Here is a 47,433-nt window from a genome sequence, read left to right as displayed (position 1 = left end):
CTCCCGAGCCCGCCCCCGCGCCGAAGGCCGAGCCGGAGCCGGCGCCCCCGAGCGCGGGCGGCGGTGACGCGACACCGGTGCTGATGCCGGAGCTCGGCGAGTCCGTCACCGAGGGCACCGTCACGCGCTGGCTGAAGAAGGTCGGCGACTCGGTGCAGGTCGACGAGGCACTGGTGGAGGTGTCGACCGACAAGGTGGACACCGAGATTCCGTCACCGGTGGCCGGGGTGCTGCTCAGTATCACCGCCGACGAGGACGCCACCGTGCCGGTGGGCGGTGAGTTGGCCCGGATCGGCAGCGCTTCGGCAGCGCCCGCCGCGGCCGAGCCTTCCCCCGCGCCCAAGGAGCCCGAGGAGCCCGAGCCTTCCCCTGAGCCCAAGGAGCCCGAGCCTTCCCCTGCGCCCGAGCGCGAACCCGCCCCGCAGACCAGGGCCGCGGCCCCGGCCGCGCCGAAGCCGGAACCCGCACCGGCGCCGGCCCCTAAGCCCGCAGCGGCCCAGCCTGCGCCGGCCGCGCAGGGCGACGGCACTCCGTACGTCACCCCGCTGGTGCGGAAACTGGCCAGTGAACACAACATCGACCTGGTCGAGGTGAAGGGCACCGGCGTCGGTGGCCGCATCCGCAAGCAGGACGTGCTGGCCGCCGCGCAGCAGAAGCAACAGGCGCAGCAGGCGCCCGCCGCCCCGGCTGCGCCGGCCGCCGCCGCGCCGCCGGCCAAGGCTCCGGCGGCCGCGCCGGCCCCGTCCCCCGCGCTGGCCCACCTGCGTGGCACCACGCAAAAGGCCAGCCGGATCCGCCAGCTGACCGCCAAGAAGACGCGCGAGTCGTTGCAGGCGACCGCGCAGCTCACCCAGACCCACGAGGTCGACATGACCCGCATCGTGGGCCTGCGGGCGCGGGCCAAGACGGCGTTCGCCGAGCGCGAGGGGGTGAACCTGACCTACCTGCCGTTCATCGCCAAGGCGGTGATCGACGCGTTGAAGGCGCACCCGAACGTCAACGCCAGCTACAACGAGGACACCAAGGAGATCACCTACTACGACGCCGAGCACCTCGGCTTCGCGGTCGACACCGACCAGGGCCTGCTCTCCCCCGTGGTCCACAACGCCGGCGACCTGTCGTTGGCGGGGCTGGCCCGCGCGATCGCCGACATCGCCGAGCGAGCCCGGTCGGGCAACCTCAAGCCCGACGAGTTGTCCGGCGGCACGTTCACCATCACCAACATCGGCAGCCAGGGCGCGCTTTTCGACACCCCGATCCTGGTCCCGCCGCAGGCGGCCATGTTGGGCACCGGCGCCATCGTCAAGCGGCCGCGGGTGATCGTCGACGAGTTCGGTAACGAGTCGATCGGTGTGCGCTCGGTGTGCTACCTGCCGCTGACCTACGACCATCGGCTGATCGACGGGGCCGATGCCGGACGATTCCTCACCACGATCAAGCACCGGCTTGAAGAGGGAGCGTTCGAGGCCGATCTGGGGCTCTAGAAAGGCTTGCTGAATTGGCCAAGCCCGTCATCGCTATCGCGGGTTCCTCCGGCCTGATCGGTTCCGCCCTGGCTGCGGCGCTGCGCGCCGCGGATCATCGCGTGTTGCGCATTGTGCGCCGCACCCCGGCGAATCCCGATGAGCTGCACTGGAATCCGGAGAACGGCGAGTTCGATCCCGACGCGCTCGCCGCGGTCGACGCCGTCGTCAATCTGTGCGGCGTCAACGTCGGGCAGCGTCGGTGGTCGGGGGCCTTCAAGCAGAGTCTGCGGGACAGCCGCATCACCCCCACCGAGGTGCTGGCGGCGGCGGTCGCCGACGCCGGTGTCGAGACGCTGATCAATGCCAGCGCGGTCGGGTTCTACGGCGACACCAAGGACCGTGTCGTCGACGAAAACGACCGCGCCGGAACGGGTTTCCTGGCCCGGCTGTGTGAGGACTGGGAGGCGGCGACGTTACCGGCGCAGTACGGCGGGGTGCGCGTGGTGCTGGCCCGCACCGGCCTGGTGCTGGCCGCGGCGGGTGGGGCCGTGCGCCGGATGCGACCGTTGTTCGCGCTGGGGCTGGGCGCCCGGCTGGGCAGCGGCCGTCAGTACATGTCGTGGATCAGCCTCGAAGACGAGGTCCGAGCCTTGCTGTTCGCGATCAGTCACCCGTCGCTGTCCGGTCCGGTGAACCTGACCGGGCCGGCGCCGGTCACCAACGCCGAGTTCACCACCGCATTCGGCAGCACGGTCAATCGTCCGTCGCCGATGGTGTTGCCCGCCTTCGTCGTGCGGGCCGCGCTCGGCGAGTTCGCCGACGAGGGTCTGCTCACCGGTCAGCGCGCCATCCCGTCGGCTCTGGAGCGGGCCGGTTTTCAGTTCCACCACAACACGATTGGCGAGGCGTTGGCGTATGCCACCGCCCGGCGCGACCACGACTAAGCCGCTGGTGGTCACGGAGTTGCGCCCTCGCGTCGCTCCCGGGACTTCATCGCTACGCGCCTTCGTCGTCGTCTGGCTGGTGGAGCAGTTTATCGGGGTGGTGATAGGGGTTGACGCGGGGTTGGCCGCGGTCCAAGTGCGGCGGCGGGATCCATTCGGTATCGCCGTTGGCACGCTTGCGGGTGGTCCAGCCGCGCGGCCGCAGGAGGCGATGGTGAGGCCCGCAGGCCAATGTCAGGTTGTCGATGCCGGTGCTGTGGCACTGTGCGTAGTCCGTGACGTGGTGGACTTCGCAGTAGTAACCGCCGACGTCGCAGCCGGGTGCGCTGCAGCCACGGTCTTTGGCGTAGAGCACGATGCGTTGTCCCGGTGAGGCCAGGCGTTTGGTGTGGTACAGGGCCACGGGTTTGGCGTTGTCGAATACGGCCAGGTAGTGATGGGCATGCCGGGCCAGCCGGATCACGTCGGTGATGGGCAACCGGGTGCCGGCGCCGGTAATGCCGTGCCCGGCAACGGCTTCGAGCTCGTCCAGGGTGGTCGTCACGATGATGGCGGCCGGTAACCCGTTGTGCTGCCCCAACTGACCGGAGGCCAAGACCGCGCGCAAGGCGGCATTGAAGCCATCGTGATGGCGTTGGGCGGCCGAGCGGGGATCGTGATCGATCGCGTCTTGAGTGGGCGCACCGTCGACACATGGGGTTTGGTCGTCGGGGTTGCACATGCCGGGGGCGGCCAGTTTGGCCAACACCGCCTCCAGCGTGGCGCGGGCCTCCGGGGTGAGCCAACCGGTCAGGGCGGACATGCCATCGGCCTGCTGCTTGCCCAGCGTCAATCCGCGCCGATGGGCACGGTCGTCGTCGGTGAAGCTGCCGTCGGGGTTGAGGCAGTCGGTGAGGTGCTCGGCGAACCCGACCAGCTGCTCGGGCCGATATTGCGTGGCCAATCGGGCCAGGTCGGCTTCGGCTTGCGTGCGGGTCTCGCTGTCGATCCAGCCCGGCAGTTGGTGGTAGAACCGGCGAATGATCGCCACATGCTCGCGGCCCAACTTTCCGGACCGCAGCTCCTTGGCCGTCGCGGCCAACACCGGTGCCAACGGTTCACCGGTCAATGCGCGCCGCTCGCCGAGATCAGCGGCTTCGCGAACCCGCCTGCCGGCCTCGGCGCGGCTGATCAACGTCGCGTCGGCGACCGCGTGGGACAGCTTGCCGCCCAACTCCTCGGGAGTGGCCTCTTGGGCGAGCTGGTTGATCAGCGGGTGCTCCCCCGCGCACAGCAGCCGACGCACGCGCTCGTAGTGTCGCAGCATCGTCAGCCGTTCCCGGGTGTGCAGCATGTGGGTGTCGAGCCCCAGCACGGTGTCCAGCGCGGCATACAACCCCTCGAACGCCGCGGTGGCGACGTCGTCGTCGGCGACAACACTGGTGCTCATATCGACGAAACTAAGCCCGCCCACCGACAAAAAGCCGTCCGGTGTGATTACAGAAACGTAAGTGGCACAAGAGATTACCGAGTGTGAACCCACGGCGATTTGTCGCTCAAAGGCGGGCAAAAACACACATGCCCTCCCGTCGATCCGACCGACGATCCGCCGACCAAGCCCACCCGAGTAACCTCGCGACCATGACTTCAATCCGGTCGCAGACCGGCGCGATCGACGTCCGCCAGCTCGGCACGGTCGACTATCGCACCGCCTGGCAGCTGCAGCGCGATTTGGTCGACGTCAGGGCCGACGGCGGCCCGGACACGCTGCTGCTGCTCGAGCACCCGCCCGTGTACACGGCCGGACGGCGCACCGAGCCGCACGAGCGGCCGGGCCCCGACTTTCGAGGCACCCCCGTCATCGACACCGACCGGGGCGGCAAGATCACCTGGCACGGCCCCGGTCAGTTGGTCGGCTACCCGATCATCGGGCTGGCGGAACCTCTCGACGTGGTGAATTATGTTCGGCGACTTGAGGAGTCGTTGATCAAGGTGTGTTACGACCTAGGCCTGGATGCCGGCCGGGTCGAGGGCCGCTCCGGCGTGTGGGTACCCGGACGGCCCGCCCGCAAGGTCGCCGCGATCGGCGTGCGGGTCTCGCGGGCGACGACGCTGCACGGCTTCGCGGTCAATTGCGACTGCGACTTGAGCGCCTTCACCCCCATCGTGCCCTGCGGCATCAGCGACGCCGGCGTGACGTCGTTGTCCGCCGAACTCGGCCGCACCGTCGCCGTGGCCGACGTCCGCGCCGCCGTTGCGCAGGCCGTCTGCGACGCCCTCGACGGCGTCGTGCCGGTGCAAGCCCATGACTTACCGGTGGGAAGCGGCGGCGCTGCCCGCGTAGCATCGAGATCGTGACTGTCGCTCCGGAAGGCCGCAAACTGCTGCGGCTGGAAGTGCGCAACGCGGCGACCCCGATCGAGCGCAAGCCGCCGTGGATCAAGACCCGAGCCCGGATGGGACCGGAGTACACCCAGCTCAAAAGCCTGGTGCGGCGCGAGGGTCTGCACACCGTGTGCGAAGAGGCCGGCTGCCCCAACATCTTCGAATGCTGGGAAGACCGCGAAGCGACCTTTCTGATCGGCGGCGACCAGTGCACCCGCCGCTGCGATTTCTGCCAGATCGACACCGGCAAGCCCGCCGAGCTGGACCGCGACGAGCCGCGCCGGGTCGCCGAAAGCGTGCAGACGATGGGGTTGCGCTATGCCACCGTCACCGGCGTCGCCCGCGATGACCTGCCCGACGGCGGCGCATGGCTGTACGCCGAAACGGTGCGAGCGATCAAGGCACTCAACGGATCGACCGGCGTCGAGCTGCTGGTGCCCGACTTCAACGGCGCGCCCGAACGGCTGGCCGAAGTCTTCGACTCGCGTCCGGAAGTGTTGGCGCACAACGTCGAAACGGTGCCGCGTATCTTCAAACGGATCCGCCCCGCCTTCAGCTACCAGCGCAGCCTCGGCGTGCTCACCGCCGCCAGCCAGGCCGGGCTGGTCACCAAGAGCAACCTGATCCTCGGGCTCGGCGAGACCGCTGACGAGGTGCGCACCGCACTGACCGACCTGCACGAGGCGGGCTGCGACATCGTCACCATCACCCAGTACCTGCGCCCGTCGCCGCGCCATCACCCGGTGCAGCGCTGGGTCACACCCGAGGAGTTCGACGAGTTCGCACGGTACGCCGAAGGGCTGGGCTTTGCCGGCGTGCTGGCCGGACCGCTGGTGCGCTCGTCGTACCGGGCGGGCCGGCTCTACGCGCAAGCCATGAGCAGCCGCGCCACGGACGCCCTGGGGTGACTCGAAGCCGCCGGTGACCGTCGGCTACGTATCCTTGGTGATTATGGCTAAACCCCGCACCGCCGCCGAGAACAAGGCCGCCCGAGCCGAAGCGACCGCTGCCCGCAAGGCCGCGGGCAGGGAGCGCCGGGCCCAGCTCTGGCAGGCGTTCAACGTTCAACGCAAGCAGGACAAGCGCCTTCTGCCGTACATGATCGGCGCCTTCGTCGCGATCGTGGCCGTCTCGGTGACGGTGGGCGTGCTGGTCGGCGGGTTCACCATGTTCACCCTGATCCCGCTCGGCGTGGTGCTGGGCCTGTTGGTGGCGTTCATCATCTTCGGGCGGCGGGCCCAGAAGTCGATCTACCGCCAGGCCGAGGGACAGACGGGCGCGGCGGCCTGGGTGCTGGACAACATGCGGGGCAAATGGCGGGTCAAACCGGGTGTAGCGGCCACCGGCCACTTCGACGCCGTGCACCGGGTGATCGGCCGGCCGGGTGTCATTCTGGTCGGCGAGGGGTCACCGGGACGCGTGAAACCGCTTCTGGCACAAGAGAAGAAGCGCACCGCACGCCTGGTCGGCGACGTGCCGATCTACGACATCGTCGTCGGCAACGGCGACGGTGAGGTGCCGCTTTCCAAGCTGGAGCGGCACCTGACCAAACTTCCCGCCAACATCAGCGTCAAGGCCATGGACGTCCTGGAGTCGCGGCTGGCCGCGCTGGGGTCGCGGGCCGGGGCGGCCATGATGCCCAAGGGGCCGCTGCCAGGCGCCGGCAAGATGCGCGGCGTGCAGCGGACCGTGCGCCGCAAGTAAGCGCTACCGGCGCACCACGGCGGTATTGGTCACCCGGTCCTGAATGCCGCGGCCGTCCCAGTCGGTGAACAACGCCGGGATCACGAGCGCGACCAGCACACCGCGCAGCGCAACGCGGCCCAGGCCCAGTCGGTCGTCCAACGCCGCCACCCGCAGCCCGAGCGCCAGCTGGCCGGGCGTGAAACCGAACAGCCGCAGCGCCACCACGCCGAGCAGGAACCAAATCACCAGCACCGCCGTCGACAACATCCGCTCAGAGAAGACCCCGAGCGCCAGGCCCAACGCCGCCAGCCCATAAGCGATCAGCCAGTCGATCAGCAGCGCCGCCAGTCGCCGCCCGATCGACGCCAGCGAACCCGGCCCGGCTTTCGGCAGGCCCAGCGTCTCCCCCGGGTACGCCGGGCGCGATTCCGGCATCAGCGGACCCTGCCCGAAAGCCGGGACACTCTGGTGCGCGCGCGGGACAGACCGGATACGATCTTGCGATCCATGGGCCTCACAATAGAACCCGCCGGTGCTCCGCTTGAGTTTGTGAGACGCATGGTCACGTAACCTGCGCGCAACACGGGGTTGACGAGCGGGCAACATCATCTCCATAGCGTCAGGCCGCGGATTACATAGCAAAGGAGCATTCAGTGACGGAAAAGACGCCCGACGACGTCTTCAAGCTCGCCAAGGACGAGAACGTCGAATTTGTCGACGTGCGGTTCTGTGACCTGCCCGGCATCATGCAGCACTTCACGATCCCGATCTCGTTCTTCGACGAGAGCATCTTCGAAGACGGGTTGGCCTTCGACGGCTCGTCCATTCGCGGATTCCAGTCCATCCACGAGTCGGACATGCTGCTCCTGCCCGATCCCGCGACCGCGCAGATCGACCTTTTCCGTGAAGCCAAGACGCTGAACCTCAACTTCTTCGTGCACGACCCCTTCACGTTGGAGGCGTACTCGCGTGACCCGCGCAACGTCGCCCGGAAGGCCGAAAACTACCTGATCAGCACCGGCGTCGCCGACACCGCGTATTTCGGTGCCGAGGCGGAGTTCTACATCTTCGACTCGGTGACCTTCGACTCGCGCACGAACGGCTCGTTCTACGAGGTGGACGCGATCTCCGGCTGGTGGAACACCGGCGAGCCCACCGAGGACGACGGCACCCGCAACCGCGGCTACAAGGTCCGTCCCAAGGGCGGCTACTTCCCGGTTGCCCCCGTCGACCATTACGTCGACCTGCGCGACAAGATGCTGTCCAACTTGATCAAGGCCGGCTTCACCCTGGAGAAGGGCCACCACGAGGTGGGCACCGGCGGCCAGGCCGAGATCAACTACAAGTTCAACACCCTGCTGCACGCGGCCGACGACATGCAGCTGTACAAGTACATCGTCAAGAACACCGCATGGCAGCACGGCAAGACCGTCACCTTCATGCCGAAGCCGCTGTTCGGCGACAACGGTTCGGGCATGCACACCCACCAGTCGCTGTGGAAGGACGGCAGCCCGTTGATGTACGACGAGACCGGCTACGCCGGGCTCTCGGACACCGCTCGCCACTACATCGGCGGTCTGCTGCACCACGCCCCGTCGCTGCTGGCGTTCACCAACCCGACGGTGAACTCCTACAAGCGTCTGGTCCCCGGCTACGAGGCCCCGATCAACCTGGTGTACAGCCAGCGCAACCGGTCGGCCTGTGTGCGTATCCCGATCACCGGCAGCAACCCGAAGGCCAAGCGGCTCGAGTTCCGTTGCCCCGACTCGTCGGGCAACCCGTACCTGGCGTTCGCGGCCATGCTGATGGCCGGCCTGGACGGCATCAAGAACAAGATCGAGCCGCAGGCTCCGGTCGACAAGGACCTCTACGAGCTCCCGCCGGAGGAGGCCGCGAACATTCCGCAGGCACCCACCCAGCTGTCCGCGGTGATCGACCGGCTGGAAGAGGACCACGAATACCTCACTGAGGGCGGCGTTTTCACGCCCGACCTGATCGAGACGTGGATCAGCTTCAAGCGCGAGAACGAAATCCTGCCGGTGCAGATCCGCCCGCACCCGTACGAGTTCGCCCTGTACTACGACGTGTAAGTCGGCTCCGGGCTGTCAGCTGCGTAAACGCACCTGATTCGGTATTGCGTCCGCAGCAGTTCCGATTGAGTCCATCCGCTTGGCGATCACAGCACCGATCGCCGAGCGGGTGGACTCATTGGCTGCTACGCACCAGTTACTCGGACGCGACGGACGTCATTCATCGGCGCACACCATTAGTACGCTGAAACAGGTTGCGGTTTAACCATTCCAGGACAGCCGACCATAGAGAGCAGCTGTCCGCGATCCAGCACCGGCCTTGTGTTCTCGCATATCACCACATCCGGGATGCCTGGCAGCCTATGCTAGCTGCCGTGATTACCGCCGCGCACCCGCTGGTTCCGGCCACGCAAACACCTGATCCGGCTGAAGCCGTCTCGCAGTGGACGTCGCTTCAAAAGCTGGCTTTCCGACTGCTTTTCACTATTGGTGGTGGATTGCTGTTCGCAGTCGGTGGGGTGATTTTACTGGTCACGGTGGACGTCAGTGTGGTGAAGGACGATGTGGGCCGGTACCCATTCGAACCGGTGATCTGGCTGCTCTCGCAGATCGGCAGCTATTTGACCCGAGGTCGCGGTGTCGAGATCACCAGGTCGGCCGGCTCAGACCTGCTGTGGTTCTGGTGTTTGCATCTCGGTTGGATTGTGGTGGCACTGCTGATCACCGCGTTGTGGACGGTCATGGATCGGCGGCGCTCCGACTACCGGCGTCTGGCCGCCTCGCTGATCGTGTTCGCGCGCTTCGGGTTGGCGGTGGTGATGATTCTGTACGGAATGGGCAAGGTGATCCCCGTCCAGATGGGGTTCATGGCGCTGCCGGATCACCAGTTGCAGTTGGTGGGCGATACCAGCCTGTTCGAGACAATGTGGGGTTTCGTGGGTGCCTCCGAGCTGTATTCGGTCATTACCGGGCTGATTGAAGTGGTCTCGGGAATACTGCTCCTATGGAACCGCACGTGGCTGCTGGGAGCAATCGGATCTGTGATCGCCACGGCGCAAATATTCATGCTGAACATGATTTACGGAGTACCGGTCAAGCTGGTCGCCGCCGAATTGTTCTTGCTGGCAATCGCTATCACTTCGCCGTACTGGTCGAACCTGGCGCGCGTGGTGTTCAATCGCGGCGAGACTCGCCCGGTTGAGCTTTGGTCACCACTAGGAGCGGATAGACGGTGGCTGCGGCTAACGGGCGTGGTCGCGAAGTTCGGCATCGTCGGTATTTTGCTGATATTCACCGCAGTCGGAGGCACCACCTTATACAGCGTCTATCACACTCCCGGCTCAACTCTCGACGGGGTTTGGCGTGCAACGTCATTCACCATCGACGGCCGCGAAGCCACGCTGAACGAGACGAGCCCGCAGCCGTGGACCAATGTGGCGATCGCCGACCGCAACAAGGTGCCCGAGCTCGGCGTGGTCAGGTTTGTCAGCCAGGCGCCAGCGGGTTACACCACCGTGTGGCTGCTCAAAGTCGACGGGGATCGCCTCGAGCTGCGCAAGCGCGAGTCGGACTCCATGCGCGTCGTGCTACGCGCCACGCAGCCGGACAAGGATCACCTGGTCCTGACAGGCGAGTTCGACGGCAGCCAAATCAAGGGCATATTCGAGCGCCGGGTGATGGAACGCAGCAGGTCGGGTTTCCGGCTCATCAGTCCGCCAATACCGCTGGATTCGGTGCGCTAGCGCTGGGCGGATCAAACAAATGCGGCTGTGCGGCAAGGAATCTCGCCGCAGCTGGTCCCCTGGCCCGTGTCGAGTATGGCCGCGGCACCCCGGCCGTCTAGGCGCCGAGTCCGAGGTCCTTACGGAACCGCTGCATGCCGTCGATCTTGTCGTCGAGTGTGGCGTCGGGTCCGGAATAGAACATCCACGGCATCGTGATGATGCCGCTGACACCGGCCTCCTCGACACGTCGATAGTCCGCGGTGGTAAACGCATCGGTCAACGGGGTCAGAATGGTGAAATCGTGCATCGTCAAACCATTTTCGCGGCGCAGCTCGCGCAACTTGCCCACCGCTTCCAGGGTGCGTTCGGTGTTGATCAGATCGCCGATCCAGCCGTCGTTGCGGGCGGCCCGGCGCAGCGCGGCGTCGCTGAGTCCGCCGACGTAGATCGGAATCGGCGGCGGTGTGGGCTGCATCTCCAGCCGTGGCGCGGAGTAGAACTCGCCGTCGAACTCCGTCCAACCGGGCGACCACAGCGCCTTCATCAGCTCGATCATCTCGTCGGTGCGTTTGCCACGTGCGTCGAATTGTTCACCCATCAACGCGAACTCCTCGCGACACCAGCCGACACCGATACCGAGCTCGATTCGGCCGGCGGCCAGAACCGCGGCGGTGCCAATGGCTTTGGCCGCGAGGTAGGGGTTGCGCATCGCGGGGATGTAGACGGTGGTGACGAACCGCAGCCGGGTGGTGACCTGTGCCAGCGCCCCGGCGAGCACCCACGGGTCCAGCCAATCGGTGAATGGTTGCCAGCGCCGCTGTCCGTCTTTGGTGTACGGGTACGGCGTCTCGAGGGTTTCCAGGTTGACGACATGATCGGGTATGCCGATGCCGTCGTAGCCGAGCTCGTCAGCGGCCTTGGCGATCTCGATGATCTCCCGGCTGTTCAAAAAGGCACTGCTGACGTAGAACTTCACCCGGTCTCCCGCGCCCAGGCTGGCTCGATGAAGACGCCTTCTGCCTCCACCGTCACCCCTTGCGCATCCGAAATAGTGCCCTTGGCAAAGACTTTCACACCCTCGGTACGGTCGACCCAGGCATCACAGCGCAGCGGCCCGAGTGGGGTGCCGCGCACATATTTGACGCTGATGGTGCCGGTGAAACGCGCCTTGCACAGTCCCTCGCTGGCCGCCTCGCCGAGCATGTGGTCGAGCACCAGCGCGCTGACGCCGCCATGCACCAGCCCGGGCGGGCCCTCGTAGGCCAGACCGAGGACGAACTCGCTCCAGCAGCGCCCACCTTCCTCGTGCTGCACGGTGAGCGGCGGCGCGATTGGGTTGCACGGGCCGACAACGGCATTGCTCAACGGCAGCGGGCGGCCGTCGACGCGGAAGCTCACTCCGGCCGGTCTGGCTCGCCGGCGCAGCATCTCGGTGACGTCCTCGATCGCACCGCGCGCAGCGGCGATCACCTCACCGTCGGCGTCGGTGCGGATGGTGGCGTCGATCAGCGCGCGCACCGCCTCGGCCAATGGCGCGTAGCGGGCCGTCACCCGGTCGGCCTCGGTGGCGTCGAGCACCTCAAACTGCGCCTCGAACGCGCTTGCTTCCCGACTCAAGTCCCAAACACCTTACGTACCACAGCTTTTGCACGGCGTGTCACGCGTAAGTAGTTATCCAAGAACTCACTTCCATCGTCGTTGTGCCAGCCGGCCGCGACCGCGACCGCATTGAGCGCACGCCCGGGCCCGGGCAGCTGGTCGGTTGGTTTGCCCTTGACCAGAACCAGCGCGTTGCGGGCCCGGGTGGCGGTCAACCAGGCCTGGCGCAGCAGGTCCACCTCGTCGGCGGGCACCAGCCCGGTCTCGGCGATCACGTCCAGCGACTCCAGCGTCGAGGTGTTGTGCAGGCCCGGAATGTCGTGCGCGTGCTGCAGTTGCAGCAGCTGGACGGTCCACTCGACGTCGGCCAATCCCCCGCGCCCCAGCTTGGTGTGTGTGTTGGGGTCGGCGCCGCGCGGCAGCCGTTCGGATTCGACGCGGGCCTTCATCCGCCGAATTTCGTGCACCGCTTCGGCGGACACCCCGTCCGCGGGATAGCGCGTCTTGTCGGCCATCAGTAAGAACCGCTGACCCAGCTCCTGGTCGCCGGCCACCGCGTGGGCCCGCAGCAGCGCCTGGATCTCCCAGGGTTGCGCCCATTGTTCGTAGTAGGCGGCGTAGGACCCCAGGGTGCGGACCAGTGGTCCGCTACGGCCTTCGGGTCGCAGGTTGGCGTCGACCTCCAGCGGCGGGTCGACGCTCGGCGTCCCCAGCAGGGTGCGCACCTGCTCGGCGATCGACGTCGCCCACTTGACCGCAACCGCGTCGTCGACACCGTGGGCCGCTTCGCAGACGAACATGACGTCGGCGTCCGACCCGTAGCCCAGCTCGGCGCCGCCCAACCTGCCCATGCCGATCACCGCGACCGTCGCCGGCGCCGTGCCATCCTCGGGCAGGTTGGCGCGGGTCAACGCCTCCAGCGCGGCCTGCAGCACCGCGACCCACACCGACGTCAGTGCCTTGCAGACGTCGCGGACCTCGAGCATACCGAGCAGATCCGCCGACGCGATCCGGGCGAGTTCCCGGCGGCGCAGCGTGCGGGCGCCGGCGATGGCTCGTACCGGGTCGGGGTGCCGGGCGGCCGAGGCGATCAGCGCGCGGGCCACCACTTCGGGCTCGGTCTCGAGCAGTTTCGGCCCGGCCGTGCCGTCGCCGTAGTCCTGGATCACCCGCGGGGCGCGCATCAGCAGGTCTGGCACGTACGCCGAGGTTCCCAGCACGTGCATCAACCGCCGGGCCACTGCCGGCTTGTCGCGCAGTGTGGACAGGTACCAGCTCTCGGTGGCCAGCGATTCGGACAGCCGCCGATAAGCCAGCAGTCCGGCATCCGGGTCCGGGGTGTAGGACATCCAGTTCAGCAGGCGAGGCAGCAGCACCGACTGCACGCGGCCGCGGCGGCCGCTCAGGTTGACCAGCGCCGACATGTGCTTGAGCGCGGTCTGGGGCCCCTCGTAACCCAGTGCGGCGAGCTGACGCTCGGCCGCCTCAGCGGTCATGCCGTGCGCGATCTCCAGCCCGGGCGGACCGATCGATTCCAGCAGCGGCTGGTAAAAGAGCTTGGCGTGCAGCTGGGACACCCGCACGTTCTGGTGTTTGAGCTCCTCGCGCAGCACCCCGGCCGCGTCGTGCCGGCCGTCCGGGCGGATGTGGGCCGCGCGCGCCAGCCAGCGCACCGCCTCCTCGTCGTCGGCCTCCGGCAGCAGGTGGGTGCGCTTGAGGCGTTGCAGCTGCAGCCGGTGTTCGAGGAGCCGCAGAAACTCGTACGAGGCCGTCAGGTTGGCCGCGTCCTCGCGACCGACATACCCGCCGGCGGCCAGCGCGGCTAGGGCATCGACCGTCGAAGCCACGTGCAGGGATTCGTCGCTGCGGCCGTGCACCAGCTGCAGCAGCTGCACCGCGAACTCCACGTCGCGCAGCCCGCCGCTGCCGAGCTTGAGTTCCCGGTCGCGGACCTCCGACGGCACCAGCTGCTCGACCCGCCGCCGCATGGCTTGCACCTCAGCCACGAAGTCCTCACGCTCGCAGGCGATCCAGACCATGGGCATCAACTCGTCCAGGTAGCGCTTGGCCAGTTCGGCATCACCGGCGGCGGCCCTGGCCTTCATCAACGCCTGGAACTCCCAGGTTTTCGCCCAGCGCTTGTAGTAGGCGACGTGCGACTCGACCGTGCGGACCAGTTCACCGCTGCGGCCCTCCGGGCGCAACCCGGCGTCCACCTGGAAGCAGGCCGTCGACGCCACCCGCATCATCTCGGTGGCCACCCGGGTGGACAGCGCGTCGGCCTGCTCGGCGACGAAGATGATGTCGACGTCGCTGACGTAGTTCAGTTCGCGGGCACCGCATTTGCCCATCGCGATGACGGCCAGCCGCGGCGGGGTGCGATCGCCGCACACCGTCGCTTCGGCCGCCCGCAGCGAGGCGGCCAGCACCGCGTCGGCGGTGTCGGCCAGCTGCGCGCCGACCAAGGGGAACGGCAGCACCGGTTCGTCCTCGACGGTCGCGGCCAGGTCGAGCGCGGCCAGCACCACCAGTTGGTCGCGGTACAAGGTGGCCAACGCGGGCACCACCGAGTTCGGCTCGGGCAGCGCGTCCTCGACGCACAGGATGAATGCCTGGTGCAGCTGGTCACGAGTGGGCAGTTTGACGTTGCCGCGCAGCAGTTTCCAGGACTGCGGGTTGGCGACCAGATGGTCCCCCAGCGTCAGCGACGACCCCAGCACCGAGAACAGGCGCCCGCGTAACGGGCGTTCGGTCAGCAGGGCGGCGTCGAGCTCGTCCCAGTCGGCGTCGGGATTCTCGGCGAGCCGAACGAGGGCCCGCAACGCGGCGTCGGGATCGGGCGCGCGCGACAACGCCCACAGCAGGTCGACGTGCGCCTTATCGTCCTGGTTGGTCCAGCCCAACTGTCGCAGCCGATCACCGGCGCGCGGGTCGACCAAACCCAGCCGACCGACGCTGGGCAGCCGGGGGCGCTCGGTGGTGGGTTTGGTCACGCCCAAACGGTAGCGCAAAGCCACCGGCGGCTCGGACGTACCGGTACCGCGCGAGTCAGAGTGAGAGGTAGGTGCTCAGCTCGAAGGGCGTGACGTGGCTGCGGTAGTTCGCCCACTCCGTGCGCTTGTTGCGTAGGAAGAAGTCAAAGACGTGCTCCCCCAACGTTTCCGCGACCAGCTCGGAGGCCTCCATGGCGTGCAGCGCGCTGTCCAGGCTGGTGGGCAGCTCGCGGTAGCCCATCGTGCGGCGCTCTTCGGGGGTCAGGTCCCACACGTTGTCCTCGGCCTGCGGTCCGAGCACGTAGCCCTTCTCGACCCCGCGCAGCCCGGCGGCCAGCAGCACGGCGAACGCCAGGTACGGGTTGCACGCCGAGTCGGGGCTGCGCACCTCGATGCGTCGCGACGACGTCTTGTGCGGCGTGTACATCGGCACCCGCACCAGGGCGGACCGGTTGGCGGCCCCCCACGACGCCGCGGTCGGCGCCTCGCCGCCGTGCACGAGCCGCTTGTAGGAGTTGACCCATTGATTGGTGACGGCGCTGATCTCCGAGGCGTGCTCGAGGATGCCGGCGATGAAGGACTTGCCGACGTCGGAGAGCTGCAGCGGATCGTCGGGGCTGTGGAAGGCGTTGACGTCGCCCTCGAACAGGCTCATGTGGGTGTGCATGGCCGAGCCGGGGTGCTCCCCGAAGGGCTTGGGCATGAAGGACGCGCGCGCACCGTTTTCGATCGCGACTTCCTTGATGACGTAGCGGAACGTCATGACGTTGTCGGCCATGGAGAGGGCATCGGCGAAACGCAGGTCGATCTCCTGCTGGCCGGGCGCACCCTCGTGGTGGCTGAATTCCACCGAGATGCCCATGAATTCCAGCGACTCGATGGCGTGCCGGCGGAAGTTCGATGCGGAGTCGTGGATCGCCTGGTCGAAGTAGCCGGCGTTGTCGACGGGCTCGGGCGGTGTTCCATCGTTCGGGCCGGGCTTGAGCAGAAAGAACTCGATCTCGGGGTGGACGTAGCAGGAGAACCCGAGGTCGTTGGCCTTCTGCAGCTGGCGGCGCAGCACGTGGCGCGGGTCGGCCCACGACGGCGAGCCGTCGGGCATGGTGATGTCGCAGAACATCCGGGCCGAGTGGTGGTGACCGCTGGGCGTGGCCCAGGGCAGCACCTGGAAGGTGGACGGGTCGGGGTTGGCGACGGTGTCGGATTCGGAGACGCGGGAGAACCCCTCGATCGAGGAGCCGTCGAAGCCGATGCCCTCCTCGAAGGCGCCCTCGAGTTCGGCCGGGGCGATGGCGACCGACTTCAGGTAACCGAGCACGTCCGTGAACCAGAGCCGGACGAAGCGAATGTCCCGTTCCTCCAGCGTGCGGAGGACGAATTCCTTCTGTCGATCCATACAGCGAACCCTAGGCAATTGCTGTTAAATCCGTGTTACACGGGTGCTTACTACTCGGCACTGCGGTTACAGCCACCAGCACAAACGGCGCATCTGGGCGCCCGCGGGCAGTTCCGGCTTATCGACGCCCCGCGCGTGGCGGTGTGATGGGTCCGCATGGTCGCCGGCTCTCACCCGAAATACATAACCGGTTCAAGTGGTTACGCGGGGCACGCTATTCGAGCAGGAGGGACCAATCGTGATCGCCAAACTGTTAACCGTTTCAGCGATCGGTCTCGGTTCGCCCTGGAGCAGGGCGCCAGCAGTGCCGCGCCGGCCGTCGCCGATCCCGCATTCAACGACCTGACGTGCAGCTGCCAGACGCCGGCACCACCGCCGCCCAGTCAGACCAGCGCAGACCGGATCAACGAGGGCCTGCACGACGCGTTCACCCGCTAGGTCAGCCGCGGCACTGTAGTCCCGCCGGCGGCGGGGTTCCGGCCAGGAAATACCGGATCACCGTGCCGTCCACGCACTGATTGCCGCCGAGCACGGCCGTGTGCTGTGTGCCGTCGAAGGTGATCAGCGGCGCGCCGAGCTGGCGGGCCAGGCTCACCCCCGATTGGTACGGCGTCGCGGGGTCGTGCGTCGTGGAGACGACGATCACCTTGCCCGGCGCGACGGGCGCCGTCGCGTGCGGCGCGCTCGTCGCCGGTACCGGCCACAGCGCGCACAGGTCGCGCGGGGCGTGGCCGGTGAACTGCCCGTAGCTCAAGAACGGCGCGGCCTGGCGGATCTTCTGATCGGCCGAAATCCAGACCGACGGATCGGCCGGCGCCGGCGCATCCACGCAGCGCACGGCGTTGAACGCGTCCTGGTCGTTGTCGTAGTGGCCCTGCTTGTCGCGTCCCTGGTAATCGTCGGCCAGCAGCAGCAGGTCGCCGGCGTCGGTGCCGCGCTGCAAGCCGAGCAGCCCACTGGTCAGGTACTTCCAGTGCTGCGGGGTGTACAACGCGTTGATGGTGCCGGTGGTCGCGTCGGCATAGCTGAGACCACGCGGGTCCGACGTGCGGCCCGGTTTCGTGACGAGGGGGTCGACCAGGGCGTGGTAACGGTTGACGAACTGGGCCGGGTCGGTGCCCAGCGGGCAGGCCGGCGAGCGGGCGCAATTGGCGGCGTAATCGTTGAAAGCCGTTTGAAATCCCGCGGTTTGGCTGATGTTCTCCTGGACCGGGTCGACGGTCGGATCGATGGCGCCGTCGAGGACCATGGTCCGCACATGATCGGCGAATTTCTCCAGGTAGGCGGTGCCCAGCTCGGTGCCGTAGCTGAAGCCGAGGTAGTTGATCTGGTCCTCACCGAGCGCCTGACGCACGACGTCCATGTCGCGCGCGACGGAGGCGGTGCCGGCGTTGGCCAGAAACTCCTTACCCATCCGGCTGACGCACTCCTGCGCCAACTGCCGGTAGATCTGCTCGATGTGGGACACGCCGGCGGGGCTGTAGTCGACCATCGGCTCGGTGCGGTAGGCATCGAATTCCGCGTCGGTGCGGCAGCGCAGCGACGGCGTGGAGTGGCCCACGCCCCGCGGATCGAATCCGACGAGATCGAAGTGCCGGCCGATATCCGTGTTCTGCAGATTCGGCGCGATCCCGGCCACCATGTCGACGGCCGAGCCGCCCGGTCCGCCCGGGTTGACCAACAGCGACCCGATCCGCTGACCGGACGCCGGAACCCGGATCACCGCCAACTTCGCTTGCGCCCCAGTCGGATTGTTGTAATTCACCGGCACGGACACGGTGGTGCACTGGGCGGTGGAAAGGCCGCTGGTGCCGCTCAGGATCTGACCGCAACTACCCCAGAGCTGACGCGCCGCGGCGGCCGGCGGCGCCGGGCTCACGGTTTGGCCCGCACCGGGTTCGGGAGTTGCGCCGGCCGCCGGCAACGCGATCGGCAGGGCCTGTTGCCCCGCGGCCAGCAGTCCTAACGACAGCAGCGCCGAGCTCAACGATCTCAGGCGCGACATGGCTGTCAATCGTGGCAGCCCCGCATACCCGTGACGGCGCGAATCGGTCACGCCTTGGTCTCGGCACGGCGGACTCGGGGGCTCGCCGCGGTGGTCAGCGGTCGGCGCCGGCTAGCACTTGGCGCCGTTGGGCGGCGTGGTGCCGCCGATCAGATACGCCGTCACGTAATCGTCGATGCAGCTGTCGCCCTGGAACACCACGGTGTGCTGGGTGCCATCGAAGGTGAGCAACGAGCCGCGCAGCTGGTTGGCCAAATCCACGCCCGCCTTGTACGGCGTCGCAGGATCGTGGGTGGTCGACACCACCACCGTCGGCACCAGGCCGGGCGCGGAGACGGTGTGTGGCTTGCTGGTCGGCGGCACCGGCCAGAACGCGCAGGTGCCCAGCGGGGCGTCGCCGGTGAACTGGCCGTAGCTCATGAACGGAGCGATCTCGCGGGAGCGCCGATCCTCGTCAATCACCTTGGCGCGGTCGGTAATTGGAGGCTGGTCGACACAGTTGATCGCGACCCGCGCGTCGGTGGCGTCGGAATAGTGGCCCTTCGAGTCCCGGCGCATGTACATGTCCGCCAACGCCAGCAGGGTGTCGCCGCGATGCTCGGTCAGTTCGGTGAGTCCGTCGGTGAGGTGATGCCATAGCGTCGGCGAGTACAGCGCCATGATCGTGCCCACGACGGCGTCGCTGTAACTCAGGCCGCGTGGGTCCTTGGTGGGCACCGGCCTGCCGAGCAAAAGGTTGTTCGGGTCGACCATCGGGTCGATCAGGCTGTGGTAGACGTCGACGGCCTTGTTCGGATCGGTGCCCAACGGACAGCTGGGCTGCTTGGCGCAGTCGGCGGCGTAGTCGTTGAAGGCGTCCTGAAAGCCCTTGGCCTGGCGCAGGTCGGCCTCGATCGGATCGGCGTTGGGGTCGACGGCGCCGTCCAGGATCATCGCCCGCACCTTCTGCGGGAAGGCCTCCGCGTAGGCCGCGCCGATTCGGGTGCCGTAGGAGTAGCCCAGGTAGGTCAGCTTGTCGTCGCCCAGCGCCGCACGAATCGCGTCCAGGTCCCTGGCGACGTTGACCGTCCCGACGTTGGCGAGAAAGTTCTTGCCCATCTTGTCGACGCAGCGGCCGACGAACTGCTTGGTCTCATCCTCGATGTGCGCCACGCCCGCCGGGCTGTAGTCGACGTTCGGCTCGGTGCGCAGCCGGTCGTTGTCGGCGTCGGAGTTACACCAGATCGCCGGCCGCGACGACCCCACCCCGCGCGGATCGAATCCGACCAGGTCGAATCGCTCGCGGACCCGCTTGGGCAGCGTTTGCAGCACACTGAGCGCGGCATCGATACCGGACTCGCCGGGGCCGCCGGGGTTGATCACCAGCGAACCGAGCTTGTCGCCGGTCGCCGGGAACCGGATCATCGCCAGCGTCGCGACGTCACCCCCGGGTTGGTTGTAGTCGACGGGCACCGCGAGCCTGCCGCACAGCGCGCCGCCGGGCAGCTTCACCGAACCGCTGGCAACCCGGCACGGCGTCCACTCCACCGGCTGCCCCAGCTTGGGTCCCGCCATCAGCGGGTGCCCGCCGACGACGTGCGTGCAACCGCCCACCAGCAGCGCGACGGCAGTGATCACCGTCGAGACCAGCAACATGCGCGCGGCCTTGCCGCGGCGAGTCAGACCCATGCCACCATATGCTGCCAGAGAATTCCTGAGACTTTCGTGAGCAGCCGCCGCGTGCCCGCAAGCGAGCGGCTACCACCTACCCGCAGCCGTTGCACCGTCGCATCCGGCCCGGCGAGCCGCATGCGCAGAATGGCATGTCTCACACTCGCGCACCGGTGCAACCGCGCCGCCCAGGTGGCAGAATCGGTCACGTCAGTCGAACCCGGGGACCTCATCCGGCCACGAGGATCGAAGCGACCACCACTAGGGACGATGATGTCTGAACAGAACGTTTATGGTGCCGACGGTTCCCGCGAAGCTAGCCACGCGCCGCGCACCAAGACCCGCATCCACCACCTGCAGAAGATGAAGGCCGAAGGCCAGAAGTGGGCCATGCTCACGGCCTATGACTATTCGACCGCCCGCGTCTTCGACGAGGCCGGCATCCCGGTACTGCTGGTCGGCGACTCGGCCGCCAATGTCGTCTACGGCTACGACACCACGGTGCCGGTCTCCATTGACGAGCTGATCCCGCTGGTGCGTGGTGTGGTACGCGGCGCCCCGCACGCGCTCGTCGTCGCCGACCTGCCGTTCGGCAGTTACGAAGCCGGACCCGCTGCCGCGCTGGCCGCCGCCACCCGGTTCATGAAGGAGGCCGGCGCGCACGCCGTCAAGCTGGAGGGCGGTGAACGGGTGACCGAGCAAATCGCCTGCCTGACCGCCGCGGGCATCCCCGTCATGGCGCACATCGGCTTCACCCCGCAGAGCGTGAACAGCCTCGGCGGCTTCCGGGTGCAGGGCCGCGGCGACGCCGCCGAGCAAACCGTCCACGACGCGATCGCCGTCGCCGAAGCCGGCGCGTTCTCCGTCGTGATGGAGATGGTGCCCGCCGAATTGGCCACCCAAATCACCGGGAAGCTGACCATCCCGACCATCGGGATCGGCGCCGGACCCAACTGCGACGCGCAGGTCCTGGTCTGGCAGGACATGGCCGGCATGAGCGGTGGCAAGACGGCCCGATTCGTCAAGCGCTTCGCACAAATCGGCGACGAATTGCGCCGCGCCGCTACTCAATACGCGCAGGAAGTGGCCAGCGGAGTATTCCCCGCCGACGAACACTGCTTCTGATCTGGCGGCCCGTCACTGACACCGATTGTGGAAATCGGTAAGCGGCTGGCGAATTGCTTCCAAATCGGCGTGTTCCTGCGGATGGGCATCCATGTACTGCTTGAGCTGATCGCCAATCTCGCCGCGAGGCTGGCCTTTCAGACTGGTGAAGTAGGCGTTGACGTCCGGGTGGCTGAACAGGTACACCGACGTCGCCGCCGCGACCCCCGACGAGACCTGGGCGAGGTCGGCGGCCGTGCAGTTCGGCGGCGGCGCTTCGGGGTCCGCGGCGGCCGGCCCGGCCGCGGCGACCGCGGCGAAAAGCATTGCGCCGCCCACGGCACCGGCGGCGATACCGCCGACGACCACACGCGAAGTGGCGAGTGCGAATGAGACCATCGCTAACACCTCCGTCAGATATCCGAGAGTTTCCGGCACGCAAACCATAAGCGTTTTCGCGGCGGTGCAGGCCGGAATTCACCGAGGTGGCAAACACGGCGAAATGCCGTCGGGGTCGTCTGGCGGGTCGATATACTCGCGCCATGAATCGGCGCCGCTGTATCGGGGCACTGCTGGTGATGTTGGCGACGACCGCGATTCCGCAAATCGTCGTCGCGATGCATTCCGCCGGGCAGGCCGACGCCACCGTCTGCGTCGGCGCCGGCCGGCGGGTGTCGGTCAGCGGGTGTGCCAACATCGCCGACACCGTCCAGCGCTACGTCCCGCCGCCGGCGGAGTATGCACCGCTGCCGGAAGACACGCCGCCTCCCCCGCCGCCCCCGTAGCCGGGCGCCGTCACCCGGGCGGACCGTTCATCGCGGTGTGGCAGGCTATAAAAACTCACCGACGAGCGTCGGTCACCCGCCGAGTCGGCCTCGACGCGCCCCTACGGAGTCACGCATGCCAGAAACGACGCGCCACCTGGAGGTGGAGCGCAAGTTCGACGTCCTCGAATCCACGGTCGCTCCGTCGTTCGAAGGCATCGCGGCGGTGGCGCGGGTGGAGAAGTTGCCGACGCAGTCGCTGGACGCGGTGTACTTCGACACGCAGACGCAAGACTTGGCGCGCAACAAGATCACGCTGCGGCGGCGCACGGGTGGCCACGACGCGGGCTGGCACCTGAAGCTGCCGGCCGGGCCGGACGCTCGCACCGAGGTGCGCGCCCCGTTGGGGTCCGCCGACGACGACACCGTGCCCGCCGAGTTGGTGGACGTGGTGTTGGCCATCGTTCGCGACCGCCCGCTCAAACCGGTCGCCCGGATCACCTCGGAGCGCGAGAGTCAGGTGCTCTACGGTGTCGACGGCGCTCCGTTCGCGGAGTTCTCCAACGATCATGTGCGCGCCTGGTCGGCGGGCGCGACCGACGGTCTCGCCGCGGGGCCGGTCGAGCAGGAGTGGCGCGAGTGGGAGCTCGAGCTCGACGAGTCAAGCGGCACAACGGATGCCGAGCTGCTGCAGCGGCTGAGTAACCGCCTGCTGGATGCCGGCGCCCAGCCCGCCGGTCACGGCTCCAAGCTCGCTCGCGTGCTGGGGGCCACGGTGCAGACCGAGCCGATCAGCGAGCCGCCCGAGGATGCGGTGCAGCGCGCGGTGGCCGAGCAGGTCGAGGAGTTGTTGGTGTGGGATCGCGCCGTGCGCGCCGACGTGTTCGACGCCGTGCACCAGATGCGGGTCACCACTCGTAAGATCCGTAGCCTGCTCAAGGACGCCCAAGCGGCGCTGGGCGCCTCCGACGACTGGCCGTACGCCTGGGTGCTCGACGAGCTGCGCGAGCTCGCCGGCGTGCTGGGTGTGGCCCGCGATGCCGAAGTGCTCGAGCAGCGCTATGAGCAGGAGCTGAACCGGCTGGCACCGGAGCTGGTGCGAGGCCCGGTGCGGGAGCGCCTGGTCGAGGGCGCCAAACGCCGGTATCAGTCCGGGCTGCGACGGTCGTTGATCGCGATGCGCTCGCAGCGCTACTTCCGGATGCTCGACGCGCTCGACGCGATCGTGTCCGACGGCTTCACGGCAGCGGCCGGGGAGAAGCCGACGGTGACCATCGATGCGGCCTACAAGAAGGTCCGTAAGGCCGCGAAGGCCGCCGTGAAGTTGGAGCAGTCTCACGGCGACCATCGCGAGGGCGACAGCGATTTTGCCGCTGGCCCCGACGCCGACGAGCATGCCGACAAGGACGACTACAAGGACGACTACGAACACGACCACGATGAGGCGCTGCACGCGATCCGTAAGCGCGCCAAGCGACTTCGCTACACCGCGGCGGCCACCGGCGCCGATGACGTGTCCAAGCAGGCCAAGGCCATCCAGTCGTTGCTCGGCGATCATCAAGACAGCGTGGTCAGCCGCGAGCACCTGATCGAGCAGACCGACTCGGCCTACGCCGCGGGCGAAGACACGTTCACCTACGGCCTGCTCTATCAGCAGGAGGCCGACCTGGCCGAGCGCTGCCGTGCGCAGCTCGACGAAGCGTTGCGCAAGCTCGACAAGGCGGTGAAGAAATCGCGCTGACCGGGCGGGGCGGACGAGTTGGCCTGTAAGCCGGATTCTGTGCCCCGCCGCCGCGGCAAAGCCAACGGCGGCGCGGTGGCGACCATCCATCTGGACACACCGTCGCCGGGTGCCTCGAGCGGTCTACCCGCAGGCTCGGGCGAGCAACCCTCAATCGCCTGCGCGGCCGCACCTTTCGGTGCGGCCTTCTTGACCTTGCTTCGGGTGGGGTTTGCCGAGCCACCCCGGTCACCCGGGGTGCTGGTGCGCTCTTACCGCACCGTTTCACCCTTACCACCGCGCGGGTGGCGGTCTGCTTTCTGTGGCACTTTCCCGCGAGTCGCCTCGGATTGCTGTTAGCAATCACCCTGCTCTGTGAAGTCCGGACTTTCCTCGACTCCTCGCCCCGAAGAGCGCGAGCCGCGGCCGCCCGGCCAACTCGTCCGCACGAACACGGTACTCGCTGGCGAATCTGGTGGCCAGCGGCTAGCTGGTCCGACGGGCCAGCGCGTGCCAGGCCAGATCGGCGATGGCCGCGCAATAGTCGTCGCCCACCGGGGCATCCGAATACAGCGCGCGAATGTTGATCGGCGCCATGACTATCTGGATGGCTGCCACCGCGCTGACGCCGTCGCGCAGATCGCCGCGCTCTCTGGCCCGGTCGATGATGGTGCGAACCACGGCAAAACGCGCCTTCCAGAACATCGCCCGGGTCTCTTCGTCATGCGGGCCACGCTGTCCCATCACCAATGCGCGCAGGAACGTGCGACCGACCTCGGTGTTGACCCGGCCGGCCACGTTGCGCGCCAACGCCTCCAGGTCCGTGCGCAACGAGCCGGTATCGGTTCCCGCGTCCCAGGTTTCGAGGTCTGCCAGGGCCGCGTCGACGATCAGGCCCTGCCGGTCGCCCCAGTGCCGGTAGATCATCGCCGCGTCCAGCCGGTGCCGCTCCGCCAGCGCCTCGATGCTGAACCTTTCGACGCCCCAACGCGCCAACTCCTCGAGCACCGCCGGCATCACCAGCGCCCGGGTCTGCGCGGGAACCGCTTTTCGCGAAGCGTCGGCTGGCGACGGCATGTCTGGCTCCTTGGTGACTACAGGTAGCCGGTCTGATTCACCAGCCGCACCGACGATGCGCCGTCCGAATAGAACTCGGCGATGCTCAACGATGCCAGGTCGAGGTGCAGCCGGTACAGGATTCCGGGTCCGGCGTCCAACGCCATCCGCAGCACCATCTTGATCGGCGTCACGTGCGAGACGACGAGCACCGTGGCCCCGGGATAGTCGGCGATGATGCGGTCGCGCGCCCGCAGGACCCGCTCGAGTGCGGCATCGAAGCTTTCCCCGCCGGGCGGCTCGGTGCTGGTGTCGCGCAGCCAGCGGGTGTGCAGTTCTGGATCGCGTTCGGCGGCCTCGAGGAACGTCAACCCTTCCCACGCACCGAAATCCGTCTCGATCAAGTCGTCGTCGACGATCACGTCCAGGCCCAGCGCCTTGGCCGCCGCCGTCGCGGTGTCGTAGGCGCGCTGCAGCGGCGAGGAGATCACCGCGGCGATACCGCCGCGCGCGGCCAGATACCGCGCCGCCGCCTGCGCCTGCTGGCGGCCCACCTCGGTCAGCTCCGGGTTCCCCCGCCCGGAGTATCGGCGCTGCACCGACAACCCGGTCTGCCCGTGCCGCAACAACAGCAGCCGGGTCGGGTGGCCGCGCGCCCCGGTCCAGCCCGGCGATGACGCCGCTTGCGGTACAACGTCTTTCGACTCAGATTCGGGCTCGGGGGTCTCGGTGTCGACCTCGGCGGCCGCGTCCATCGCCTCGTTGGCCAGCCGATCGGCGTGCTTGTTGCGTTCGCGCGGAATCCAGGTGTAAGTGATCCGGTCGAATCGGGCGGCCAGTCTTCGGGCCTGGGCGTGCAGCTCGGCGAGGTCGGGGTGCTTGACTTTCCACCGTCCGGACATCTGCTCCACCACCAGCTTGGAATCCATGAAGACGTCGACCTCGCTGGCGTCGAGCCGCGCCGCGTCTTCCAAACCGGCGATCAGACCGCGGTATTCGGCAACGTTGTTGGTCGCCCGGCCGATGGCCTGCATGCTTTCGGCCAGCACGGTCGCCCGGTCGGCGCTGTGCACCACCGCGCCGTAGCCGGCCGGGCCGGGGTTGCCGCGGGATCCGCCGTCGGCCTCGACGATCACCTTCACCGCCCGACCGCCTTGACCCGCAACAGGATCGCGCCGCATTCCGGGCAGCGCACCACGTCGTCGTCGGCGGCCGCGGAGATGCGGGCCATTTCACCGCGATCGATCTCGATGCGGCAGGCGCCGCAGCGGTGTCCGAGTAACGGTCCCGCCCCCGGCCCTCCCCCGGCCCGCTGCCGTTCGTACAGGGCGGTCAAGGCGGGGTCCAGCTCCGCGGCCAACCGGTCACGCCGCGACGCGAGATCGGCGCGGGTTTCCTCGATTTCGGCGAGCGCAGCGTCGAGCGCCTGCTGCGCGCCGGCGAGGTCCGCTTGCAGGGTTTCGATCACATTTTGCTCGCCGTCCAGTTGTGCCTGCAGTTCCTCGCGACGTTCCATGACTTCCAGCAGCGAATCCTCCAGGCTGGCCTGACGACGGGTCAGGGTCTCCAGTTCGTGCTGCAGGTCGGTGAGCTGTTTGGCGTCGGTGGCACCGGAGGCGAGCAACGACCGGTCGCGGTCCTCGCGCTGGCGCACCGACGCGATCTCCGACTCGTAGCGGGACACCTGGGCGTCCAGATCCGCGACCGCAATCCGCAGGGCCCCCAGCCGGTCGTTGGCGGCGTCGCGTTCGCCGCGCATCCGCTCGATGGCCTCGCGCTCGGGCAACCGGGTGGCCCGGTGCGCGACCCGGGTCAATTCGGCGTCCAATTCGGACAATTCCAGCAGCGAACGCTGCTGCGCCACTTCGGCTTTCATGACTGATCTCCACAAGAGTCGGGCCCGGCCTGCCCCAGGTTCCACGGGTCGGTGCGGGTGGTGGACACGCGTACCTGCAGCGCCGCACCGAAGCGGGACCGCAGCACTCCGGCGGCCTGTGCGCACCATGGGAATTCGCTGGCCCAGTGCGCCACGTCGATCAGCGCCACCTCGGAGGCCCGGCGATGCTCGTCGGCGGGATGATGACGCAGATCGGCGGTGACGTAGGCCTGCACGTCGGCGCGGGCCACGACGCTCAGCAGCGAATCCCCGGCGCCGCCGCACACCGCGACCCTGGACACCACTCGGTCGGGATCGCCAGCGGCGCGCACCCCCCAGGACGTCCGCGGCAACGCGGCGTTGACGCGGGAGACGAAGTCCCGCAACGGTTCCGGTTTCGCCAGCGTGCCGATGCGACCCAGCCCGGTATCACCGGGCGGCGGCACCAGGGCGAAAATGTCGAACGCGGGCTCCTCGTAGGGATGGGCGGCGCGCATCGCCGCCAACACGGCGGCGCGGGCCCGCACGGGCGCGACCACCTCGAAGCGGTCCTCCTCGACGCGCTCGACGGCGCCGACGCTGCCGATCGCCGGGTTGGCCCCGGCGTGCGGCAGGAACTGCCCGACGCCGCTGACGCTCCAGCTGCAGTGCGAGTAGTCGCCGATGTGACCGGCGCCCGCGTCGAACACGGCGGCCTGCACCGCCTCGGCGTTCTCCCGCGGCACGTAGATCACCCATTTGTCGAGATCGCCCGGTGGGCAGGCCGGTTCGAGCGCGGCTTCGACGGACAGGCCCAGGGACTGCGCCAGCGCATCGGAGACACCGGGGTTCGCGGCGTCGGCATTGGTGTGCGCGGTGAACAGTGAGCGTCCGGTGCGGATCAGCCGGTGCACCAGCGCTCCTTTGGGAGTGCTGGCCGCGACCGTGTCGACGCCGCGCAGCAGCAACGGATGATGCGCCAGCAGCAACCCGGCCGCCGGGACTTCGTCGACCACCGCCGGGGTGGCGTCGACGGCGACCGTGACCGACTCGAGTTGGTCGCCGGGGTCGCCGCACACCAGGCCCACCGAATCCCACGATCGGGCCAACCGCGGCGGGTAGGCCTCGTCGAGGGCGGCGATGACGTCGGACAGCCGTACGCTCACCGCCGTCTCCCGTTCGACACCGGCACCGACTCCGCGATCGCCTGGGCCAGCAGCGGCCATTCCGGCCGGACCGCGGCCCGCAGATAGTGCTCGTCCAAACCGACGAAGGTATCGCAGCGTCGCACGGCAATCCCCTTGTCCTGCAAGTCATTCCGAATCCGCACTGCGTGGGGGCTGCGGAACAGCACGAACGGGGCCGCGCCGTCGATCACCTCGGCGCCCAGCGCCGCCAGCCCGGCGACCATCTCGGCGCGCAGCCGGATCAGCCGTGCCGCGTCGGCCGTCGCACTGGCGACCGCATCGGGCGCACAACACGCCGCGATCGCGGCCAGCTGCAGCGTGCCCACCGGCCAGTGTGCACGCCGGGCGGTCAACCGCGCCAACAGCTCCGAAGTGCCCACGGCATAGCCCACCCGCAGACCGGCCAGCGCCCACGACTTGGTCAGGCTGCGCAGCACCAGCACATCGGGCAGCGGATCGGGGGCCAGCGACTCCGGCTCGCCGGGTATCGAATCCGCGAACGCCTCGTCGACCACCAGGATTCGTCCCGGCCGGCGCAAGGCCAGCAACTGCTCGCGGCGATGCAGCACCGAGGTGGGGTTGGTCGGATTGCCGACCACCACCAGGTCGGCGTCCGGGGGCACCCGCCCGGCCTCGAGCGCGTCGTCGAGTCCGAACGGCGGCGCCAGCACGACGTGGTGCACGGGAACGCCGGCCGCGCTCAGCGCCACGGCCGGCTCGGTGAACGCGGGCGCGACGATCGCCGCGAGCCTGGGCCGCAGGTTGGGCAGCAACGCGAACCCCTCGGCCGCCCCGGCCAGCGGCAGCACCTCCTCGCACGCCCGGCCGTGCCGCGCGGCGGCGGCGTCCTGCGCCCGGTGCACGTCGTCGACGCTCGGGTAGCGGGCCAGGTCCGGCAGCCGCGCCGCCAGCCGCTCGGTCAGCCACTGCGGCGGACGGGTGTGGCGGACGTTGACCGCGAAGTCCAGCATCCCCGGCGCGGCGGCCTGATCACCGTGATAGCGCCCCATCATCAGCAGGCTCGGGTCCGGACTCGCCATCCGTGAAACACTAGTGCGCCCGTGCCGGGCGGCGAACCCGGCCGATCACGCGACCCTGAATGCCGGGCAACGCGCCATCTAGGAGAATGGGGACGTGACAGGAGCAGCTTCGGCCGACGGGCAGCCGCCTCAGCTGGTGATCTTCGATCTCGACGGCACCCTGACCGATTCCGCCGAAGGCATCGTCGCCAGCTTCCTGCACGCGCTCAGCCACATCGGCGCCCCGGTTCCCGAGGGCGATCTGGCCGCCCGCATCGTCGGGCCGCCGATGGACGAGACGTTTCACGCGATGGGCCTGGGCGAGGACACCGACGCGGCATTCGCGGCGTTTCGGGCCGAGTACGGCGCGCGGGGCTGGGCCATCAACACCCTGTTCGAGGGCATCGAGACGCTGCTGGCCGATCTGCGGGCGGCCGGCGTGCGGCTGGCGGTGGCCACCTCCAAGCTGGAGCCGACCGCGCAGCGCATCCTCGCCCATTTCGACCTCGACCAGTATTTCGAGGTGATCGCCGGTGCCTGCCCGGACGGCTCTCGTCGCAGCAAGCAGGAGGTGCTGGCGCACGCGCTGGCCCAGCTGCAGCCGCTACCCGAGCGGGTGCTGATGGTCGGCGACCGCAGCCACGACGTCGACGGGGCCGCCGCGCACGGCATCGACACCGTCGTGGTCGGCTGGGGCTACGGGCAGGCCGATTTCGCCGACGGCGTCGCCGCGGCCGGCGTGACGCACGCCGCGACCGTCGCCGAGCTGCGGAGGGCGCTGCGTGTCTAAGCCATTGCACGTGACGTTCGTCTGCACCGGCAACATCTGCCGCTCGCCGATGGCCGAGAAGATGTTCGCCCACCAGCTGCGCGAGCGCGGTCTGGGTGACGCGGTGCGGGTGACCAGCGCGGGCACCGGCAACTGGCATGTCGGCAGTTGCGCCGACGAGCGCGCCGTCCGGGTGCTGCGGGCGCACGGCTACTCCACCGACCACTGCGCGGTGCAGGTCGACGACGACCACCTCAATGCCGATCTGGTGGTGGCCTTGGGCCGCAACCATCTTCGGATCTTGCAACAGCTGGGCGTCGACCCCGACCGGATCCGGATGCTGCGCTCGTTTGACCCGCGCTCGGCGGCCTATGCCCTCGACGTCGACGACCCGTACTACGGCGACCCGGCCGACTTCGAGGACGTGCTGGCCGTCATCGAGGCCGCCCTGCCCGGGCTGCACGCCTGGGTGGACGAGCGGCTGGCGGAAAACGGGCACCGCGATGGCTGACGGCCGGTCGCGCCTGGCCTTTTTGCTCCGGCCGGGTTGGATAGCGCTGATCCTGGTGGTCATCGCCTTCACTTACTTGTGTTTCATGGTGTTGGCGCCGTGGCAGCTGGGCAAGAACACTCGCACGTCTCGGGAAAACCACCAGATCGAAACCTCGCTCAACACGGCTCCGGTACCGCTGAAAACCCTTCTACCCCAGCAGGATTCGTCGGCGCCGGCCGAGCAGTGGCGACGGGTCACCGCGACCGGCCATTATCTGCCCGACGTCGAGGTGTTGGCCCGGTTGCGTGCGATCGAAGGCGATCAAGCCTTCGAGGTGCTGGCGCCGTTCGTGGTGGACGACGGCCCGACGGTCCTCGTCGACCGTGGGTATGTGCGGCCCGAGCCGGGTTCGCACGTGCCGCCGATCCCCCGTCCGCCGCACGACACGGTGACCATCACGGCGCGGCTGCGCGACTGTGAGCCGCTGGTACGCGACAAGGAGCCGTTCTCCAGAGACGGTGTGCAGCAAGTGTATTCGATCAACACCGAACAGATTTCGGTGCTGACGAAGGTGCCGCTGGCCGGGTCGTATCTGCAGCTGGTGGAAAACCAGCCGGGCGTCCTCGGCGTGATCGGCGTGCCACATTTGGATGCGGGGCCGTTCCTATCCTACGGCATTCAGTGGATCTCGTTCGGCATCCTCGCGCCAATCGGGTTGGGCTACTTCGCCTATTCGGAGATCCGCGCCCGTCGCCAACACAAGCAGCAGACCGCGGCCCCGATGACGGTCGAGGAAAAACTTGCCGATCGCTACGGCCGGCGGCACTGACCGCGTTGCCCGTTGCCAAGGGTGGCCGCGACGCCCAGCGCGGCCGCCAGCTGCACCAGCCGTGACAGCACCACCGCCCGGCGCAGGTCGGCCGCGCCGGGCGGGCACCCGTCGCCGAGTGTGGGGCGAATCTGCAGCTCATGGTGATAGTGCGTGGGCCCGCCCAGCCGCACCCCCAAAGCTCCGGCGAACGCCGCCTCGACGACGCCGGCGTTCGGGCTGGGATGGCGGGCCGCGTCGCGCTGCCAGGCCTGCACGGCCGCGACCGGCGATCCCCGGACGAGCGGCGCACACAGCACCACCAGCACCGCGGTCAGCCGGGCCGCAGCATAGTTGGCCAGATCATCCAATCGCGCTGCCGCCCAACCGAATCGGCGGTACCGTGGCGAGCGGTGGCCGATCATCGCGTCCAAGGTGTTGATCGCGCGGTACACCAGCACGGCGGGCAATCCGCCCGCAGCGGCCCACAGCAGCGCAGCGACCTGAGCGTCGGAGGTGTTCTCGGCGACGGACTCCAACGCCGCCCGGGTCAGCCCGGCGAGGTCCAGCCGGTCGGGGTCGCGCCCGCACAGCGACGGCAGTAGCCGCCGCGCGGCCGCGACGTCGCCGCGGTCCAGCAGCTGCGCCATCTCCCGGCCGGTGCGGGTCAGCGACGTTCCGCCCAGTGCCACCCAGGTGGCCGCGGCCGTGGCGGCGGTTGACCACAGCGGGCTGCGGGCGGCGCTTCGCTGCACGGTGGCGCCCAACAGGCCGACCGCGCCGACCGCGAGGCTCACGTGCAGCGCTCCGGCCAGCCTGGTATCGCGATACGTCAACCGCTCGAGTTGCGCTGCCGCTCGCCCGAATACCGCGACCGGGTGGCCTCGTTGCGGGTCGCCCAGCGCCAGATCGGCCAGGCAACCGGCCAACACGCCGACGATCCGGGTTCGGCTCGCACGCACCTCGGCAGCGTCTCACATGCGCGCGGACGCCGGTCCCGCTAGGCCAGCGACACCACGATCAGCACCGCGGCCACGACGGCGATGGTCCCCAGCACCCACCACAGCAGTACGGAGGTATCGAGTGTGCCCATGCATCTGCGTCTGCCCACTTTTTCCGCGCAACTAACGTTCGGGCGCGTTATTCGCAGTCATACTCGAAACCCATGGCGTTGGCTACGGCGTGCTGGAAAGCCCGGTGGACAGCGGCAACGTCTACCAGCACCCGTTCCAGCGGGCCCGCACCACCGGCACCTACCTCGCGGTGGCGACCATCGGCACCGCGGCGGACCGCAAGTTGATCCGCGAGGCCGTCGCCGTCGCGCATCGCCAGGTCCGGTCCGCCCCGTCCAGCCCCGGTGTCCTACAACGCGGGGTGGCCGCCCTGGCGTTTCTGCCGTGGCCGTTGCGCGCGCTGGCTGGTCCGCTCAACCTGTTTGCGACGACGGGCTTTCTGGCACCGGAATTTCGGGCGCTGATGCGGCTGGACTGGTCGCGGGCTCAGCAACGCCGATTCGAGTGGCTGTTGTCCACGCTACGACTGGCCGACCAGCTCATTCCACACCGCGCCTGGCTCTTCGGCTACCAAATTTATTTGTGGGACATGCGATTCCGGGCCCGCCGCGGTCGCCGAATCGTGTAGTGGATCACTGCCTCGGACCCCCGGACGACTACCGTAGGCGCATGCCTTTCCCTGCTCTCAACCATGTTGCGGTGACGGTGCGCGACCTCGGCGTCAGCGGTCCCTGGTATCGCAATCTCCTCGGCGCCGATCCGGCCTTCGACGAACACACCAATGCCGGCTTCCGGCACCAGGTGTGGCTGCTCGACGGTGGCACGATCTTCGGCATCCATCAGCACGACCAGCCGGCGCCGGACGAGAAATTCAGCGAGTACCGCGTCGGCTTGGACCACTCGGCTTCGGCTGCGCGGACCGCGCCGAGTTGGAGAGCTGGGTCACCCGGCTCGACGAATTGGGCATCGCGCACGGCGGCATCGTCGACGAGCCGTACGGCTCGGGACTGAGTTTCCGCGATCCCGACGGCATCGCGCTGGAGTTCTTCGCCCCGCCGAGCTAACCGCTCAGCGGATGGTGGCGAAGAACGCGCGCACGTCCTCGACGAACAACTCGGGCTGCTCGAATGCGGCGAAATGTCCGCCGCGCGGCATGTCCGTCCAGTGCGTGATGTTGTAGCCGGGCTCGCACCACGACCGTGGCGACTTCAACAGCTCGCCGGGGAAAGCTGCTACGCCGGTGGGCAATTCGACTCGGCCGCCGCCACCCCAGACGTGGAAGCTCTCCCAGTACATGCGCGCCGACGATGCCGCCGTGTTGGTGATCCAATACACCATGACGTTGTCCAGCAGCTCGTCCCTGCTGATCGCGTTCTCGGGGTGTCCGTCGCAATCGGCCCAGTCCCAGAACTTTTCGACAATCCAGGCGAGCTGACCCACCGGTGAATCGGCCAGGCCGTAGCCGAGGGTCTGGGGGCGGGTGGACTGCTGCTTGGAATAGCCGGTGCCCCACTTGCGGTGGTTGGCCATCGCGGCCAGGGCGGCCTTTTCCTGTTCGGTCGGGTTGTCCAGGCCGCCGGGCAAGCCGATGGGCATGTTCAGATGAATACCCTTGCAGTGACCGACATTTCGGCCGATCTGGGTGGTGACCGCCGCACCCCAGTCACCGCCCTGCGCGCCGTAGCGGTCGTAGCCGAGCCGCACCATGAGCTGATCCCAGGCCTCGGCGGTCTTCTCCACTCCCCAGCCGGTGCGGCCGGGCTTGCCGGAGAAGCCGTAGCCCGGCAACGACGGGCACACGACGTGGAAGGCGTCCTGCGCGCGTCCGGATGCCGGATTTGTCAAGGGCTCGATTACCTTGTGGAACTCCACGATTGACCCGGGCCAGCCGTGCGTGATCACCAGCGGGAAGGCGTCCGGGTGCGGGGATCGTTGGTGGATGAAATGGATGTCCAACCCGTCGATGTCGGTGATGAACTGGTCGAAGCGGTTCAGCGCGGCTTCACGGGATCGCCAGTCGTACCGGTTGGCCCAGTAATCGGCCAGCTCGCGGGTGTACGCCAGCGGGATGCCCTGGCTCCAGTCGTCGACGGTTTCGGCCTCGGGCCATCGGGTGCGCGCGAGGCGCGACCGCAAATCGTCGAGCACATCATCGGGGACGTCGATTCGAAACGGCTTCACGGATTCCTGCACGCATTCATAGTGCCGCCGAGGACGAATCGGCCGTCATCCGCCCCGTCGTGGTGCCCGGGTCAGGGTGCCAGCTTGACGTAGCCGGGCGCCTTGGGTGGCGTGCTCGGGGGTGGCGGTGCGGGGGCGGGTGGCGGCGTCAGCTGTTCGGGCGGCGCCGGTGGCCGCTCACCCGGTGGGGCCGCCTGCGCCGGGCCAGGGGCGGGTGCCTGCGCCGGGGCCGGGATCTGCTGTGGCCGCGGCGGCTCCTGTTGCGGCCGCGGCGGCTGCTGTGCCCGGGGCGGTTTCACCGCCGCAGGCGGCGCCTCGAGATGCGCCACCGATGGCGGCTCCGGAAGGTTCGGCGGCTTCGGCTCGGCGATCCCGGCGGGGGGCATCGCGCCCACCAGCGACGCGAGCGCCACGTCATCGGCGCACAAGCCCACCAGGCGGATTTCGGTGGCCCGCGGGTCGGTAGGCACGACCCATCCCGCGCTGGGGTGGTCGGCGCGGGTGACGAGGCTGTTCAGCTTGCTCTGGTTGTGCGGGCAGTAGGCGCCCACCGATGCGATGACGAACCGCGCTTCGGTGCGAGCAAGTCGGCCAGGCGCGATTTCGCGCTGACTCGGATCGTTGGTCACCGCGTAGTGGACCAACGCGTCCACGACGTGATGCGCCGGCGTGCCGGCGTCCAGCGCGTGACACACCTGGTGGGCCGTCTCGACGAGGCTGGGCACGCCCTCCATGGCGGGGATGCCCTGATCGGCGAGCAGGTCAAGAAAGTGGTGGTCGGCGTTGGGGTCGGCCGCTGCCACGCCGCCGCCCAACAGGGCGGGCCCGCTTAGCAACACCATGGCGGCCGCCGGAATGCCGACGAGGCTTCTCATGTCAGTCAATCTGGGAATGCCGGTGAACATGAGTGGACTTCCATTCTGCAAGAGCCCGTCCCGAACGGACTTCGAATAATCACCTATGCCCCAGGTGCAATCGCCTGCGGCTGTCATTTGGCCGCGCCACGTAGAAACGCCTCCACGCGACGGGCGGATCCGTCTCTTTAAGGAGACATCGGTAATAGGCGTCGCCCACGAAGACGCCGATGCCGCCAACCAAGCGGGAATGGTGGTCGAGGCAAATCTCGTGCATCCCAATACATTCCAGCGGTATGACGATGCGGGCAGCCATCGGGCTGCCGTCAGCCAACGGCATATTGAGATCGTACATCCAGTGTTAGCTATTTCGTTATATGAAATTCACTTGAGAAATTTTTATTTCGCATCGTGAAATTCGTAACGAGAAGCGCTATTCGACCAAACAACGCCATTCACGGGCGCCGCCGGTGTTATCTCCGTGTCGTGTCTTCACTCCGACGTGCCGGTGGGAATTGACACGTGCACTATGGTGCCTCCGCCGGGCGGGCTGACGATCTGCAAGTTGCCGCCGAGGGCTTCCACTCGGTCGATCAACCCGATCAGCCCGGACCCCTTTCGGCTGTCAGCTCCCCCGACGCCGTCATCGCGTATCGAAAGCACCAGGTCCGCCCCGTCGATGCCGGCGTCGACGTCGATCCCCGTGCCGCGCGCGTGCCGGACGGCGTTGGTGATTGCCTCGGCCACAACGTAATACGCCGCGACCCCGGCCGACTCCGAGATGTTCCCCTGCAGGTCTAGCGCAAGTGTGACCGGAACGGTGCTGCGCCGTGCGAGCACCTTCAACGCCGGACCCAGACCGCCTCTGGACAGGATCGCCGGATGGATGCCCCGGGCAAGCTCTCGCAGGTCGTTCGACGCTTCGACCAGACCGGCCACAGCATCGGCGATCTTGTGCTTGACACAACCGAGTTCGGATGGGATTTCGGCTTCGATGGAGCGGAGCTGAAGTGTCAGCGATATCAGCCGCTGCTGCGCTCCGTCGTGCAGGTCCCGCTCGATGCGGCGTCGGGCTTGATCGGCCGCTGTAACAATGCGCGCGCGAGAGGCGCCCAGTGCCGCACGGGCTTCGGCATTGGCTATGGCGGTCGCGACGAGTTCGGTGAACTCACCGACCCGCTGCTCAGCGTCTCGTGGCAGGACCTCAGCCGGGCCGGAGCCGACAACGGCAACACCCCACAACCGGCCCTGCACCATGATCGGCGCCCCAGCGCCGCCGCGTAACCCGAGGCGGCGGATGAGCGCCGCCACGTCACCGAGGGCTCTTTCATGACTGTCCATCCGGGCGGGTTGACCGGAAGCGGCGACCATGGCGGCGATGTTCTGACCCTCCACTCGCCAGCTGGTTCCGATGGGCATCTGTTCGCTTTGCTCGGGATCATTGCAGGCTGCGAGGAGTGTTGCGGTGCCGTCGGTTTCGTAATGCCACAGGGCTGCGTTGGCAACACCGAGTGATCTGGCCAGCTCGCGGGTGACGGCCGGGAACACCTCGGCGGCGGGAACCCCACTGGCCACCAGAGTCGCGACCCGGCGCAGCGCCGCTTGTTGTTCGGCCAGCACCCGAAGCGCTTCGCGACTCGTCTCGGCTTCCTGTCTGCGTTCTTCTGCGGCGGCCGCGCGCACTCGCGCGGTGCGCGCCAAGCTTTGCGCCACGAGCCCGACCACCACGAAGACGCACAGCACCGCCCAGGACTGCGGCTGGGTCAGCGCCATGCCGTAGTCCGGCGAGCTCCGGAAGTAGTTGTAAGCGATGGCGCTCAGCAGGGCCGTCAGGACCGCCAGCCCCGGGCCCCAGCGTGAGGCGACGATCAGGACGCCGATCAGGTAGAGCACGCCGAAGGCATTGCCGGGGACGAGCAGTTTGAGGAGCAGCATCACCGCTGTCTCCGCCGCAATGCACCCGACTGCCGTCACGAGCCCTACCAGGGCACGCGATGGTTCCCCCGATAGCAGCACGGCCCCCAACCGGTCCGCGGACCGATGCTCAGTTTTCGTCACTGTCGCCGCTCACCCCCTGACCGATCAGCGTGCTTCAAGGAAGGTGATTACGGCACGAACGCGTCGGTGATCGTCGGGGGTTTCGTAGAGGTCCAGCTTGCCCATGATGCTGCGAACATGTTTTTCGACAGTGCCCTCGGTCACCCACAGCCGACGGGCGATGCCGACATTCGAGCGTCCCTCCGCCATGAGGGCAAGCACGTCCTTTTCCCGCGGGCTGAGCACCGCCAGGGGGTCGTTGTGCTTGCGCGCGTCCACCAGTTCCTGGACCAGGGCGGGGTCGACCACACACGCACCGTCGGCAATGCGGGCAACCGTGTCGAGAAATTCGCCGACATCTGTTACTCGGGTTTTCAGCAGATAGCCCACACTGCGGCCGCTGGCCAGGAGTTGCATCGCCTGTTCGACGTCGACGTGTGCCGAAAGGATGACCAGCCCCACCGCCGGGTGCTCTTCCCGGATGGTCATCGCGGCTTCCAGGCCGTCGGCGGCGTAGGTGGGCGGCATCCGGATGTCTACGATCGCCAGATCGGGTTTTTCGGCCCGGACGAGTTCGATAAGGCTGCTGGCCTCCCCGACCCGACCGACGACGCGGTAACCGGCGCTGGCCAGGAGGCTAGCCACGCCTTCCCGCAATAGCACGTCGTCGTCGGCGACGATGACCCGCAAGTTGGACTGCTCTGGCTGCACCTAGACAGCGCTCCTTTCGCGCCTGACGCTACCCGGCAGCATCGAGGTAATTGCAGCTAGCAGGTATGCCGGGCCGACTGTCGCTATGTGACGATGTTATGAGCATCGACCGCCGCCCCGGGATCCGGTCACGGTGACCTCAGCGACTCCCCCCGCCGCGAGCTGGTCAGCCGTCCACCGCCGCGATAACCGCCAGAGTCAAGACAACAAGCCCGAGCAGGACCAGACCACTTGCCAGCAAGGCTGGGATGCGATGGTGCGGTAGCCCCTCGGCACACCGAATGGCGCGATCGACGCGCCGCCACCGCACCAGGCCGGCGCCTGCGCTGACCACAGCGAGCGTCCCCAACACGGGTGCCACGAGATATTGCATCCCGTGGACCGCATGCCCGGGAACGAGTTGCAACAGCGCCACCGTCGCGGCCAACAAACCCAGCGCCGTGCGCTGCCAGGCAAGGAAGGTTCGCTCATTGGCGAGGATAAAGCGGCAGTCGACCTTGTTCTCGGCTTGACGGATCATACGACTGATAGTTCGCCGCGGCGGCTCGTCTGGGTAGCAGGCTCGTTGTTGTGCACCCACAAATCTTCTTTGTGGCGGTGCGTGTCCGACAGCGGCTCCCCGCCGCTGCCCGGCGTGAATTAGCGCCTCCGGCAATGGCATTCGTACGACCAACAGGAGCGCGAGCGCACGCCCGAGTTGGCGTCTTGCTGCACTAGTGGAATTTGCTCTGCGATACGACAGCAGATCAGCGTGGTGGGTGTCAGCCCCCCGAGGGGTAGTGGACCATCACCGTGGTGCGAGCGCGAGCGCGCCGGGCCAACGAGTTGCTCCCGGCTGCTGATCGGAGCACGGGGGCCATGCTCATGTCGCTGATCACCCCGGTGGGGCTGGGGGCCGCGCTAAGGGGACTGGCAGCGCTGGTCAGGGTGGTAGCGCTCCGGGTCGGCCGCACTTGATCCGCCGGGACCGAGGTGGCCCAGGTCGGAGGCACGCTGAGACCGCCCGCCAGGGCGGCGCGGCCCACCTGCGCGCTGACTGGCGTGGCGGCGCTGTCGGTGGCCGGTCTCGATAGATCGGATTGTGTTGCCGGGCCGGTTAACCCGACGGTCCGGGCAGCACCGGGGACAGCGACTGCGCTGGCTTTGGTGAACGCCGCCGCTTGGATGCCCAGCCTGGTGGTCGCGATGGTCGCGCTGTAGGGCGTCAACAAGCTCAGGTATTGCAGCGGCGATGCTGACAGCAGGCTGGACAGCGGACCGCCGGCACCCGAGGCCTCCGGTGCGCCGCCTTGGGCGAGTTGTTGCAGGGCGAGTGGTACTTCGGTGAGCAGGCGCGACATCGCCGAAAGGACGTTCTGAGTGCTGGCGGCGCCCGCGGGGGTGCCAGTAGCTTGGGCGAGTGCGCCGACTTGTGCGGCCAGGCCGGCCGGTTTGGTGACCGGCTCGGGCGCCGTGAACGGTGTCAACGTCGAGGCGGCTGCCGAAGCGGCGGCATAGCTGTACATCGCGGTGGCGTCTTGTGCCCACATCTCGGCGTAATCAACCTCTGTGGCGGCGATCAACGGGAAGTTTTGGCCCAATACGTTCGTCGCGATCAACTCCTGCAGCAGGCTGCGGTTGGCGGTGATGACCGGCGGGGGCACCGTCATCGCGAAAGCCGTGTCAAAGGCCGCCGCGGCAACCCTGGCTTGAATGGCGGCCTGCTGGGCCTGCGCCGCGGTCGCGACGGTCCACTCCACAAATGGTGCCGCCGCGGTGGCCATCGCTGTCGCGGCCGGTCCCGACCAAACTTGATTGGTCAGCTCGGAAATGACGGCGCGATCAGCGTTGGCCGCGGAGTAGAGATCGTCTGCGAGGCCGTCCCAGGCCGCGGCCACAGCCGTCAACGGCGCCGATCCCGGACCGGCGTAAATGCGACCGGAATTGACCTCGGGTGGAAGCATCGCGAAATCCATTGGGAACCAGCCCCTTAACCGAACCGTGCGACGGCATCGGGAGTCGCGGGAGTCGCGGGAGTCACGGTATCCGCCAAGCACGTAATGGTGGCGGGCAATCTCGTGGCGACCAACTCGCAAAAGACCGGCGTGCCCAAGCGCCGCGCCGCGGCGACCGGCACGGCGCGGAAAGCCCGCCTGCTGGCCACAATCACGTCGAATTCGTGCCGGGGCTTGGTTTGGCTGATCATGGTGTTGATGTTGCTCGTCGCGGACAACCGCTGGTAGCAGGCCTGTTTTTGTGAAGACACAAAGCCGCCTTGTGCTTAGATGAGCTATGGCGTTGAGCGCACGCATGCCCGAACTGTCCGCCCTGGAAGTCTTTTTGACCGTGGCCAAAACTGGCAGTCTGGGTGCAGCGGGACGCGAACTTGGGCTGACCCAGCAAGCCGTTTCAGCTCGGCTCACCTCGCTGGAAGGCCAAACCGGTGTGCGGTTGGCGATCCGCAGCGTGCGGGGTACGCAGCTCACTCCGGCGGGTGTCGTCGTCGCGCAGTGGGCGGACCGGCTGCTCGAGGTCGCCGGCCAGGTCGATGTCGGACTAGCGTCGCTGCGCAGCGAGACCCGCAGCAAGTTGAAAGTGGCTGCGAGCCTGACGATCGCCGAACAGTTGATGCCACGCTGGCTGGTGTCGCTGCAAGCAGCGGCCAACCGACGTGGCCGCACAGCACCGGACGTTATCCTCAATGCCACCAACAGCGAACACGTGATCGCTGCGGTGCGCGAAGGCGCCGCCGACCTTGGATTTATCGAACGCCCCGGTCCGCTGTCGGCGCTGCGGAGTCGAGTTGTTGCTCACGACGAGCTCGTGGTGGTCGTGGCAGCCGAACATAAGTGGGCCCGCCGGTCCAAAGGCGTAACCGCGGCCGAGCTTGGCCGGACCCCGCTGGTTGCTCGCGAGCCAGGATCGGGAACCCGCGATTCCCTGACTGCGGCGTTGCGACGTGCCCTGGGGGACGATTTTGTCCAGGCCTCCCCCACGCTGGAGCTGTCCTCGGCAGCGGCGGTACGCGCCGCGGTACTCGCTGGTGCGGGGCCCGCGGTAACTAGCCGTCTCGCAGTCGCAGACGATCTGGCGGTAGGACGCCTGCGTGCGGTGCACGTACCGGATCTGAATCTTCGTCGTGCGCTGCGGGCCATCTGGGTAGGTGGGCAGACACCGCCGGCCGGCGCAGTCCGAGACCTGCTAAGTCATATCGGTAGTGCCGGCCCGGCGTAGATCGTCGTCTAACGGTGTGGTTGGCGCTGCTAGGTGCCGTAGCGAAACCACAGCGGTAATCCGGTCTCGAGTCGCTGCATGAACTTGTGCAGGCCGACCCGGTATTGGCCGCCGCCCAGTGGGTCAATCCAGTACTCGGGGAAGGCAATACCGATCCCAAAAAGCCCGGGCGCGAGGATCCCGTTGGTTGGGTCGTATTGCAATGACCCCCATTGGGGAGTCAGCGGGAGGTGCCTACGCTCGAATCCGATGGTGTAGACGACGTGGTCACACGCCTGAAGGATCTCTTCGAATTCCAGATGCGTAACCGAATATGTCTCGAGCCGTTCTGGGCAGGTTCCGTCGATGTTCTCCCGCGCCCATTCCGCGGCTTGGCCCTTCAGGCCGGTGTCATCGTACATTATCCAATCATCAAGAAACACCGCGTATTTCAAGGGGCTGCGGTAGAAATTGACCACTTTCTTCACCGGGGTGTTCAACAGATTCGGCAGGGCGATCATCGCCGAGTGTGAGGAGCCGAACACGGCGACCGTGGCGCCGTCGAGCGGCAGCTGCGCGAGTTTTGCCGGATCAAGGGCGGTCTCGATCGCAATCTCATCGAGTCCAGCGTAGGACAGCTTTTTGGGAACCGCGCCGACGGCAAGAACCACATTTTTTGACGTGACCACCTCGCGTTGCGTGGTCACGGTCCACTGTCTGTTCACGAGTGCCAGTTCGGTCGCGATCGTGCAGAAGGTATCTACCCGTTGGCGCAGATGCTGGGTGATCCACCGCAGGGGTTCGGCGACGACCCGCAGCAGGCAGGTCTGCTGCGGGTCGAGCCGGTTCAGCTCGAACGACGGTGCTTGCGCAAAGCGAAACGACGGCGAGGCGGCGAGGTAGTCGAGGAAGAGCCTGACACGGGTATTGCTGGGCACCGCACCCCATTTGGCACCGAAGTCTCCCACGCCGAACTCGGGGTCGATCCAGGCGATTTGCTCACCCGCGACGCCGTGGTCGAGTAGCCGCCCTACAGTGGCGATGCCTGCCGGCCCCGCTCCGATCACAGTCCAGCTGTACTGAGTCATGTTCTGCCTTTCCGGTATTGGTTTGTCGGCGAGGGAACGCTTCTGCGGGCGACCCAAAGTCGTAGTTGTCGAACCGCTGGACTCGATACTTCCCCGAACCAGGCAGCCCGCTGTAGGTCCGCCGTCCTTGTCAACTCACAAACCCGGCTTGTGGACCGCGGGGAAGGCGCCGTCGACGATATGCAAGTTCCGATCAACACCTCAGCAACGACATCCGAAACGCTCGGCAGAAACCGCGCCGCGGATTCGGATTACGCGCCGAACTACCAGCCCCCGGTGTGATGTGCGCGACGGTGGATGAGCTCCTGGGGGTTGGTGCGGCCGATACGCCGGCCCGAATGTCGATTCGGATCAACGACGGCACCGCTTCGCTCCGTAGCGATGGACACCGATCGAGTGTCCGCCCAGCCTAACGGACTAAATTGCAATCAGTGACCCAGGACACTAGTGCCCGATCACCAGGTACCGCTACCTGATAGCAGCTAGCAGGGATGCGCTCGGACCTAGCCGCGGACAACATAGTTAGCGGCGGCCGCGAGCAGCGGCGGCACAAGCAGCGGCGCTTGAGGAAGGCAACGTATTCGCGCGCTCCATGTTTGGTGAGGCGTGCCTTACTGACGCCTTCCTCGCGCCGGAGCACCGCCGACACGTTGACAAACAAGCGCAGTGAGAAGGGTTATGCGAGCCATGGTTTCGAGGCGTACCGAGGACAGCTCGACTCCGTACCGCGCCGCCCTTCTCGATGGATTCGTCGGATATCGGCTGCCCGGTCAGTCACGGCCAGCGCGCGCACGACGGTCCCCCGCGGCCGGCACGAGCCACGCGATCGCGATCAGTTAGGAGACTGCCGCACAATGGATTTCGGATTGCTACCGCCGGAAGTGAATTCCGCGCGCATCTATGCGGGCCCCGGACCGGGGCCGATGATGGCCGCCGCGGCAGCCTGGGACGGAGTGGCCGACGAGTTGGGCGCGGCGGCCTCCTCGTACGCGGCGACGGCCTCGGGGCTGACCGCTGGTCCCTGGTTGGGCCCCGCATCGACGTCGATGGCCGCCGCGGCCTACACCTGGGTGGCGTGGTTGAATACCGTCGCCGAACAGGCTGAACAAACGGCGATCCAGGCCAAGGCCGCTGCGGCCGCCTACGAAGCAGCACTCGCGGCAACAGTTCCGCCGCCGGTGATCGCGGCTAACCGTGCGCTGCTACAAGTGCAGGTGGCCACCAACTTTTTCGGTCTGAACTCCGCGGCGATCGCCGTGACCGAAAGCGACTACGCCGAGATGTGGGCCCAGGACGCAACCGCGATGTACACCTATGCGGGCATGTCGGCGGCGGCCGCGACTCTGACTCCGTTCGCGCCGCCACCCCAAACCACCAATTCGGCCGGGATGGGCGACCAAGCCACCGCCGCTAGTGCCGTCGCCCACGCCACGGCAACATCCGTTACCAGCACGCAAGCGACGCTGTCACAGCTAACCTCTGCCGTGCCCGCCGCGCTGCACGGACTCTCCACCGCCTCGTCGCCGACCGCCGCACCGTCCGCGACCGGGCTGCTCACGGGTTTACAGAATTTGGGCCTGGTGTCGCCGTCGACCGTCATCGAACCCGCGAGCGTGGGTCTGGGCGCCTCGGAATTGAGCACAGCGTCAGGGGCGTGGGCATCCGCATCGGATGGAGATACCGCGATCTTGAGCCTTGCCCACAATATTCATGCCGATCTGGGTGCGTTCAGCGGCCGGATGGTCGGGATGGAGCATCGAATTCTAGGCCATTTGAAGACTTTGGGAGCAATACCGTCGGGGTCACCGGGCTTGGGCCGCGCCGTTTCGGTCGGGGCGTTATCGGTGCCGCCGGCGTGGGCTGCGGCCGCGCCCACGATCAAGCTGGTCACGGCGACGCTGCCTGCCGTCGGCGGCAACGCTGCTCCCGCAGTGCTATCCGGCTTCCCAGGGACGTCGATGGGTGAGATGTCACTGGCGAGCACTGTCGGGAGTCTGGTCGGCGGCGGCGCCAAGGCTGGTGGGCGCGAGCGCACCAAGATGACCGCTGCCGTGCATCTGGTGTCGCCCGGCACGGACACGCCTGCGGTCGCCGTCGAGATGCAAGAACTCGTTGGACTGCTGCGCGAACTCGGCGCACTGCGCGACGGTGGGATCCACGACGGAGACCTCAACTAGGCCGAAACACGCGTTGCCGCAGCAATTCAGGTGCCATCCGTCGTCCGCACGGTGCGATGGCGGCGCGTCGGTCAAACACAAAGTGCTACAATAGACTTCACTTACGAATCGTTGGCGCCACCGGATCTGCAGAGCACTATGGCGCGTCGTTGTCCGCCGCGTTGCGATCCGCCCGTGCGGCCAACCGGTCACTCGTGGCGCGCTCGCGGTGCTGCTCGGCGGCGGCGCGATGCTGGGCGGCGTCGCCGATGCCGGTCGCCGCAGCGTCGTCGTGCACCCGGGCGGCTTCCTCGTGCACTTGCGCGGCGGCTTCGTGCCGCTCGGCGGCCCGTGTATGTGCAGTTGCGGCGCGCTCGTGGGCTTCATCGGCCCGCTGTGCCGCACGCTGCGCGTCGGCCTCGGTCACTGGCCCACCCTGCTCCAACGCAGCGTGGCGCTCTTGCAACTCCGCAGCCCTTGCGGCCGCGCGCTCCCTGGCCTCGTCGGACATTAGCTCAGTCTATTGCGCACCGAAGGCATGGTTTGCAGCTCGGCACACGCCGCCGGCCCGCTAGAACCTCGATTGAGGACTTCGAAATCATCGGATTATGGTTCATCTATGACAGGGTCGGCCGCCGAGAGCGCACCGGACGGTATCGCGCCTGAGCGCGTGGGTTGGTTCCGGTTCTACTTCGATGACCAGAGCTGGGAGTGGTCTCCCGAGGTCGAACGCCTGCACGGGTACAACCCCGGGACGGTAACCCCGACCACCGAGTTAGTGCTGTCCCACAAGCATCCCGAGGACCGCGACAAGGTCGCCGCCACCATCAACGACATCACTCAAACGCACGGAGTCTTCAGCGGCCGACACCGGATCATCGACACGGCCGGCCAGGTGCACGCGGTACTCGTTGTCGGAGACCAATTCTGCGATGACGACGGCATCGTGGTCGGCACCCACGGGTTCTACGTCGACGTCACGCCCAGCGAACAAATCCGCGAGGACATGGTGACCGAAAGGCTGGCCGACATCGCCCATCACCGGTCCATCATCGAGCAAGCCAAAGGCATGCTCATGCTCATCTACGACATCGACGAGGACGCCGCATTCGGCTTGCTCGCGTGGCTGTCGCAAAAGAGCAACATCAAACTCCGGGCGCTGGCCGAAGGGCTCGTCCCGCGACTACGGGCTGTCTCGGCGAACGCGATTTCCGACAAGGTCAAGTTCGATCACGCACTGATGACTACGCCTGAGCACGTCGCCGGGGGCTGACGCAGCGAGCGCCCCGCCGGGCCCTACCCGGTTGCGCGGCAACGGGATTGACGAACCGCCGACACACCCCACGTCGCCGCCGGCAGCGGACGGTCCTCGCATGCGTCGCCACGGGCGTCGACCATTACCTTGGTGGACCTTCCCAAGCGATTCTCAAACACCCGTCCGGCGTTGCGAACCCTGATTTCCCATGTTCTCATGGGGTCTGATGGGCGGCGTCCACGGGCGCGGGCGTCCGAGAGGCACGATACGCGTGGTCCGGTGGCGAAAAATCGGGTGCAGTCTCAAACACGATTGCGGCCTGCGAGGCGGGCTGAGCTGATCGCGGACTACGAGGCGGGGATGCCGGTCAGGCGATCAGCGCGAAGTACGGGGTACACCGTGGCACGATCCCGGCGCTTGTCCGGCGCGCGGCTGTCGCGATTCGGGTCGCGGGCTTGGATGCCGAAGAACGGGCACGAGCGTCATCCCTCTACGAGAGCGGGATGACGCTCGTGCAGGTCGCCCGGCGCATCGGCATCGGTGATGACGCTGTGCGCCAGGCGGTGCTGGATGAGGGCGGTCAGATTCGACCCCGGGGGCGTCGCCCGCGGGCGCTGTCGTAGCGGCCCCGCACCTGGGTCGCTGACGCACATCGCGGCCATGACTTGCACGGTGTAGGTCGAAGGATCGTTGAGCGGTCGCGTGCCGATGTTCGCGGCGCAGACGTCAACGCCAGCGTGCGCTCCGGGTGTAGTTCACGACGCTCATCAGCCAACGCCCGCTCCCGCATAGGTATCCGAATCCATCGCCTCGCTCAGTCGGCGTCCTCGACGGCGAGCAGCGGCCTCTTGGACGCGGACGCGGATCAGGAGAGCGAGACTGACCGGCCCCATGATGAGGAACTTCATCCCGTTCCAGATGAACAGGATCACGAGGATGTTCAGCCAGGCGGGCGCACCGTCTGCGATGAGGTTGGTGCAGATGCTCGCGGCGAGGAGGTAGGGCGCGGCCAGGAGCGTCGCGGGGAGGCCCCATTTGAGGCTGCGGCGGGTGCGGATCAGGTCGAGCAGGATGTTGGTGGGCATATAGCGCCGCAGGAAGTAGCGGGTGCGGATGCTCAGAGCCCAGAGCAGGCGGATCATTGTGCTGTCCTCTCATTGCACGGACAAGTGACGAGACAGTGCGTAGAGACTGGCCCGAGGGCCCGTCCGAGAGGACGCCAGATCAAGGAAGAATCTGCCTCGCTTTCAGGGTACGACTCAGTGGCGACATCCGTAAGAGGAGGTTTGCGCTCTGGTCTGGCGTCGACCACCCGCGCACGGTCCTACGCCGGCCAGAGTTGGATAGGACGCCTACCAGCGATGTCGCCTCTCATCCCTACGCTTGGGGCATGACACTTCCTGAGTCAACCTTAGGCCGTCATCGGCAGTCTTTGCGTCCCTCCGTGGAGGTTGGGGTCGTAGGGGTGTTGGTCGTGCCAGCAGCGGTAGATGACACGGGTCCAGGCGCGGGCCAGGATGCGGACGGCGTGGGGGTGGTCGTGTCCGCGAGCGCGGGCTTGGGCGTAGATGGCGGCGGCCCAAGGGCTTTGGTGGCGGCTGTTGTCGGCGAAGGTGGTCAGTGCTCGTCGGAAGCGTTTGTTGCAGGCCCAGCGGAAGTGCACGGCGTGCTGTTTGCCGGATGCCTTGGTGACCGGGGTGACCCCGGCCAGAGCGGCTATGGCGTCGGGTCCGTCGTAGGCTGCGCGGGAGTCGCCCCACTCGGCGAGCACCTGGGCGGCGTTGATCTGACCCGACCTTGGCAGCGACGTGAAGATCTCGGCGTCCGGGTGCTCCCCGAGGCGGGTGAGGGTCGACCGGTCGAGGGCCTTGCCGGCGTTGTTAAGTGCTTCCAGGACGGTGACCAGCGCCAGCACGGTGTCGTGGACTGCGGTGGTCAGGACGGGATCGGTAGTGCCCCGGGGGGCTTGGCGCAGGCGTGTCAGCAGCACTGCAGCCGGGCGGCGGCCAGAGTAGCCGTGTTTGGTCAGGAACGCCGCGAGGCGTTTTTCGCCCACGTGAGCAGCGGCGGCCGCGGTCGGGTAGTGGCGCAGAAACGCCAGGCTGATCGGGGACTCCACGTCGGCGAAGATCGCTTTGGCGCCGGGCCAGTGGTCCTCGAGCAGGGCGCTGAGTTGGTTGGTGGCCGTTACGCGCATACCGACGATGTCGTCGCGGGTGCGCACCACCGTGCGCAGCGCCTTGGTCTGGGCGCTGTAGGGCGCCACCGGACGCAGTCGATGGTGGCGCAGCCGCAGGTACTCGGTGATCACCAG

The 47,433-nt window shown here is 67.6% G+C and carries 43 protein-coding genes, 1 other RNA gene and 2 pseudogenes; 20 read left to right on the top strand and 26 right to left on the bottom strand.

What is annotated here, in order from left to right; translation table 11 throughout:
* On the top strand, nucleotides 1–1,484 hold a 1,484-nt coding region (gene sucB / locus AWC25_RS24525), incomplete at its 5' end, for a 2-oxoglutarate dehydrogenase, E2 component, dihydrolipoamide succinyltransferase (RefSeq protein WP_085168036.1).
* Nucleotides 1,485–1,498: 14 nt separating this feature from the next.
* On the top strand, nucleotides 1,499–2,410 hold the full coding sequence (locus AWC25_RS24520; protein ID WP_069400960.1) for a TIGR01777 family oxidoreductase: 912 nt from the start codon (nucleotides 1,499–1,501) through the stop codon (nucleotides 2,408–2,410).
* 52 nt (nucleotides 2,411–2,462) lie between these two features.
* Here the strand turns inward: AWC25_RS24520 and AWC25_RS24515 are convergent, their stop codons facing one another.
* Entirely contained in the window at nucleotides 2,463–3,839 is a 1,377-nt protein-coding gene (locus AWC25_RS24515) for an HNH endonuclease signature motif containing protein (RefSeq protein WP_085168034.1), read from the bottom strand.
* 191 nt (nucleotides 3,840–4,030) lie between these two features.
* On the opposite strand from AWC25_RS24515, the gene lipB reads away from it, so the two are divergent.
* From lipB to AWC25_RS24500, 3 genes are read left to right on the top strand one after another with little or no spacing between them, the layout of a single operon-like run.
* Nucleotides 4,031–4,747 (top strand): lipoyl(octanoyl) transferase LipB, encoded by a 717-nt coding sequence (gene lipB / locus AWC25_RS24510; RefSeq protein ID WP_069400958.1) that lies wholly within the window; start codon nucleotides 4,031–4,033, stop codon nucleotides 4,745–4,747.
* Entirely contained in the window at nucleotides 4,744–5,682 is a 939-nt protein-coding gene (lipA, locus tag AWC25_RS24505) for a lipoyl synthase (protein ID WP_069400957.1), read from the top strand. The genes lipB and lipA overlap by 4 nt, the downstream gene beginning before the upstream one ends.
* A 43-nt stretch (nucleotides 5,683–5,725) precedes the next feature.
* On the top strand, nucleotides 5,726–6,478 hold the full coding sequence (locus AWC25_RS24500) for a DUF4191 domain-containing protein (protein WP_069400997.1): 753 nt from the start codon (nucleotides 5,726–5,728) through the stop codon (nucleotides 6,476–6,478).
* 3 nt (nucleotides 6,479–6,481) lie between these two features.
* Here the strand turns inward: AWC25_RS24500 and AWC25_RS24495 are convergent, their stop codons facing one another.
* Entirely contained in the window at nucleotides 6,482–6,895 is a 414-nt protein-coding gene (locus tag AWC25_RS24495) for an RDD family protein (RefSeq protein WP_069400956.1), read from the bottom strand.
* Between the two features lie 218 nt (nucleotides 6,896–7,113).
* Here AWC25_RS24495 and glnA (AWC25_RS24490) point away from each other — a divergent pair, with 218 nt between their 5' ends.
* Both glnA (AWC25_RS24490) and AWC25_RS24485 read left to right on the top strand, forming a co-directional pair.
* The gene (gene glnA, locus AWC25_RS24490) at nucleotides 7,114–8,550 is read left to right on the top strand and encodes a type I glutamate--ammonia ligase (RefSeq protein WP_069400955.1); all 1,437 of its coding nucleotides are present in this window, start codon (nucleotides 7,114–7,116) and stop codon (nucleotides 8,548–8,550) included.
* 317 nt (nucleotides 8,551–8,867) lie between these two features.
* Nucleotides 8,868–10,232: a hypothetical protein gene (locus AWC25_RS24485; RefSeq protein WP_069400996.1), complete on the top strand. Its 1,365-nt coding sequence runs from the start codon at nucleotides 8,868–8,870 to the stop codon at nucleotides 10,230–10,232.
* 97 nt (nucleotides 10,233–10,329) lie between these two features.
* Here AWC25_RS24485 and AWC25_RS24480 read toward each other — a convergent pair whose 3' ends face one another.
* The 6 genes from AWC25_RS24480 to AWC25_RS24450 form a co-directional block, all read right to left on the bottom strand.
* Entirely contained in the window at nucleotides 10,330–11,190 is an 861-nt protein-coding gene (locus tag AWC25_RS24480) for a TIGR03619 family F420-dependent LLM class oxidoreductase (RefSeq protein ID WP_069400954.1), read from the bottom strand.
* Nucleotides 11,187–11,831, bottom strand: a complete 645-nt coding sequence (locus tag AWC25_RS24475) for a PaaI family thioesterase (RefSeq protein WP_069400953.1) — start codon at nucleotides 11,829–11,831, stop codon at nucleotides 11,187–11,189. The genes AWC25_RS24480 and AWC25_RS24475 overlap by 4 nt, the downstream gene beginning before the upstream one ends.
* Complete coding sequence (locus tag AWC25_RS24470) at nucleotides 11,828–14,812, bottom strand: bifunctional [glutamine synthetase] adenylyltransferase/[glutamine synthetase]-adenylyl-L-tyrosine phosphorylase (RefSeq protein WP_069400995.1); 2,985 nt, start codon at nucleotides 14,810–14,812, stop codon at nucleotides 11,828–11,830. Before AWC25_RS24470 ends, AWC25_RS24475 begins: the two co-directional genes overlap by 4 nt.
* Before the next feature lie 49 nt (nucleotides 14,813–14,861).
* On the bottom strand, nucleotides 14,862–16,202 hold the full coding sequence (glnA, locus tag AWC25_RS24465) for a type I glutamate--ammonia ligase (RefSeq protein WP_044506628.1): 1,341 nt from the start codon (nucleotides 16,200–16,202) through the stop codon (nucleotides 14,862–14,864).
* 439 nt (nucleotides 16,203–16,641) lie between these two features.
* A complete protein-coding gene (locus tag AWC25_RS24455) occupies nucleotides 16,642–18,216 on the bottom strand; it encodes an alpha/beta hydrolase (RefSeq protein WP_142279039.1) in 1,575 nt (524 codons plus the stop codon).
* 102 nt (nucleotides 18,217–18,318) lie between these two features.
* Entirely contained in the window at nucleotides 18,319–19,875 is a 1,557-nt protein-coding gene (locus AWC25_RS24450) for an alpha/beta hydrolase (protein WP_069400950.1), read from the bottom strand.
* A 255-nt stretch (nucleotides 19,876–20,130) separates the two neighbouring features.
* On the opposite strand from AWC25_RS24450, the gene panB reads away from it, so the two are divergent.
* Entirely contained in the window at nucleotides 20,131–20,982 is an 852-nt protein-coding gene (gene panB / locus AWC25_RS24445; protein ID WP_085168038.1) for a 3-methyl-2-oxobutanoate hydroxymethyltransferase, read from the top strand.
* 12 nt (nucleotides 20,983–20,994) lie between these two features.
* Here the strand turns inward: panB and AWC25_RS24440 are convergent, their stop codons facing one another.
* On the bottom strand, nucleotides 20,995–21,360 hold the full coding sequence (locus AWC25_RS24440) for a heme-binding protein (RefSeq protein ID WP_069400993.1): 366 nt from the start codon (nucleotides 21,358–21,360) through the stop codon (nucleotides 20,995–20,997).
* 143 nt (nucleotides 21,361–21,503) lie between these two features.
* Here AWC25_RS24440 and AWC25_RS24435 point away from each other — a divergent pair, with 143 nt between their 5' ends.
* Together AWC25_RS24435 and AWC25_RS24430 are read left to right on the top strand one after the other, a co-directional pair.
* Nucleotides 21,504–21,746 (top strand): hypothetical protein, encoded by a 243-nt coding sequence (locus tag AWC25_RS24435; protein ID WP_069400949.1) that lies wholly within the window; start codon nucleotides 21,504–21,506, stop codon nucleotides 21,744–21,746.
* Nucleotides 21,747–21,861: 115 nt separating this feature from the next.
* On the top strand, nucleotides 21,862–23,466 hold the full coding sequence (locus AWC25_RS24430) for a CYTH and CHAD domain-containing protein (RefSeq protein ID WP_085168029.1): 1,605 nt from the start codon (nucleotides 21,862–21,864) through the stop codon (nucleotides 23,464–23,466).
* Nucleotides 23,467–23,476: 10 nt separating this feature from the next.
* Here AWC25_RS24430 and rnpB read toward each other — a convergent pair.
* The 6 genes from rnpB to cobC all read right to left on the bottom strand — a co-directional run bounded on the left by rnpB (nucleotide 23,477) and on the right by cobC (nucleotide 28,583).
* Nucleotides 23,477–23,887: RNase P RNA component class A (gene rnpB, locus AWC25_RS24425), an RNA gene on the bottom strand.
* A 44-nt stretch (nucleotides 23,888–23,931) separates the two neighbouring features.
* Nucleotides 23,932–24,522 (bottom strand): TetR-like C-terminal domain-containing protein, encoded by a 591-nt coding sequence (locus AWC25_RS24420; protein ID WP_069400947.1) that lies wholly within the window; start codon nucleotides 24,520–24,522, stop codon nucleotides 23,932–23,934.
* A gap of 17 nt (nucleotides 24,523–24,539) precedes the next feature.
* Nucleotides 24,540–25,643, bottom strand: a complete 1,104-nt coding sequence (locus AWC25_RS24415; protein ID WP_069400946.1) for a bifunctional RNase H/acid phosphatase — start codon at nucleotides 25,641–25,643, stop codon at nucleotides 24,540–24,542.
* On the bottom strand, nucleotides 25,640–26,377 hold the full coding sequence (locus AWC25_RS24410) for a zinc ribbon domain-containing protein (RefSeq protein ID WP_069400945.1): 738 nt from the start codon (nucleotides 26,375–26,377) through the stop codon (nucleotides 25,640–25,642). The genes AWC25_RS24415 and AWC25_RS24410 overlap by 4 nt, the downstream gene beginning before the upstream one ends.
* The gene (locus AWC25_RS24405) at nucleotides 26,374–27,522 is read right to left on the bottom strand and encodes a Nif3-like dinuclear metal center hexameric protein (RefSeq protein ID WP_069400944.1); all 1,149 of its coding nucleotides are present in this window, start codon (nucleotides 27,520–27,522) and stop codon (nucleotides 26,374–26,376) included. The genes AWC25_RS24410 and AWC25_RS24405 overlap by 4 nt, the downstream gene beginning before the upstream one ends.
* A complete protein-coding gene (cobC, locus tag AWC25_RS24400) occupies nucleotides 27,519–28,583 on the bottom strand; it encodes an Rv2231c family histidinol phosphate aminotransferase CobC (protein ID WP_085168027.1) in 1,065 nt (354 codons plus the stop codon). The genes AWC25_RS24405 and cobC overlap by 4 nt, the downstream gene beginning before the upstream one ends.
* Nucleotides 28,584–28,677: 94 nt before the next feature.
* Between cobC and AWC25_RS24395 the strand changes: the two genes are divergently transcribed.
* Genes AWC25_RS24395 through AWC25_RS24385 form a run of 3 tightly spaced genes read left to right on the top strand, consistent with a single transcriptional unit; the run spans nucleotide 28,678 to nucleotide 30,653 of the window.
* A complete protein-coding gene (locus AWC25_RS24395; protein ID WP_198166670.1) occupies nucleotides 28,678–29,352 on the top strand; it encodes an HAD-IA family hydrolase in 675 nt (224 codons plus the stop codon).
* Complete coding sequence (locus tag AWC25_RS24390; RefSeq protein ID WP_069400941.1) at nucleotides 29,345–29,842, top strand: low molecular weight protein-tyrosine-phosphatase; 498 nt, start codon at nucleotides 29,345–29,347, stop codon at nucleotides 29,840–29,842. Before AWC25_RS24395 ends, AWC25_RS24390 begins: the two co-directional genes overlap by 8 nt.
* A complete protein-coding gene (locus AWC25_RS24385) occupies nucleotides 29,835–30,653 on the top strand; it encodes an SURF1 family cytochrome oxidase biogenesis protein (RefSeq protein ID WP_069400940.1) in 819 nt (272 codons plus the stop codon). The genes AWC25_RS24390 and AWC25_RS24385 overlap by 8 nt, the downstream gene beginning before the upstream one ends.
* On the opposite strand, the gene AWC25_RS24380 is transcribed toward AWC25_RS24385, so the two are convergent.
* The gene (locus AWC25_RS24380; RefSeq protein ID WP_069400939.1) at nucleotides 30,635–31,594 is read right to left on the bottom strand and encodes a cobalamin biosynthesis protein; all 960 of its coding nucleotides are present in this window, start codon (nucleotides 31,592–31,594) and stop codon (nucleotides 30,635–30,637) included. The two genes, AWC25_RS24385 and AWC25_RS24380, sit on opposite strands and share 19 nt — an antisense overlap.
* Nucleotides 31,595–31,778: 184 nt before the next feature.
* Between AWC25_RS24380 and AWC25_RS24375 the strand changes: the two are divergent.
* Both AWC25_RS24375 and AWC25_RS24370 read left to right on the top strand, forming a co-directional pair.
* Nucleotides 31,779–32,273: pseudogene (locus AWC25_RS24375) on the top strand (oxygenase MpaB family protein); the annotation flags it as partial.
* A gap of 41 nt (nucleotides 32,274–32,314) precedes the next feature.
* A pseudogene (locus AWC25_RS24370) lies at nucleotides 32,315–32,709 on the top strand (VOC family protein).
* Between the two features lie 4 nt (nucleotides 32,710–32,713).
* Here AWC25_RS24370 and AWC25_RS24365 read toward each other — a convergent pair.
* Entirely contained in the window at nucleotides 32,714–33,826 is a 1,113-nt protein-coding gene (locus tag AWC25_RS24365; protein ID WP_069400992.1) for an epoxide hydrolase family protein, read from the bottom strand.
* Nucleotides 33,827–33,897: 71 nt separating this feature from the next.
* Nucleotides 33,898–34,701 (bottom strand): DUF732 domain-containing protein, encoded by an 804-nt coding sequence (locus AWC25_RS24360; protein WP_158089785.1) that lies wholly within the window; start codon nucleotides 34,699–34,701, stop codon nucleotides 33,898–33,900.
* 85 nt (nucleotides 34,702–34,786) lie between these two features.
* On the opposite strand from AWC25_RS24360, the gene AWC25_RS26930 reads away from it, so the two are divergent.
* Complete coding sequence (locus tag AWC25_RS26930) at nucleotides 34,787–35,095, top strand: hypothetical protein (protein ID WP_158089784.1); 309 nt, start codon at nucleotides 34,787–34,789, stop codon at nucleotides 35,093–35,095.
* Nucleotides 35,096–35,172: 77 nt separating this feature from the next.
* Here AWC25_RS26930 and AWC25_RS24355 read toward each other — a convergent pair whose 3' ends face one another.
* The 4 genes from AWC25_RS24355 to AWC25_RS24340 form a co-directional block, all read right to left on the bottom strand.
* Nucleotides 35,173–36,654: a sensor histidine kinase gene (locus tag AWC25_RS24355; protein WP_342351833.1), complete on the bottom strand. Its 1,482-nt coding sequence runs from the start codon at nucleotides 36,652–36,654 to the stop codon at nucleotides 35,173–35,175.
* Nucleotides 36,655–36,762: 108 nt separating this feature from the next.
* Nucleotides 36,763–37,428 carry a response regulator gene (locus AWC25_RS24350; protein WP_069400935.1) on the bottom strand — a complete coding sequence of 222 codons (666 nt, stop codon included), beginning with the start codon at nucleotides 37,426–37,428 and terminating at the stop codon, nucleotides 36,763–36,765.
* Nucleotides 37,429–37,594: 166 nt separating this feature from the next.
* On the bottom strand, nucleotides 37,595–37,948 hold the full coding sequence (locus tag AWC25_RS24345) for a YidH family protein (protein WP_069400934.1): 354 nt from the start codon (nucleotides 37,946–37,948) through the stop codon (nucleotides 37,595–37,597).
* A 241-nt stretch (nucleotides 37,949–38,189) separates the two neighbouring features.
* Nucleotides 38,190–39,383 (bottom strand): PPE family protein, encoded by a 1,194-nt coding sequence (locus AWC25_RS24340; RefSeq protein WP_085168019.1) that lies wholly within the window; start codon nucleotides 39,381–39,383, stop codon nucleotides 38,190–38,192.
* An 87-nt stretch (nucleotides 39,384–39,470) separates the two neighbouring features.
* Between AWC25_RS24340 and AWC25_RS24335 the strand changes: the two genes are divergently transcribed.
* The gene (locus AWC25_RS24335) at nucleotides 39,471–39,650 is read left to right on the top strand and encodes a hypothetical protein (protein WP_142279037.1); all 180 of its coding nucleotides are present in this window, start codon (nucleotides 39,471–39,473) and stop codon (nucleotides 39,648–39,650) included.
* A gap of 49 nt (nucleotides 39,651–39,699) precedes the next feature.
* Nucleotides 39,700–40,641 carry a LysR family transcriptional regulator gene (locus tag AWC25_RS24330; RefSeq protein ID WP_069400931.1) on the top strand — a complete coding sequence of 314 codons (942 nt, stop codon included), beginning with the start codon at nucleotides 39,700–39,702 and terminating at the stop codon, nucleotides 40,639–40,641.
* A 29-nt stretch (nucleotides 40,642–40,670) separates the two neighbouring features.
* On the opposite strand, the gene AWC25_RS24325 is transcribed toward AWC25_RS24330, so the two are convergent.
* On the bottom strand, nucleotides 40,671–41,708 hold the full coding sequence (locus AWC25_RS24325) for an FAD-dependent oxidoreductase (protein ID WP_085168017.1): 1,038 nt from the start codon (nucleotides 41,706–41,708) through the stop codon (nucleotides 40,671–40,673).
* A gap of 854 nt (nucleotides 41,709–42,562) precedes the next feature.
* On the opposite strand from AWC25_RS24325, the gene AWC25_RS24320 reads away from it, so the two are divergent.
* Nucleotides 42,563–43,885 carry a PPE family protein gene (locus AWC25_RS24320; protein ID WP_069400929.1) on the top strand — a complete coding sequence of 441 codons (1,323 nt, stop codon included), beginning with the start codon at nucleotides 42,563–42,565 and terminating at the stop codon, nucleotides 43,883–43,885.
* A 136-nt stretch (nucleotides 43,886–44,021) separates the two neighbouring features.
* Here AWC25_RS24320 and AWC25_RS24315 read toward each other — a convergent pair whose 3' ends face one another.
* Nucleotides 44,022–44,291 carry a hypothetical protein gene (locus tag AWC25_RS24315; RefSeq protein ID WP_085168015.1) on the bottom strand — a complete coding sequence of 90 codons (270 nt, stop codon included), beginning with the start codon at nucleotides 44,289–44,291 and terminating at the stop codon, nucleotides 44,022–44,024.
* A 192-nt stretch (nucleotides 44,292–44,483) separates the two neighbouring features.
* Between AWC25_RS24315 and AWC25_RS24310 the strand changes: the two genes are divergently transcribed.
* The gene (locus AWC25_RS24310) at nucleotides 44,484–45,137 is read left to right on the top strand and encodes a PAS and ANTAR domain-containing protein (RefSeq protein ID WP_069400927.1); all 654 of its coding nucleotides are present in this window, start codon (nucleotides 44,484–44,486) and stop codon (nucleotides 45,135–45,137) included.
* Between the two features lie 749 nt (nucleotides 45,138–45,886).
* Here AWC25_RS24310 and AWC25_RS24305 read toward each other — a convergent pair.
* Both AWC25_RS24305 and AWC25_RS24300 read right to left on the bottom strand, forming a co-directional pair.
* Nucleotides 45,887–46,261, bottom strand: coding sequence for a sulfate permease (locus AWC25_RS24305; RefSeq protein WP_069400926.1), 375 nt, complete (start codon nucleotides 46,259–46,261; stop codon nucleotides 45,887–45,889).
* Between the two features lie 269 nt (nucleotides 46,262–46,530).
* Nucleotides 46,531–47,433 (bottom strand): transposase (locus tag AWC25_RS24300; RefSeq protein WP_142279035.1); only part of this gene is annotated, 903 nt, incomplete at its 5' end.

This window comes from Mycobacterium sherrisii (genome assembly GCF_002102355.1).
GTDB lineage: Bacteria > Actinomycetota > Actinomycetes > Mycobacteriales > Mycobacteriaceae > Mycobacterium > Mycobacterium sherrisii.
Note: the sequence above shows the minus strand (reverse complement) of the source record. Positions and strands in the feature narration are given on the sequence as shown.

Excerpts from the sequence above, each read along its gene's own strand:
- lipB (WP_069400958.1), top strand. The coding sequence starts at position 4,031 with ATGACTTCAATCCGGTCGCAGACCGGCGCGATCGACGTCCGCCAGCTC.
- AWC25_RS24495 (WP_069400956.1), bottom strand. The coding sequence starts at position 6,895 with ATGCCGGAATCGCGCCCGGCGTACCCGGGGGAGACGCTGGGCCTGCCG.
- glnA (WP_044506628.1), bottom strand. The coding sequence starts at position 16,202 with ATGGATCGACAGAAGGAATTCGTCCTCCGCACGCTGGAGGAACGGGAC.
- panB (WP_085168038.1), top strand. The coding sequence starts at position 20,131 with ATGTCTGAACAGAACGTTTATGGTGCCGACGGTTCCCGCGAAGCTAGC.
- AWC25_RS24325 (WP_085168017.1), bottom strand. The coding sequence starts at position 41,708 with ATGACTCAGTACAGCTGGACTGTGATCGGAGCGGGGCCGGCAGGCATC.
- AWC25_RS24320 (WP_069400929.1), top strand. The coding sequence starts at position 42,563 with ATGGATTTCGGATTGCTACCGCCGGAAGTGAATTCCGCGCGCATCTAT.
- AWC25_RS24385 (WP_069400940.1), top strand. The coding sequence starts at position 29,835 with ATGGCTGACGGCCGGTCGCGCCTGGCCTTTTTGCTCCGGCCGGGTTGG.
- AWC25_RS24430 (WP_085168029.1), top strand. The coding sequence starts at position 21,862 with ATGCCAGAAACGACGCGCCACCTGGAGGTGGAGCGCAAGTTCGACGTC.
- AWC25_RS24420 (WP_069400947.1), bottom strand. The coding sequence starts at position 24,522 with ATGCCGTCGCCAGCCGACGCTTCGCGAAAAGCGGTTCCCGCGCAGACC.
- AWC25_RS24515 (WP_085168034.1), bottom strand. The coding sequence starts at position 3,839 with ATGAGCACCAGTGTTGTCGCCGACGACGACGTCGCCACCGCGGCGTTC.
- cobC (WP_085168027.1), bottom strand. The coding sequence starts at position 28,583 with ATGGCGAGTCCGGACCCGAGCCTGCTGATGATGGGGCGCTATCACGGT.
- AWC25_RS24360 (WP_158089785.1), bottom strand. The coding sequence starts at position 34,701 with ATGAGAAGCCTCGTCGGCATTCCGGCGGCCGCCATGGTGTTGCTAAGC.
- AWC25_RS24310 (WP_069400927.1), top strand. The coding sequence starts at position 44,484 with ATGACAGGGTCGGCCGCCGAGAGCGCACCGGACGGTATCGCGCCTGAG.
- AWC25_RS24440 (WP_069400993.1), bottom strand. The coding sequence starts at position 21,360 with ATGGTCTCATTCGCACTCGCCACTTCGCGTGTGGTCGTCGGCGGTATC.
- AWC25_RS24305 (WP_069400926.1), bottom strand. The coding sequence starts at position 46,261 with ATGATCCGCCTGCTCTGGGCTCTGAGCATCCGCACCCGCTACTTCCTG.
- AWC25_RS26930 (WP_158089784.1), top strand. The coding sequence starts at position 34,787 with ATGCCCCAGGTGCAATCGCCTGCGGCTGTCATTTGGCCGCGCCACGTA.
- AWC25_RS24450 (WP_069400950.1), bottom strand. The coding sequence starts at position 19,875 with ATGGGTCTGACTCGCCGCGGCAAGGCCGCGCGCATGTTGCTGGTCTCG.
- AWC25_RS24340 (WP_085168019.1), bottom strand. The coding sequence starts at position 39,383 with ATGGATTTCGCGATGCTTCCACCCGAGGTCAATTCCGGTCGCATTTAC.
- AWC25_RS24435 (WP_069400949.1), top strand. The coding sequence starts at position 21,504 with ATGAATCGGCGCCGCTGTATCGGGGCACTGCTGGTGATGTTGGCGACG.
- AWC25_RS24330 (WP_069400931.1), top strand. The coding sequence starts at position 39,700 with ATGGCGTTGAGCGCACGCATGCCCGAACTGTCCGCCCTGGAAGTCTTT.
- AWC25_RS24345 (WP_069400934.1), bottom strand. The coding sequence starts at position 37,948 with ATGATCCGTCAAGCCGAGAACAAGGTCGACTGCCGCTTTATCCTCGCC.
- AWC25_RS24410 (WP_069400945.1), bottom strand. The coding sequence starts at position 26,377 with ATGAAAGCCGAAGTGGCGCAGCAGCGTTCGCTGCTGGAATTGTCCGAA.
- AWC25_RS24500 (WP_069400997.1), top strand. The coding sequence starts at position 5,726 with ATGGCTAAACCCCGCACCGCCGCCGAGAACAAGGCCGCCCGAGCCGAA.